Annotated in this window: 48 protein-coding genes and 2 pseudogenes (2 of these 50 cut by a window edge); 20 read left to right on the top strand and 30 right to left on the bottom strand. The window is 56.7% G+C overall.

Annotation, left to right across the window (positions count from 1 at the left end):
- On the top strand, window positions 1-401 hold the 3' portion of the coding sequence (gene ald, locus PSTEL_RS03440) for an alanine dehydrogenase (protein WP_038693506.1). The gene continues 712 nt to the left of window position 1, outside the view; the window shows 401 of its 1,113 coding nt (coding positions 713-1,113); the start codon falls outside the window, past its left edge; its stop codon occupies window positions 399-401.
- 42 nt (window positions 402-443) lie between these two features.
- On the top strand, window positions 444-3,275 hold the full coding sequence (locus PSTEL_RS03435; protein ID WP_156995761.1) for an AfsR/SARP family transcriptional regulator: 2,832 nt from the start codon (window positions 444-446) through the stop codon (window positions 3,273-3,275).
- Window positions 3,276-3,579: 304 nt separating this feature from the next.
- Here PSTEL_RS03435 and PSTEL_RS03430 read toward each other — a convergent pair whose 3' ends face one another.
- Window positions 3,580-4,161 carry a TetR/AcrR family transcriptional regulator gene (locus PSTEL_RS03430; protein ID WP_038693504.1) on the bottom strand — a complete coding sequence of 194 codons (582 nt, stop codon included), beginning with the start codon at window positions 4,159-4,161 and terminating at the stop codon, window positions 3,580-3,582.
- 282 nt (window positions 4,162-4,443) lie between these two features.
- Between PSTEL_RS03430 and PSTEL_RS03425 the strand changes: the two genes are divergently transcribed.
- The 3 genes from PSTEL_RS03425 (at window position 4,444) to PSTEL_RS03415 (ending at window position 7,187) form a co-directional block, all read left to right on the top strand.
- On the top strand, window positions 4,444-5,202 hold the full coding sequence (locus PSTEL_RS03425) for an SDR family oxidoreductase (RefSeq protein WP_038693501.1): 759 nt from the start codon (window positions 4,444-4,446) through the stop codon (window positions 5,200-5,202).
- 70 nt (window positions 5,203-5,272) lie between these two features.
- Window positions 5,273-6,271, top strand: a complete 999-nt coding sequence (locus PSTEL_RS03420) for an NADP-dependent oxidoreductase (protein ID WP_218917572.1) — start codon at window positions 5,273-5,275, stop codon at window positions 6,269-6,271.
- Between the two features lie 46 nt (window positions 6,272-6,317).
- Window positions 6,318-7,187, top strand: coding sequence for an SDR family NAD(P)-dependent oxidoreductase (locus tag PSTEL_RS03415; RefSeq protein ID WP_038693499.1), 870 nt, complete (start codon window positions 6,318-6,320; stop codon window positions 7,185-7,187).
- A gap of 300 nt (window positions 7,188-7,487) precedes the next feature.
- Here PSTEL_RS03415 and PSTEL_RS03410 read toward each other — a convergent pair whose 3' ends face one another.
- Window positions 7,488-8,435, bottom strand: coding sequence for an AraC family transcriptional regulator (locus PSTEL_RS03410; protein ID WP_052098169.1), 948 nt, complete (start codon window positions 8,433-8,435; stop codon window positions 7,488-7,490).
- 171 nt (window positions 8,436-8,606) lie between these two features.
- Here PSTEL_RS03410 and PSTEL_RS03405 point away from each other — a divergent pair, with 171 nt between their 5' ends.
- The 3 genes and pseudogenes from PSTEL_RS03405 (at window position 8,607) to PSTEL_RS03400 (ending at window position 10,180) form a co-directional block, all read left to right on the top strand.
- Window positions 8,607-8,891: an Atu4866 domain-containing protein gene (locus PSTEL_RS03405; RefSeq protein WP_038693498.1), complete on the top strand. Its 285-nt coding sequence runs from the start codon at window positions 8,607-8,609 to the stop codon at window positions 8,889-8,891.
- A gap of 19 nt (window positions 8,892-8,910) precedes the next feature.
- A pseudogene (locus PSTEL_RS28885) lies at window positions 8,911-8,994 on the top strand (oxidoreductase); the annotation flags it as partial.
- Between the two features lie 10 nt (window positions 8,995-9,004).
- On the top strand, window positions 9,005-10,180 hold the full coding sequence (locus tag PSTEL_RS03400) for an MFS transporter (protein WP_038693496.1): 1,176 nt from the start codon (window positions 9,005-9,007) through the stop codon (window positions 10,178-10,180).
- Window positions 10,181-10,539: 359 nt separating this feature from the next.
- Here PSTEL_RS03400 and guaA read toward each other — a convergent pair whose 3' ends face one another.
- Window positions 10,540-12,078 (bottom strand): glutamine-hydrolyzing GMP synthase, encoded by a 1,539-nt coding sequence (gene guaA, locus PSTEL_RS03395; RefSeq protein ID WP_038693494.1) that lies wholly within the window; start codon window positions 12,076-12,078, stop codon window positions 10,540-10,542.
- A gap of 330 nt (window positions 12,079-12,408) precedes the next feature.
- Here guaA and PSTEL_RS28290 point away from each other — a divergent pair, with 330 nt between their 5' ends.
- Window positions 12,409-12,498 carry a putative holin-like toxin gene (locus PSTEL_RS28290; protein WP_245625063.1) on the top strand — a complete coding sequence of 30 codons (90 nt, stop codon included), beginning with the start codon at window positions 12,409-12,411 and terminating at the stop codon, window positions 12,496-12,498.
- A 233-nt stretch (window positions 12,499-12,731) separates the two neighbouring features.
- Here the strand turns inward: PSTEL_RS28290 and PSTEL_RS03390 are convergent, their stop codons facing one another.
- The 3 genes from PSTEL_RS03390 to PSTEL_RS03380 all read right to left on the bottom strand — a co-directional run bounded on the left by PSTEL_RS03390 (window position 12,732) and on the right by PSTEL_RS03380 (window position 18,210).
- The gene (locus PSTEL_RS03390) at window positions 12,732-15,179 is read right to left on the bottom strand and encodes a transglutaminase-like domain-containing protein (protein WP_084064653.1); all 2,448 of its coding nucleotides are present in this window, start codon (window positions 15,177-15,179) and stop codon (window positions 12,732-12,734) included.
- Complete coding sequence (locus PSTEL_RS25980; protein ID WP_052098168.1) at window positions 15,142-16,623, bottom strand: DUF58 domain-containing protein; 1,482 nt, start codon at window positions 16,621-16,623, stop codon at window positions 15,142-15,144. Before PSTEL_RS25980 ends, PSTEL_RS03390 begins: the two co-directional genes overlap by 38 nt.
- Before the next feature lie 132 nt (window positions 16,624-16,755).
- Window positions 16,756-18,210, bottom strand: coding sequence for a polysaccharide deacetylase family protein (locus PSTEL_RS03380; protein ID WP_052098167.1), 1,455 nt, complete (start codon window positions 18,208-18,210; stop codon window positions 16,756-16,758).
- Between the two features lie 113 nt (window positions 18,211-18,323).
- On the opposite strand from PSTEL_RS03380, the gene PSTEL_RS03375 reads away from it, so the two are divergent.
- The gene (locus tag PSTEL_RS03375; RefSeq protein WP_038693491.1) at window positions 18,324-18,974 is read left to right on the top strand and encodes a DedA family protein; all 651 of its coding nucleotides are present in this window, start codon (window positions 18,324-18,326) and stop codon (window positions 18,972-18,974) included.
- Here the strand turns inward: PSTEL_RS03375 and PSTEL_RS03370 are convergent.
- The 3 genes from PSTEL_RS03370 to PSTEL_RS03360 form a co-directional block, all read right to left on the bottom strand.
- The gene (locus PSTEL_RS03370; RefSeq protein ID WP_052098166.1) at window positions 18,931-20,214 is read right to left on the bottom strand and encodes an MFS transporter; all 1,284 of its coding nucleotides are present in this window, start codon (window positions 20,212-20,214) and stop codon (window positions 18,931-18,933) included. The genes PSTEL_RS03375 and PSTEL_RS03370 overlap by 44 nt on opposite strands.
- Before the next feature lie 278 nt (window positions 20,215-20,492).
- Window positions 20,493-22,004, bottom strand: a complete 1,512-nt coding sequence (locus tag PSTEL_RS03365) for a DHA2 family efflux MFS transporter permease subunit (protein ID WP_038693489.1) — start codon at window positions 22,002-22,004, stop codon at window positions 20,493-20,495.
- Complete coding sequence (locus PSTEL_RS03360) at window positions 22,001-22,483, bottom strand: MarR family winged helix-turn-helix transcriptional regulator (protein ID WP_084064645.1); 483 nt, start codon at window positions 22,481-22,483, stop codon at window positions 22,001-22,003. The genes PSTEL_RS03365 and PSTEL_RS03360 overlap by 4 nt, the downstream gene beginning before the upstream one ends.
- 337 nt (window positions 22,484-22,820) lie before the next feature.
- Between PSTEL_RS03360 and PSTEL_RS26670 the strand changes: the two genes are divergently transcribed.
- Window positions 22,821-23,297 carry a serine hydrolase domain-containing protein gene (locus tag PSTEL_RS26670; RefSeq protein WP_245625062.1) on the top strand — a complete coding sequence of 159 codons (477 nt, stop codon included), beginning with the start codon at window positions 22,821-22,823 and terminating at the stop codon, window positions 23,295-23,297.
- A gap of 359 nt (window positions 23,298-23,656) precedes the next feature.
- On the opposite strand, the gene PSTEL_RS03350 is transcribed toward PSTEL_RS26670, so the two are convergent.
- Entirely contained in the window at window positions 23,657-28,003 is a 4,347-nt protein-coding gene (locus PSTEL_RS03350; protein ID WP_169744528.1) for a 2-hydroxyacyl-CoA dehydratase, read from the bottom strand.
- A gap of 125 nt (window positions 28,004-28,128) precedes the next feature.
- Complete coding sequence (bcp, locus tag PSTEL_RS03345; RefSeq protein ID WP_038693487.1) at window positions 28,129-28,596, bottom strand: thioredoxin-dependent thiol peroxidase; 468 nt, start codon at window positions 28,594-28,596, stop codon at window positions 28,129-28,131.
- 128 nt (window positions 28,597-28,724) lie between these two features.
- Here bcp and PSTEL_RS03340 point away from each other — a divergent pair, with 128 nt between their 5' ends.
- Both PSTEL_RS03340 and PSTEL_RS03335 read left to right on the top strand, forming a co-directional pair.
- Window positions 28,725-29,771, top strand: a complete 1,047-nt coding sequence (locus tag PSTEL_RS03340; protein WP_052098164.1) for an LCP family protein — start codon at window positions 28,725-28,727, stop codon at window positions 29,769-29,771.
- A gap of 156 nt (window positions 29,772-29,927) precedes the next feature.
- A complete protein-coding gene (locus PSTEL_RS03335) occupies window positions 29,928-31,247 on the top strand; it encodes a glutamate-1-semialdehyde 2,1-aminomutase (RefSeq protein ID WP_425415253.1) in 1,320 nt (439 codons plus the stop codon).
- Between the two features lie 212 nt (window positions 31,248-31,459).
- Here the strand turns inward: PSTEL_RS03335 and def are convergent, their stop codons facing one another.
- Both def and PSTEL_RS03325 read right to left on the bottom strand, forming a co-directional pair.
- The gene (gene def, locus PSTEL_RS03330) at window positions 31,460-32,026 is read right to left on the bottom strand and encodes a peptide deformylase (protein ID WP_038700056.1); all 567 of its coding nucleotides are present in this window, start codon (window positions 32,024-32,026) and stop codon (window positions 31,460-31,462) included.
- 101 nt (window positions 32,027-32,127) lie between these two features.
- On the bottom strand, window positions 32,128-33,411 hold the full coding sequence (locus tag PSTEL_RS03325; protein ID WP_038693484.1) for a stalk domain-containing protein: 1,284 nt from the start codon (window positions 33,409-33,411) through the stop codon (window positions 32,128-32,130).
- A 186-nt stretch (window positions 33,412-33,597) separates the two neighbouring features.
- Here PSTEL_RS03325 and PSTEL_RS03320 point away from each other — a divergent pair, with 186 nt between their 5' ends.
- A complete protein-coding gene (locus PSTEL_RS03320; RefSeq protein ID WP_038700054.1) occupies window positions 33,598-34,557 on the top strand; it encodes an MraY family glycosyltransferase in 960 nt (319 codons plus the stop codon).
- 285 nt (window positions 34,558-34,842) lie between these two features.
- Here the strand turns inward: PSTEL_RS03320 and PSTEL_RS03315 are convergent, their stop codons facing one another.
- From PSTEL_RS03315 to PSTEL_RS03285, 7 genes are all read right to left on the bottom strand, one after another.
- Window positions 34,843-35,088, bottom strand: coding sequence for a hypothetical protein (locus PSTEL_RS03315; protein WP_038693482.1), 246 nt, complete (start codon window positions 35,086-35,088; stop codon window positions 34,843-34,845).
- Between the two features lie 27 nt (window positions 35,089-35,115).
- On the bottom strand, window positions 35,116-35,994 hold the full coding sequence (locus tag PSTEL_RS03310; RefSeq protein ID WP_038693480.1) for an inositol monophosphatase family protein: 879 nt from the start codon (window positions 35,992-35,994) through the stop codon (window positions 35,116-35,118).
- A gap of 86 nt (window positions 35,995-36,080) precedes the next feature.
- A complete protein-coding gene (fabI, locus tag PSTEL_RS03305) occupies window positions 36,081-36,851 on the bottom strand; it encodes an enoyl-ACP reductase FabI (RefSeq protein WP_038693478.1) in 771 nt (256 codons plus the stop codon).
- Between the two features lie 220 nt (window positions 36,852-37,071).
- Window positions 37,072-38,079, bottom strand: coding sequence for a UV DNA damage repair endonuclease UvsE (uvsE, locus tag PSTEL_RS03300; RefSeq protein ID WP_038693477.1), 1,008 nt, complete (start codon window positions 38,077-38,079; stop codon window positions 37,072-37,074).
- A complete protein-coding gene (locus PSTEL_RS03295; RefSeq protein WP_038693475.1) occupies window positions 38,076-38,393 on the bottom strand; it encodes a hypothetical protein in 318 nt (105 codons plus the stop codon). Before PSTEL_RS03295 ends, uvsE begins: the two co-directional genes overlap by 4 nt.
- Before the next feature lie 41 nt (window positions 38,394-38,434).
- On the bottom strand, window positions 38,435-39,529 hold the full coding sequence (locus tag PSTEL_RS03290) for a D-alanine--D-alanine ligase (RefSeq protein WP_038693473.1): 1,095 nt from the start codon (window positions 39,527-39,529) through the stop codon (window positions 38,435-38,437).
- A gap of 19 nt (window positions 39,530-39,548) precedes the next feature.
- The gene (locus PSTEL_RS03285; RefSeq protein ID WP_038693471.1) at window positions 39,549-40,580 is read right to left on the bottom strand and encodes an amidase domain-containing protein; all 1,032 of its coding nucleotides are present in this window, start codon (window positions 40,578-40,580) and stop codon (window positions 39,549-39,551) included.
- 296 nt (window positions 40,581-40,876) lie between these two features.
- On the opposite strand from PSTEL_RS03285, the gene acnA reads away from it, so the two are divergent.
- On the top strand, window positions 40,877-43,615 hold the full coding sequence (gene acnA / locus PSTEL_RS03280; RefSeq protein WP_038693469.1) for an aconitate hydratase AcnA: 2,739 nt from the start codon (window positions 40,877-40,879) through the stop codon (window positions 43,613-43,615).
- Window positions 43,616-43,811: 196 nt separating this feature from the next.
- On the opposite strand, the gene PSTEL_RS03275 is transcribed toward acnA, so the two are convergent.
- Both PSTEL_RS03275 and PSTEL_RS03270 read right to left on the bottom strand, forming a co-directional pair.
- Entirely contained in the window at window positions 43,812-44,858 is a 1,047-nt protein-coding gene (locus PSTEL_RS03275; protein ID WP_156995760.1) for a hypothetical protein, read from the bottom strand.
- Between the two features lie 120 nt (window positions 44,859-44,978).
- Window positions 44,979-45,725: an IclR family transcriptional regulator gene (locus PSTEL_RS03270; RefSeq protein WP_245625061.1), complete on the bottom strand. Its 747-nt coding sequence runs from the start codon at window positions 45,723-45,725 to the stop codon at window positions 44,979-44,981.
- A gap of 221 nt (window positions 45,726-45,946) precedes the next feature.
- Between PSTEL_RS03270 and PSTEL_RS03265 the strand changes: the two genes are divergently transcribed.
- On the top strand, window positions 45,947-46,978 hold the full coding sequence (locus PSTEL_RS03265) for an alpha/beta hydrolase (protein WP_038693466.1): 1,032 nt from the start codon (window positions 45,947-45,949) through the stop codon (window positions 46,976-46,978).
- Window positions 46,979-47,052: 74 nt separating this feature from the next.
- Window positions 47,053-48,201 carry a superoxide dismutase gene (locus PSTEL_RS03260; RefSeq protein WP_038693465.1) on the top strand — a complete coding sequence of 383 codons (1,149 nt, stop codon included), beginning with the start codon at window positions 47,053-47,055 and terminating at the stop codon, window positions 48,199-48,201.
- A 219-nt stretch (window positions 48,202-48,420) separates the two neighbouring features.
- Here PSTEL_RS03260 and folE read toward each other — a convergent pair whose 3' ends face one another.
- From folE to PSTEL_RS03235, 5 genes and pseudogenes are all read right to left on the bottom strand, one after another.
- Window positions 48,421-49,014, bottom strand: coding sequence for a GTP cyclohydrolase I FolE (folE, locus tag PSTEL_RS03255; protein WP_038693464.1), 594 nt, complete (start codon window positions 49,012-49,014; stop codon window positions 48,421-48,423).
- Between the two features lie 53 nt (window positions 49,015-49,067).
- A complete protein-coding gene (locus tag PSTEL_RS03250; protein ID WP_038693463.1) occupies window positions 49,068-49,319 on the bottom strand; it encodes a YneF family protein in 252 nt (83 codons plus the stop codon).
- Between the two features lie 210 nt (window positions 49,320-49,529).
- Window positions 49,530-50,619 (bottom strand): annotated as a pseudogene (queG, locus tag PSTEL_RS03245) (tRNA epoxyqueuosine(34) reductase QueG); the annotation flags it as partial.
- Between the two features lie 46 nt (window positions 50,620-50,665).
- Window positions 50,666-51,271 (bottom strand): signal peptidase I, encoded by a 606-nt coding sequence (lepB, locus tag PSTEL_RS03240; RefSeq protein WP_052099116.1) that lies wholly within the window; start codon window positions 51,269-51,271, stop codon window positions 50,666-50,668.
- Window positions 51,272-51,455: 184 nt separating this feature from the next.
- Window positions 51,456-51,878 (bottom strand): GNAT family N-acetyltransferase, encoded by a 423-nt coding sequence (locus tag PSTEL_RS03235; RefSeq protein WP_038693460.1) that lies wholly within the window; start codon window positions 51,876-51,878, stop codon window positions 51,456-51,458.
- Between the two features lie 417 nt (window positions 51,879-52,295).
- Here PSTEL_RS03235 and PSTEL_RS03230 point away from each other — a divergent pair, with 417 nt between their 5' ends.
- Entirely contained in the window at window positions 52,296-52,904 is a 609-nt protein-coding gene (locus PSTEL_RS03230; protein WP_038693459.1) for a superoxide dismutase, read from the top strand.
- Between the two features lie 90 nt (window positions 52,905-52,994).
- On the opposite strand, the gene ilvD is transcribed toward PSTEL_RS03230, so the two are convergent.
- Window positions 52,995-54,710 (bottom strand): dihydroxy-acid dehydratase, encoded by a 1,716-nt coding sequence (ilvD, locus tag PSTEL_RS03225; protein ID WP_038693457.1) that lies wholly within the window; start codon window positions 54,708-54,710, stop codon window positions 52,995-52,997.
- A gap of 164 nt (window positions 54,711-54,874) precedes the next feature.
- Between ilvD and PSTEL_RS03220 the strand changes: the two genes are divergently transcribed.
- A complete protein-coding gene (locus PSTEL_RS03220) occupies window positions 54,875-55,540 on the top strand; it encodes a GntR family transcriptional regulator (protein ID WP_038693455.1) in 666 nt (221 codons plus the stop codon).
- A gap of 155 nt (window positions 55,541-55,695) precedes the next feature.
- On the opposite strand, the gene mutY is transcribed toward PSTEL_RS03220, so the two are convergent.
- A complete protein-coding gene (gene mutY / locus PSTEL_RS03215) occupies window positions 55,696-56,991 on the bottom strand; it encodes an A/G-specific adenine glycosylase (RefSeq protein ID WP_052098163.1) in 1,296 nt (431 codons plus the stop codon).
- A gap of 41 nt (window positions 56,992-57,032) precedes the next feature.
- Window positions 57,033-57,449: a holo-ACP synthase gene (acpS, locus tag PSTEL_RS03210; protein ID WP_038693453.1), complete on the bottom strand. Its 417-nt coding sequence runs from the start codon at window positions 57,447-57,449 to the stop codon at window positions 57,033-57,035.
- Between the two features lie 211 nt (window positions 57,450-57,660).
- On the opposite strand from acpS, the gene PSTEL_RS03205 reads away from it, so the two are divergent.
- Window positions 57,661-57,671 carry the 5' end (the start) of an alpha/beta hydrolase family protein gene (locus tag PSTEL_RS03205; RefSeq protein ID WP_038693451.1) on the top strand. The gene runs 814 nt beyond the window's last position, so only the first 11 of its 825 coding nucleotides appear in the window; it begins with the start codon at window positions 57,661-57,663; its stop codon lies off the right edge, out of view.

The following is a 57,671-nucleotide window of genomic DNA, read 5'->3' as shown; positions in this document are numbered from 1 at the left end:
TGCTTGTGCCCGGCGCCAGATCGCCGAAGGTCGTGACGGCGGAGACGGTCAAGCAGATGCGGCCAGGCTCGGTCATCGTGGATGTGGCGATCGATCAGGGCGGCTCGATTGAAACGGTCGACCGGATTACGACTCATGGAAACCCTACATTCGAGCGCCACGGCATTCTCCATTATTCGGTCGCCAACATACCGGGTGCGGTTCCCCGAACTTCCACCACCGCATTAAGCAACGCGACGACGCCTTACGGGCTGCTGATGGCCAATCACGGGTTAAGGCAGGCTGTCTTAAGCAACCCGGCGCTTGCGAAAGGACTCTGTGTGATCAACGGACAAGTAACATGCAGAGCCGTTGCAGAGTCGCTCGGAATTCCCGAAGTTCCGCTGCTTGACGCACTCTAAAATCCCTTAGATCCCGCCTTCCGAGAGGATTTCGGATGGATCGTGGCGAATTGGTCACCAGTATATTTACTGGACCCGCAATCGGGCAGATTTCCGCAAGGCGAGGTGACCTCATTGTTTATCCGTGAGAGTAAAATCACGATACCGGACTGTTCCCCCTGTCTGCCCAGAACACGCCTATATTCGTTCCTGGACGAGCATCGGCATGCGAAGCTGATCACGGTCATCAGCGAGCCGGGCTATGGCAAGACGACTTTAATATCCGGCTATGTCCGGGAAAGAAATATTCCGGCCGTCTGGTATCGCTTGAATGAAAGCGATCGTTATCCCCATATTTTACTCACCCATCTAAAAGCGGCGCTATGCCTGAATTCGGGTCATCATCTCACCCAGCCGGTCATGCCGGAGTCTGTCCGCGAAGAGCTGGAAGAAGTCTCGCTCATGCTGTCGAATTGGACCTCCGAGCTGTACCTGGTATTCGACGATATTCAAATGATCCAATCCGTGCGGGAGATTCTGGACATCCTGAACCTCTTGATCCGGGAATCCTCGTCCCGCGTTACCTTCGTGCTGATCGGCCAGCAGCTCCCCTCCTTGCCCTACGCTTCGCATAAGGTACAACGCCAATATGCGGAAATTACAAATCGGGAGCTTGCTTTTTCGAGAGAGGAAGTCGAGGCCTTCTTTCGGGACGCCGGCGCCGATCCGCTGGAGAGCTTCGAGCTTGAGCTGATCGTTCACAAAACTGAAGGCTGGCCGGCCAGCCTTCAGCTTGTCCGTGACGCCATCCAGGGCAGAACCCGGGAGGAGCGGGAGCGAATCTGGAAGCAGTTCCCCGCACTTCCGCATATTTATGATTACTTGGCCAGCGAGGTGCTGGACCGGCAGCAGCCGGAAATCCGGCGCATTCTCCTCATGACCAGCATCCTGAAGGAGCTGGATTCCGCCATTATCCGGCAATACCTGGAGCCTGCTGACCCCGATGTGCTTGAATCGCTGTCCGAGCGGTTCCTGTTCGTCCGCAAAAATGCCAGGGGCGAATTCGAATTTCACCGGCTGTTCCGCTCGTTCCTGTTCGAGCTGTACCGCAAGGAGACGGACCGGCATGAGATGGAGCGCAATCACCGGCAGCTCAGCGCCATCTATGAACGCCATTATAAATACTTCCACGCGTTTGCCCATGCGATGCTGGGTGGAGATTACTCGAACGCCGTCCGGCTGATGCGGACGCTGGAGACCAGGTATCAGCCGCTGCAATTCATCGATCTGATCGAGAATTGGCTGGAGGAGTTCTTCGCCAGACAATCGCTCGCATCCCCCATTTTCGTGTACCGTTCTGTACCGCTGTCGATTCTGCAAAAATTGATCCCGCATCTGGAGAACAGCCTCGCTCTGCTGGAGAATCAGCAGCACGCAATGGGTGTCGCCAGCGTCAAGCAGCAGGTCGCGGGCATTTACATGCTGCTCGGGGAGCTGGAGAAGGCCCGTCATTTGTTCGAGGAGTCTCTGCAAATGTTCGAGCGGTTGCAGGATTGGCATATGGTTATGCTTAATCTGAACATTATGTCGGAGCTTCTGCTCAATCTGAATCAGACGGCACAGGCCAAGGCATGCGCGCAGCGATGCCTGTTTCTGGCCGAATCGGAAGGGGCGGAGCATTTCCGGCTGTACGCCCTAAGCGGTCTGGCCGACATTTTGATCGAGGAAGGAGCGCCCGAGGCTGGAGAGTATTTGGACAAAGCGCTTGAAGGAAACGGCATTGAGGACAATACCTTGAACTTGTACATTTACTGTGGCAAAAGCAAGTATTACAGCGTAAGAAACGAACCCGGGGCGGCGATCGAATGGGGACTCAAAGCGGTTCGAAATGCCGATGAGTTCGGGATCGGGTATGACACCGGGCTTGCCAGCCATCATCTGGGGATGGCGTATATGTGCGCAGGGCAGTGGGATGCCGCCGAGGAAGCGCTGAATCGGGCATATCTGAACCTGCAATCCTTTGCGTTCAATCTGACACAAGTCGTCGCCAGCCAATACGAGCTGCTCTTGAACAGAGGAGCCGACGAAGCCGAGCGGCAGGCGAAATGGATGGAGCTTACCCGTCTATGCCGGGAGTATGGCTATCCCTGGATAGAGAACCGCTTTAAGGCGCGCCAGCCGGACTCAGCCGTAGAGTGGGTTGAACCGGTCATTGCGCCTTCGCTCAAAATCGAGACGCTCGGGAAGCTGCAAATCGCGTTCGATCACCGCCCCGTTCAAATCAAGAGAAGAGCAAGCTTAAGACTGCTTCTCTATCTGATCGTAAATAACGGCCGGAGAATCCCTCAGGAAGTTCTCATGGAAGAGCTATTCCCGGATCAATCTCCCGAATCCGCTCAGAATCAATTGTATGTAGCTCTGTCAGTGCTGCGAAGCACGCTGGAGCCCAGCCTGCAATCCGGGCGGCATTCCAGTTACATCGGAAATTCCGAAGGTCTCTACTCGCTGCATCACGGCCGGATCGACCTCGATTTGAATACATTTCTGAATATGAGCGGCATTAGCGGGCAGAGCCACCGCGACATGGAGCGCCTGATCCGCGCCGAGCAGCTGTACCGGGGCGATCTGCTGGAGGAATACCGGTATGAGCCGTTCATCGAACCGGAACGCGAGCGCATCCGGATCAAGTATTTGCAGGTGCTGAGCGAGCTGGCGGGGCATTACGCCGAGCAGGGCGACTGCTACCGCAGCATGGAATACTATGAGAAGCTGATCTCGAAGGACCCTTACAACGAAGCCAATTATCGTGCTTATATCGCGATGCTGGAACAGTACCGCCTGCCGTCCCATGCCGCAAGTGTTGCCGAGCGGATGCGCAGGGCGTTGGCGGAATAAGCGTCCGCCGGAGCCGGATGGTGTGGCGCATGGCGGCTCTGCTTCCGCGCGTTCCATAATAATCTTTTTGGATTACACCTACAATGCCATTACTTCTTGACGTTCGTTTCATATTTGGAGAGATAACTCAACTTTCGCGAAGCCAAATGAAATCAAACACTTACGGAGCCGAACCAAACGCTTCTTGCCGACGCTATTGCACGTCCTCTTACTGACATACCATCCTTAACAGCTAAGGAAAAAGAGACACTCGGGAAGTCTCCCGGGCGTCTCTTCGTTCTTATTGGGTTAAATTACCACATTATTACCCTATTACGGGTGCTAAACCAGCAGCAACGATCACCAAAACTTCTCGCGCCATGTCTTCCGCCGATTTCAATTGCGGATGTCTACTCCACTCGACCGCTGCTCCAAATATGCCCCAGCTTGCAATCAGGGCGGCAGTCTCCACCGATTCCCGTGAAACGGATGGTTCCGATTGTTCACTTAACCAGGTAAGTAATAGGTCATATAGTTCCTTTTGCATTGCGACCTGAAATAACGGTTCATACTGACGATCAGCTAAAGTCATATACGGACGAGTACAGAAAAGAAAATCAAAAACGATTAAAATAAGCGACCGCAGGCTCCCCATATCGGATAAAGTACCATTAGGCAGCTCATCCTTCAGCTTTTCCTGAAATTTTTCCCTCATCCAGCTCTCAAGAAATGCGAATTTGTCTTCAAAATGCGCATAGAACGTGGAGCGGTTTACGGTCGCGTTGGCCGTAATATCTTGTACGGTAATAGAAGAGACATTCTTCTTCTTCTCAAGCAATTCCACAAAAGCCTGCATCAATAGTTGACGTGTCCGTTTTACACGGGGGTCGATTGTCTGAGTAAGCATGTTATACTTCTCCCTCTCTCTCACAATATATTAAAAAAACAACAGTTCAGTATGTGTGTTGGATAAGCCACGAATGCGCTTGTTTACTGGTTGTAGAACCCAAATCGCTTAGATAAGATTAACACAGACAGTGTAGTTTTTGCTACACTGTTGGGTCAATTGTGAAAGCAGTAAATCCCTATTATGGTGATTGCTTGTGCAATTTACTATGGGCTTCTTATCCAACAATAGGCCGTCTGTTGCAAGATTATATATCAGATAAACCAAGGGAGGATGATTCAAATGGAACAATTCGGTAAGGGGAAATTCTCCGGGAAGAAAATCGTAATTACGGGAGGCAGCAGCGGCCTTGGCCTCGCAGCGGCGAAGTTGTTCGTGGATGAAGGAGCACGCGTTTTGATTACCGGACGTACCCAGGCTAAGCTCGACTCGGCTCTTGAAGAACTCGGCAGCAGCGCGGTTTCATTGCTGAGCGACGCCGCGTCGTTGACAGATATCGATAAATTGGCCGACCGGGTCAAGGCCGAGTTCGGCACGATTGATGCCCTGTTCGTTAACGCCGGCATCACGCACTACGTCCCTTTCGAGTCAATGTCCGAGGATGTGTACGACGAGTTACTTACAATCAACACGAAAGGTCCGTACTTCACCGTACAGAAACTTGCCCCATTGCTAAACGAAGGAAGTGGCGTGGTGCTCACCACCTCTATCACGAACGTATTGGGTGTCCCGATGATCAGTGCGTACGCGGCCAGTAAAGCAGCGCTGCGCTCCATGACCCGCAGTCTGGCCCGCGAGCTGTTACCGCGGAAGATTCGCGTCAACGCGGTCAGCCCCGGCCCCATCGACACCGGCATCTTGGCGCGGTCGATGCCGAAGGAAGTTGCGGAACAGACCGAGGCGCAGATGAAACAGCAGATCCCCATGCTGCGTTTCGGCGATCCGGTCGAGGTCGCGAAAGCCGTAGCATTTCTGGCATTTGAGGCCACCTATACCACTGGGGCAGAGTTCCCTGTTGACGGAGGCGGCTCCCAGATCTGAGCACTTGGATGACCGATTGAATACATGAAAGAACGCTATTCCATCAGAGCAAAATGGAGGGAACATCGAAATGGAGAATTTAGATACGTCTTTCAAAGATGAGAAGAATCAGGCATCCAACCCTGCTACCATGCGGGCAATTCGGTTCCATGAATACGGCGAACCGACCGATGTCTTACGCTTGGAGGAGGTGGCGATTCCGGAACCAGGGCCGGGACGAATTCGCGTGAGAGTACGTGCTTGCGGGTTAAATCCGGTTGACTGGGTGACGTGCCAAGGACACTTTGCCGGTCAACTGCCCTTGCCCCGCGGGATCGGGCTGGACGTGGCCGGTATTGTAGACGCCATTGGAGAGGGCGTAACCGATGTTGCCATCGGTGATGCCGTTCTGGGTGGCGCAGATTTCATGAGTGGATCGAGCGCCGGTGCATCGGACCAAGCGATCATGTACTACTGGTTCCGCATGCCGGCCGGACTCGACTTTGTTCAGGCTGCAGCGCTGCCAATGGCGGTCGAAACCGCCTACCGGGGCATTGATACTCTCGGGGTGAAATCGGGTCAGACCGTACTCGTGCACGGAGCTGGCACCACGGTAGGGTTCGCCGCCGTTCAGATTACCCTCATGCGCGGTGCCCGCGTGATCGCAACCGCTGGTACTACCTACGCCGACAAACTCCGCGCCATGGGGGCGCTGGTGACCTCGTACGGTGATGGAATGGTCGAACGGGTGACCGAACTGGCGAAGCAGCCGGTTGATCTTGCCCTGGATACCGCACCAATCAGCGGTTCATTGAAAGATCTGGTCCAAATCGTCAATGGGCATCCGCAGCATGTCCTAACCGTCAGTGATTTCGCTGCAGCCGCTGAACTTGGCGTTCGCGCCAGCTATGGAGAGTTACAGACCGCACGTTATGACGTTGTCGGCGACTTTGCCGGGTATGCAGCAGACGGCAAGTTCACGATTCCGGTCGCCAAGACTTTCGCACTCGACGAATGGCGTTCAGCTGTCGAGACCAGCCAGAGTGGGAGTGCCCATGGCAAACTGATCCTCCTGCCCGACTCCGACTGATGAGCACATATAACCGATGAATATGCTGAATGAAGGAGGACATGCATTGAGTAAGAACCAACTAGAACATATCGCACTGATTACAGGCGCAAGTAGCGGGATCGGGTTGGCATTGACCCGGAAAATGCTGTCGGAGAACTGGCAGGTGATTGCTTTGATCCGGTCAGATTTTCCAGCGGACGATAAATTCCTTCAAGCTCATCTCAAGGACGGACAGCTCCGAGCCTATAAAGTGAAGGATCTCACCGATTATGGCAGCTTGAGACACGCTTTGGAAGAGATTAAGAGTAAGGAGCAGCGAATCGATATTTTGTTCAACAACGCCGGAGGGGGCTTAAGTGAGCTTCGTTCTTCGAAACAAGGCCGCGAACTGCATTATGAATTGTTGACGGTCGTTCCTTATATTATTCTGATGGAATTGAAGGATCTGTTGGAGAACGGCAACTTAAAAACGGTGATTAACACTTCATCGCAGGTGTTTAGATTTACGAAGGAGTTTACGATCGAAAACCTGGAGCATCCCAAAACCTTCCGCAAAATGTATGGACCTTATGCGACTTCAAAGCTGGCTCTTTCGTTGTGGACCCAAGCCATCGCACCGCAGCTTGCCAAGAAAGGCATCAAGATACGCAGCGTTGACCCGGGAATTAACAATACACTAAGAAAAGGAAAAGATTCCGGACTGACCGCAGGGTTTGAACTGTTTATGAAGTTATTTTCCTCTCCGCCTACCCATGGCGCCAACCTGTTGTTTGAGGCAGCCCTCGGCAAACACCGCAATGAAACCGGCGTGTTTTTGTTGAAAAATCGGGTGACAAACTTGAAATTTACAGAACATGCGCAGCGTGTGCTGGACAAAATCACTGATATATATAGCCATGAATTTCTTGGCGGAAGTATTCTAGTTGATGGCTGAGTTGTGAAGGCCCATCACAGTACAGGCTAATCTGCGTAATTAATTGCATATAAAAGCGAAGATCTCAGGCAGCTTAATCGCGTTTGAGATCTTCGTTATTAGTGTCGGTTCCCTCTCAATGATTAATGACCGCCGCTTTGGTAATTGCACCTCCACGTTATACACCACGCCACCGTGGTGAAGCCGATCGATTAGAAATGTACCTAAAGGAAATCCCTAGGCATCTTCATTATGTCCTTGTGCAGCTTTAGATGTAAAAGATGACACCTGCAAAGCCACCGATTCCACATGAGTGGATTGTTAGAGATTTTGGCGATCGGCGCTTTCGTTACAGAGCGCCTTCCCCGCTTGCAAAGCATCGCGAAAACGCCGGATGTCCCTGATCGGGGGGCTACCAAACATCCGCGTGTATTCTCGGTTGAAGTACGAGGGACTTTCGTAGCCAACCTGAAAAGCCGCCTCAGCCGCTTCCATCGTTGCAGATAGGAGAAGGCGACGCGCTTCTTGCAGCCTAAGTTGCTTTTGGTACTGGTTCGGGCTCATTGCCGTTACTGCTTTAAAATAATGATACAAGGACGACGTGCTCATGCCAGCCTCCTCTGCTAATTCGTCAACGCGCAGTGGCAATGCAAAATCGCGGTTTAACCGCTCGATCACCCTCGCGATTCGCTGTGCATGGCTGCCGATTACAGCGAATTGCTTGAGAGTGTCGCCCTGTTCGTCCTGAAGTATCCGGTAAATGATTTCACGAATCGCATACGGCGCAAGTACCGGAATGTCGCGGGGCGAGTCCAACAAATGTACAAGGCGCAATACGGCATCGTGCAGCGAATCGTTCATTCGATTGATGACCAGGCCTCGTCCATATTGGCGTTTAGGACTCTCGAGTTGAGCGGAGGTTTGGATCACATCAAGAATTTGATCCATCGTAAATTGCAGGCGAAGAGATACATACGGCGCTTCTGGTGACGCCTCAACGACTTGCCCGGATATCGGCAGCCTTACAGAAGCGGTCAGATAATGGTCTGAATCGTACTGATAGCTCTCTTGCCCCAGCATGACAACCTTCGAGCCCTGCGCTACCACGCACAGGGATGGTTGATAAACCGAATGCACCGTTTCGGATATATGGGACGTGCGAAAAAAGCATAAACCCGGAATCGACGTCTCGTGCGTGCCATCATGCGTTGAGAAGCGATCGATAACCTGTGCTAACGCTCCCCTCTGCTTCGTGAACTTCCCCTCCATCGCTTCACAACCCTTTTTTTAATTTTCTCGCCATCATTTTATGGCTTTTTGGAGTATTAGGCAATCGCATGAAGTAATCCGGCTACCGCCTTACCTGTGCGGAGAGACATAATAAATTTGCATCTATCAATCAAGATCATTGATGACCCGATCTGAAAGGAGAGCGTGAGAATGAAAACAGACAAAACAAATCCTCATCCCTATGTCGGAATGTGGGTTACCGCAGACGGATATATCCGGCATGAACTACTGTCGAACGGACGGTATGACGAAGCTCGCGGTAATCGCAAGAGTGCGTATCAAGGCAGTTATACCGTCGAAGGCGATCATATCGCATATGTAGATGATACAGGGTTTACGGCTGATGGCGATTTTCGAGAAGGGGTGCTCTACCACGCAGGTATGATCCTCTATCGGGAACATAACAAAGAAGGAGCGAAAAATATTGTCGGTTAGTAACGGAGAAGTTATTGTCATTACAAGTGCCATCGCTTATGCCATTGAGCAACCGGCGGACGTCGATGCGAACGAACTCATTATAAGGCCAACCGCGCAGTAAGGAGCTTGGAATGGATAAACGAATATGGATATTAGCAATTGCCTCATTTGTAGTAGGCACGGTCGAGCTTGTCATTGCTGGAATCATCGATATGATCGCAAAAGATCTGAACGTTTCTTTAGGTACCGCTGGCCAACTGATTACGGTCTATTCATTCGTATTTGCTTTTGGTTCCCCTCTACTCATGACCCTTACCGCTAAAGTAGAACGCAGAAAATTATTGACTGCTGCAATGTTCGTTTTTTTCGTAGGGAATATGATCTCTATCGTTAGCCCTACCTTTACGATTCTTCTTGCTTCGCGGGTTATACTTGCAGCGAGTTGCTCGATTGTGGTTGTTCTTTCTATTGTTATGGCCTCAAGTATAGTTGCACCCGAATTAAGAGGTCGTGCAATCGGAATTATTTTTATGGGGATAAGCGGATCTCTTGTCATTGGCGTTCCTCTTGGCACATTCATCGGTGAACTGTGGGGATGGCGCTCAACATTCGCTTTGGTTGGAACCCTTACCTTAATCGTGACCTGGGCAGTCAAACGATATCTTCCACGGGTTGCTCCGCGTCCAGGAATCCCGTTGCGAGAACAGCTTCGAACGCTAAAGGATGCTAAAATCTTATCCGCTCACACAATCTCAATCTTACAGATGACTGGCCAATTCACAATCTACACCTACATCACACCTTTTTTGCATGAGACGATGGGGCTGTCAACGAACATGATCAGTCTTGTTCTGTTTGTATATGGATTAGCAGGTATAGCAGGTGGATGGATGGGAGGATGGTCCTCAGATAAACTTGGGAACGGCAAGACGATGATCATCACTCTCCTGCTTCATGCGTTGGCTATATTCTTATTGCCTTTTTCTACAGATTCTATCTTTCTATTACTCATTGTTGTCGTAGTCTGGTGTGCATGTAATATGGCCCCAAGTCCTGCCATTCAAAGCTACCTGATACAAACCGCTCCGGAATCTTCGGATATCCAGTTGAGCTTTAATACATCATCTTTACACATAGGAGTTGCAGCAGGTTCTATCGTTGGGGGACTGATTGTAAACCATTTTTCCGTCACCATGAATGCATGGATTGGCGGACTGATCGTTATTCTGGCTATCCTATCAGCAATCTTCTCCTTACAGAAAAATAAATCAAAAAGCATCGACCGTTCCATCTTAGGAAAATTGTAATTGGAACTCCACATACACGAAAGCCCGAGCGGAGAATACGTTCGGGCTTTAACAAGTAGGTAAATGCGGCTCTGAATTTTACTTCCACTCAAGCGACACACAGCACTCCACATGTGTCGTGACTGGATTCGACTTGTATTGTTGGGATCACTTCAATAGCAGGTGGTTTTATGTTTCGCGCGTTTCACGCACCCAACCGGCTAAAGCCTAAATAAAAACTCCCACCGACAATCATTCGGCGAGAGTTTTTGGCGACAATCTTGGAGACAATTCAAAAGAGTTTTGGTCTCAGAAAGTCTTATGAGTTTTACCTAAACGGCGTAAAATCAACGTCTTTCAGTGTATAGAGTGTCGCTTGATTATTCCCACTCGATCGTTGCGGGCGGCTTGGAGGTGATATCGTACACGACGCGGTTGACGTTCTCCACTTCGTTGACGATACGCACCGAAATCTTCTCCAGCACATCCCACGGAATGCGCGCCCAGTCAGCGGTCATACCGTCGATGGACGTTACGGCGCGGATGCCGACCGTGTAGGAATAGGTCCGGGCGTCACCCATAACCCCTACGCTCTTCATGTTCGGGAGCGCGGTGAAATACTGCCAGATTTCGTTATCCAGCCCAGCCTTGGCGATCTCCTCGCGGAGAATGAAGTCGGAATCGCGGACGATCGTCAGCTTGTCCTCCGTCACTTCGCCCAGCACACGAATCGCCAATCCCGGTCCCGGGAACGGCTGGCGCCAGACGATTTCGCGCGGCAGACCGAGCTCTTCGCCGACCTTGCGCACTTCGTCCTTGAACAAGGTGTTCAGCGGTTCGATCAGGCTGAATTTCATGTCTTCCGGCAGACCGCCTACGTTATGATGCGATTTGATTGTCTGCGCTGTTGCCGTGCCGCTCTCCACGATATCAGTGTACAGCGTGCCCTGCGCGAGGAAATCAAATTCACCCAGTTCGGCCGATTCTTCATCGAAGCAGTAGATGAACTCGTTGCCGATGAGTTTGCGCTTCTTCTCCGGGTCGTCCACACCGGCCAGCTTGCTGAGGAACCGCTCGCGTGCGTCGATCTTCACGACATGAATATCGAACTTGCCGACGAACGTCTCCATTACGCTCTCGGCTTCACCCTTGCGCAGCAGGCCATGGTCGATGAACATACAGGTCAATTGGTCGCCGATCGCCTTGTGGATCAGCATTGCAACTACCGAGGAATCGACGCCGCCGCTCAGCGCGCACAGCACCTTCTTGCCGCCAACCTTGGCGCGGATGTCGTTCACGGCATCCTCAATGAAGGATTCCATCGTCCAGTTGCCATCGCATCCGCACACCTCGTACAGGAAGTTCGAGATCATCTCGTTGCCGTGTACGGAGTGGCGTACTTCCGGATGGAACTGCACGGAGTAGAGCTTCTTGCCTTCATGGCTCATGGCCGCGATTGGCGCGCTCTCCGTTCCCGCATCCAGCTTGAAGCCCTCCGGCAGCTTGGACACATGGTCGCCGTGGCTCATCCAGACGGTCTGGGCGCCTTCAAGGCCCTTAACGATCTTCGCTCCCTCTTCAAATGTCAGATCCGCCTTGCCGTATTCCCGTTTCGAGGCGCGCTCCACCTTGCCGCCGAGCTGATGGGCCATCAACTGCATGCCGTAGCAGATGCCAAAGATCGGCAAGCCGAGGTCATAAATCGCCGGGTCCACATGCGGAGCGTCCTCAGCGTATACGCTCATCGGTCCGCCGGAGAAGACGATGCCCTTGGGTGACAGCGACTTGATTCGTTCGATCGGCGTATTGTAGGGCAGCAGTTCACTGTACACGCCCAGGTCCCGGATTCTCCGCGCGATCAATTGGTTGTATTGTCCCCCGAAATCGAGAACAACGATAATTTCATTTGGCTTATTCATTACGAGCCTCCCTTGATTGTTGGATTCATTATACGCAAACGCAATTCGCACCGTCAAGAAAAGCCAGCCATCCAAAAAATGCGGCAGCGAGTACGTTCCCCGAACACAACGAGCCTTTAGCCCGAGGGAGATCAAAGCTTACATTTGGACCGGAAAAGACCACTGTTTTTAACAGACCATTCAGTGCAGAGTCCACCGCCACATCGTCATCTCAATTTCCGCAAACTGTAGACAAAATATTCAAAACATACCAACCAGAGTATGTGATATGATAGCAGAGCAATAGAAAGGCTGATATGGGCGGTCGGCTAATCTCCCGGAAGGGAGGTGATGCCTGTGGAGGTGTATCAAGCGTTGTCCCTGATGTTCATGTTCGGCATGTTCATTCTGGCGCTGCTAAGTTACCTCAAAAAGAAATAGACCGCCCCGACTAAGGATAACGGTCTATTTCTTGAGGCCTGCCTTATAAGCCGCCGCCCTTAAAAGCGGCTATTGCGCGGGGAGTCGTGTTGGAGCACGGCTCTCTTTGCCATTGTACGTTAATTCTGAGCTTATTATACCACACTTTGAATTCAAATCTATCCTAAAAAGAGTTATGCCGCCCGGCTCACTGGGCACATGCTCTCCGTGCGCATGCTTTCCGGGGATTGCCTTCAACCGAGTCGTGTCACTATAACGCGGCAATCCCGGAGGAACTGGCGCGCGTCTTGTCCGACAGCAGAAGCTTCCCGGAGAGTCTCCGGAGGACGATACGCCAGTGTCTCCCACTGGCGGACGAACCGCCCGACGGCCGCACGGAGGCCGGCGTCGTCAATGGGCAGGGACGCGGCATATTCGCGTCCCGTCGCTCCCGGCGGGGGCGGGCCGAAACGGACGGCCAGCGCCCGCCACGCCAGCGCGGCTGTGGGGATCAGCCGCTCCCGCCGCGCACCGCCGCGCGTAAGGCGCAGCAGCGCGAGGCTCCGCCGCCGGCTCCATGCAGCGGCGGCCAGCAGCGCCGCCGCTGCCGGCGCCGAAACGCGGCCGCCCAGAGGCGCCGGGGCGGCCCATAACGGCCCGGCGGCACGCGATGGCGCCGCTTCCCCCGCCGCGCGCGCGGTCACAGCCGCGGCAGAATCCCCGGGCGGCTGCGCGGAGCCGGCCGCCGCTGCCGGCGTCGGGTCGAAGGGCACCCAGCCCGCGCCGGGAAAATACACTTCGACCCAGGCGTGGGCATCCCCTTCGGTCACGGCGTACCGGTGAGCCCCGGGTCCGCCGACCGGCTTGCCCGCCGAATAGCCCTGGACAAAACGCGCCGGAATGCCGACGCTCCGCAGCAGTACAGTCATGGCAGAGGCGAAATGGACGCAGTAGCCCTTCTTCTCCACGAACAGAAAATCATCCACAAAATCCGCCCCGGCCGGCGGCACGCGGGTATCCAGCGAGTAGGGATAAGAGGAGCTCAGATAATCCCGGACCGCAGCTGCGGCGTCGTACCGGTTCGCGGCTCCCTTCGTCAGGCTGACCGCCAGCGTCCCGATCCGTTCCGGCATTCCGGCCGGAAGCTCCAGATCGGCGGACAGCCCGGCGGGATCTTCTCCATTTAGCCGGCGCAGCACGGCAGGATCGTTCTCGGAAAGCACCGATTTCACTGTATAACCGGTTACCCGTGAGGAACCCGCAAGCTCCGGAAGAGAGACTTCGTCTGCTTCGGCTCCCGCCATTACGTAGCTTAGACGGCTTCCGTCCAGCTGCCGGATGTCGGTTACGGAGACGATGTGCCCGGCCGCGAACACCGGAACACCCCCGGACGAAGGATCTGCGAAGACGATGCGCTGGATGAGGAGACGAGGCTCCCCCTGCTGTCCCTTTTCCAATTCTTGCTCTTGACGAACCGCCAAAGCCGCTGGCGTCAGCGGTCCGGCTGCTTCGCCGCCAGGCTTCGTCCAGCCGCGCCCGTTGTAGCGGTCGAGACTTTCTCCGCGCAGGTAGGCGGGCTCCCGGCTCTCGACCGTGAACACGGGCCGTGAGCTGGGCGCAAGCGGCGCGCCAAGCTCGCGGCCTCCTCCATAGCCTGTCGTTCCCTTGATTTCCAGAGCGCGGGTACGCAGTTCGCCAGCGGCCCAGTCCTGAAGCTGCCGGGCCGCCGCTCTCAGTTCGCCGATACCGTCCGCCTGTCCGCCGGGCAGCTCCGTCCCGGCCCAGGCGGCGGCAGCCAGAACCGCACCCAGCATGCAGGCCGACATCCCCCATTTCAGAAAGGGAATGCGTTCCGTCTGCCAAGGCCGGTCAAGCAAGCGGGCCATACCGCCCAAAGCCTGCATGGCCGCGATCAGCGCGGCAGAGCCCATGATATCGAGGGTAGAGGAGAGGCCAAGCCCCCGGTCCAGGATTAGCAGATACAGCAGCGTAACCCCCGTGAACAGCAGCGTGCTGCCCCGGAGAAGGGCCAGATGCTGGACCGATGCGACCAGCAGACACCAGCCCGCAAGAAGCAGCAGCAGCCTGCCGGGATCACCCATCTCGGAGAAGCGGCCCGACAGAAGCAGCAGTGCGTCATGGCCAAGCCCGGCGCCGCGTTCCAGAGCCGGGATGCCTCCTTCAACTGCGCTGCACAGATAAACCCATGACGCGGCGGCAACGGCCACCTTTACGAACGTCATAATCCACGAGCCGGAACGGAACAGCCCGGCCAGCAGCAGTGCTCCGGCTGCCAGCAGCAGCACATCAAGCACCCGATCCTTATCGCTGCCAGCGCTTATGCCGTACAAGGGATGCAGCCATGCGGCGAACAAGCCGAAGAGCGCCAGAGAGAACAGCGCCCGGTACCCTATGGGAGCATCGGATCTCTCGGAGTGCCCGGCCTCCCCGCTGCCGGTAGGCGGCCAGGCCGCCAGTGTGCCGGGAGCGTTCGGCTTCAGACCTGTCTTTCCTTTCGCGCCCTGTACGGAAACGTTCTGTACCGGAACGCCTTGTAACAGAATGCTCTGTTCGGCAAACCACCAAAGAGGGGAGGCGGGAACCGCAGCTTCCTTCCCCGAATCAGCCCCAGCCGAGCTCGGCGCCCGCCGGTGCATTCCGGGATCAGGAGGATGTCTGCCGTCTGAATCGCTCATCGGCATCCGGATTCCCCTCCCCGCGGGCGGAACGAGCTTCGGCTTCCAGACAGATCAGCCCGGCTCCAAGCCTTCCCAGACTGCCGCAGAGCGATTGCTGCGGCTGCGGCTGCGGGAGAGGCCGCAGAGCTTCGGCTGCATCGTTCCGGTGCGGGGCCGCCTCGCCGGACCGCCATGCAGCGGCCCCTCCGGTTTCGTTCGCGGACGCTTCGCTCATGCGCCGGGCGCGGTCCGAACGGCCGGAGACCGGGGCGGCTCCCTCCGAGATGCCGTTAGCGCCTTCTCTGCTTCCCGTCTCCATATCCCAGACGTAATACAGGTCGACACGGATTCCATGGGCAAGCAGACGGGAGATCGCAAGCGCGGCGGCCCGGTCCAGACGTCCGGTTACAACGGCCACGCTCATGCCCGGAATCCACTGCCGGGAGGCGTCCTCCAGAAGATCGGACAGCGAACGAGACCCGTCCGGGGCGATCTCCGCCAGCAGTTCCGGCACCCGGGGAGGCAGCGCTCCAAGCCCTTCATACCTGGCGATCCCGTCCGGCCATCCTCCGGTGAAGAGCTGGACGTAAGATCCGTTCCGTTCGGCAGCAAGCAGCAGTCCAAATACGGCCGAGACGGCCAGTTCGAAAGCCGGCGGCCCGGAAGCGCAGCGGCCGCGCGGCGGCAGACGGTCGGCAGGCGTCTCATAGGAAGAGGGGCGGTTGTCCAGCACCACGCAGAGCATATGGCCCTTCTCCCTCTCCGGAACTCTGAGCTGCATAGCGCCCTTTCGGGCCGAGCTCTTCCAGTCAACCCGGTTCAACGGATCACCCGGCCGGTAATCCCGAACCCCGGTTTCATCCGGACATTCGGAGCTAAGCCGGTTCGCCGGTCCCCGGCTCATCCTTCCCCCCATTGCGGCTGACAGCTTCCCTGTATACAGGGGAGCGGGCAGCACCAGGAAGCTCTGTCCGGCCTCCGGCAGGCATGAACCGCCGAACCAGCCCGGCAGGTCTCCCCAGCCGACCCGGCAGGAGCTGAGCCGCTGTCTGCCACGCGGCAGTCCGTCAAGCCGGTAGGTGTAGCGGAAGCTGCGCCGAAAGCCTGGAAACAGCAGCATCCGGTGATCGCCGCAGGTCCAGCGTTCCTCCACCATCATCCACGGCAGCGGCAGCCGGGAGCGGAAACGGATGCTGACCGTTACTTCAACACTCTCCCCCGCCTGCGGCTTCGGGGGATTCACCGTACGGGTGAGCTCGACTCTTCGCGGACCGGCCACGTGAAGCAGCAGCCCGCCCAGCGTCCCGAGCACGGCGAAGATCAGAAGAAACCTCAGGGCCGAACCGCCCAGCGTTCCGTAGAGGACGCCGATCAGGCCCAGAACCGCCAGCGCCCTTGCCCATTGCACGGGCAGGCTGGGACCGGATGGATTATCGAAGCCGCCCGGCAAATTGGATTTCTTGTTCAATGGCTATCTATCCCTTCCATGGACACTTTTACTTCATAGTGTTCCCATGAACAGGGCAGGACAGACCTTGGAGGCGCCGAAGCAGGGCGCAGCTTATTAGCAGATTGCCGGCCGGCACGCTTCACCAAGACTTCATGATGCCTCGACCCTCCGCTCCTCCGGTGTGGACGAGGCGGACACCGAAGCATAGCCTGCCGTGCCCAGCAGATCGCGCAGCGGCAGCCACAATACATCCCCCCGGAGGGCGACTGATGACGGAACCGTCCGCTCTCCTCCGTCAACCGTCACCGTCAGCCCGCCGCCGGAGGCATCGGCCATAATAGGTCTGCCGCTCAGCAGAACCCGTCCGCAGCGGGCCTGACTGTCCCAGGTCACCTGCCCGCCCAGCCGTTCCACAACAGCGCGCAGCGGCACATAATAGCGTCCGTTCTCCAGGCTGTATTCTCCTGGTTTCAGCGTGAAGCTGGAGCCTGCCGCCTCTACAACCAATGGACGGTCGCCCTTCAGCAGGGCTGCAGTCGGCCCGATATTGGCTGCGACCCAGCTCATCTGCGGCCGGGGGCGTGCGGCCATGGCTTTATTGCCATGCACTTTGAACTGCACCGGATCTTCCTCCGGATCAAGCGTCCGGAATGAATAGCCCGCCGCCTTGTAGGCCTCAATGATCCGGGGCAGCGCCTTGGCGCTCTCCTCATGGCCTGATCCGTCATGGAGCAGCAGCACAACGCGGGACGCTTTCAGGTTCGCGGCCGAGGCTGATACAATATCGGCGGCCGGCACTCCCCTGCGCGCGGAGTCTCCGCTGTCGACCGTCCAATCCGTTACGGTATAGCCCGCTTGCTTCATCAGATTGAAGTAGGTATCATCAAAATGTCCGGCAGTACCGCCGGGAGCCCGCACCAGACGCGGCCGCTCTCCGGTAATCTGCTTCAGGATTTCTTCCGTTTGCTTAATCTGGTTCCAGAAGTGTGTAAATCCGCTGTATAAATCTTTATAATTATGATCATAGGAATGATTGCCGATTACATGTCCCTGCGCCCGGATTTCCCGGATCAGGTCGGGATGGCTCTGCGCTCCGTCGCCCAGCACAAAGAACGTCGCCTTGACGTTCTCCTGCTGCAGAATCCCCAGCACCTGCGGCGTTACCCGGCTCGGACCGTCGTCAAAGGTCAGATAGACGATCTTGCCCGCCGGTTCTGCCTTGACCGCCGGCACAGCTGCCTTGCCGGTTTCCTGAACCGTGCCTGGGCTGGCCGGGGAAGCCTGCTGCTTCTTCACGGAAGCACTGGACAGGTGAACAGAGCTATCGGACTGTCCTCCGGGGCCGTGATCCGTCATGAGCGCCGCTTCATCATCAGACTTGGCCTTGGATGCCGCTTGGTCACCCTGACCGGCAGATTCTGCCTTCTGGTGTCCGATCCGCTCCGCCGTCTCAACTCCGCCGCCCTGTGCGGAACTCTCCCGTGCACCGGAGAGTCCGGTGGTTGCCCCGGCTCCCCAGAAGATGAGGATCAGAGCCGCCGCTGCGGCCGCTGCAGCCGCAAGGAACCGTACAGTCGTGCGGGGGCCGCGCTTTTTCCAAGCCATATTTTCTACCTCCAGCATTCGATTGGCATTTATGCCTGTGCTGGATTATATGAGGACAAGCCGCGAAATAGACATGCCCTCCTACGTGTAAATCAAGGAGTGACCCTAACAAAATGGAAATGCTGAAATGGATACAGGAGCTGTTCGCCCAATACGGATACAATGTGCTGTTCTTCGGGCTGCTGCTTGAATTTATCGCCCTGCCTTTTCCGGGTGAGACGACGATGGCTTTTGCAGGCTATTTGTCATATATGGGCCGGCTTGATTTCATGGTGCTGATTCTGGTCGCCTTCCTGGGAACGACGGTGGGGATGACGATCACCTATTTCATCGGTCTGCGGGCCGGGCTGCCCTTCATTCAGCGGTATGGACGCTGGTTCCTCTTCTCTCCGGCGAAGCTGGAGAAGACGCAGCGCTGGTTCGGGAAGTATGGCAGCCTGCTGATCACCATCGGCTATTTTATCCCCGGCGTCCGCCACTTCACCGGCTATTTCTCCGGAATTATCGCAATTCCGTTCCGGAAGTTCGCTCTGTACGCATACTCGGGAGCCCTCGTCTGGGTGATCCTGTTCCTGGCAATCGGCAAGCTGTTCGGCCCCCAGTGGACGGTTATCTTTCACATGCTGGAATCCTACGCTCCGTGGATCGCCCTGTCAGCTATCCTGCTGGCGGTGCTGATCGTGATCTACCGGCTCCGGACCAGTTACAAATCCCGGCTGCTCACCGGTGCTGCCCCGGCCGGTAAAGCTCCGGAGGAGCCTTGAGCTTCCGGCTCTTCCCGCTCCTGATCCAGGCGTAGGCGCCAAGGAACAGGGCGATGCCCGCAAAGCAAACCCCGCCCGTGAAGCCCAGCGTCCTCGGCTCCACCCTTTCCAGCAGCCAGCCGGCCAGCAGCATGGACAGGCCGAGAAGCGTGTTGCCGCCTGCCGCCAGCGTACCGAATACGGAGGGCTGCCAGCGGGCGGGCGTCTCCCGCATCAGCAGCGTGTCCAGCGAAGCGTTGCTGATGCCGGATGCCAGCGAGAGAAGCACATACAGCCCGCAGACGGCGATGAAGCTGCCTGACATGCTGATTCCCGCCAGCACCAGCCCCTCGATCAGCAGACCGCCGAGCGCCGCCGCCAGCAAATTCCCCTTCAGCCTCCGGCTCGCCCAGAAGCTGAGCGTCAGCCCCGCCCCGAGCGATGCATAGAACGCGCCTACTCCGGCATCCCCTTTATGAAAAACCTCGATCGCATAGACGCTAATCAGCACATTATCCAGCCCGCTTACCATCGATACCATGATTTCATATCCGATCAGCACCTGCAGAACGACGCTTCCGGCCAGCAGCGCGGTCAGGCCTTTCCGCCGGGTCAGCCCCCCCGTCCCGCTACCCGATGCTTGGCGGAGACCCGATTCCGTTGAGTCATCATCTCCTGCTTCCTCTGGGAACGAAATACCGGAAATAATGACAGCCGCTCCCAGAAAAGAAAGCGCGTTGAGCACAAAGGCCGTGTCCGGACCGAACCAGTAAGAGACGAGCCCTCCCGTCAATGCGCCCAACACCAGCACACAGCCCGTCATGAGCTGTTCCATCGCATTCACCCGCTGCAGGGTCCCCGGCCTTGCCAGCAGGGGAATCGCCGACTTGCGGACCGGAGCGTAGACCGCTTCGCCTACGGCCAGCATGAAGCTGCCGGCGTACAGCAGCCACAGCATCCCTTTCCCGTCCACAAGCAGGAAGGACAGGGCGAAGGGAACGCGCGCCAGATCGGTTGCAATCAGGATTCGCCTTCGGGACAGCCTTCCGCCAAGAAAGCCGCCAAGCGGAGCGAAGAGCAGATTAGGCAGAAGCGACAGCCCAAGCGATAGGCCAACGGCCATGCCCGACCCGGTCAGCTTAAGCACAAGAGACAGCATGGCTACCTGGCTGAAGCGGGCCCCGATTCCGTTGATCAGACCGGCGGCGAACAGCCGGTAGTAGCCGTTTTGTCCAGCGCTGCGGATCATGGTTAAATTCATCGTAAATTCCTCGCATTCTAATTAAATAATAATCTAATTAGATGTTAATTAAATCAGTTTGTTTTGGCAACCCTTTATTTTTTTGACGGATGGACTCCCGGACAACTCAAGCAAGGATAACGCCTGACAGCGTCATTTGAGCGCCGAGCTTATTCCCGGAAACATGAAGCAGCCTATTAAAAGCGCAAAGCTTATCCATATGAGTGCAAAAAGGACCCGACCCGGCTGAAACCAGCCACGGACGAGTCCTTCGGACCCCGTTATTAGTTAACCCGCTATTATTTTTTCGATGCGGAAGCTGCCTGCTCTTCGGCCTTCAGAAAATCCGGCGCCGGGGAAGTCTTGCGAATGAATACAGCCAGCACGAGTGCAATGACGGTTACCCATGTAGCCACGACGAACGCATGTGTAATGCCGTGAATCATCGCTTCCTGCGAGAACTTGGCGAATGCCAGCTTGTCGGTCTGCGACACCTGGCCGCTCATGACGGCATCGGTGATTTCGCTCTTGGTGTGGTTGGTCATGAGGCTGACGAACAGCGCCATGCCGAGCGCGCCGGCGACGGTACGGAGCGTATTGGACATCGCCGTTCCGTGCGAGTTCAAGCGCTGCGGCAGCTGATTCAGACCAGCCGTCGTAATCGGCATCATCAGCATCGACATGCCGAACATGCGGGCTGTGTAAGTCAGGATCAGATGCAGATAGGTGGTCGAATCGGTCAGGCGGCTGAACTCCCATGTTGTGATAACGGTAATGATCAGTCCGATAATGGACAGCCATCTGGCGCCGATCTTGTCAAAGATAATGCCGGTGATCGGGGACATAATGCCCATCAGAATCGCGCCCGGCAGCAGCATCAGACCGGATTCCATCGGCGTAAAGCCGCGGATGTTCTGCAAATACAACGGCAGCAGAATCATGCCGGAATACATGGCCATCGTTACGATGATGTTAATGACAGTCGTTAAAGAATACATGTTGTAGCGGAAAATCCGGAATTCCAGCATCGGCTTCTTGGCGACGAGTTCGCGCCATACAAGCAGGATCAGGCCGGCCGCGCCGACAATCAGCGAGACGAGAACAGTGTTGCTGCCCCAGCCGTCGGTTCCCGCTTCACTGAAGCCGTACAGCAGGCCGCCGAAGCCGAGCGTCGAGAAGACAATCCCCATTTTATCCAGCTTGGGCGAGGTCTTCACCGTCACATTCTGCATGAATTTCATGCCGAGCAGCGTTGCAAAGATGGCCAGCGGAAGCACGATGTAGAACAGCACCCGCCAGGAGTAATTCTGCACAACCCAGCCGGAGAGCGTCGGGCCTACAGCCGGAGCGAAGATCATGGCAACCGCCATGAGGCCCATCGCCTTGCCCCGCTCTTCGATCGGGAAGATCATCAGGAAGACGATATTCATAAGCGGCATCAGGATACCGGCGCCACCAGCCTGGATAACCCGGCCGACCATAATCATTTCAAATCCGGTTCCCAAAGCGCAGACAAGCGTACCTAGTGAAAAAAGAACCATCGCCGTTATAAACAGCGCACGCGTCGTAAACTTCTCGACCAGATAGGCGCTGACCGGAATCAACACGCCATTCACCAGCATAAAGCCGGTTGTCAGCCACTGGGCCTTGCTGGCCTCAATGTCCAGACTCTTCATCATTTGCGGCAGAGCCACGTTCATCAGCGTCTGGTTGAGCAGCGCGACAAAGGCGCCGATCAGCAGCGCCGCGATAATCGGGCCTCTGCGAATGTTCTTTGCCGCCGCAGCGGCATTCGCGGTTATTGTACTCATAATTCTTCTGTTTCTCTCCCTTGTTCCAAAATTTCCAGTATGCGGCCATGTATTCGAAGCAGCTCCTGCGAATCCTCAATCGGAATTTCCGCCAGCGGAAGCAGATGCTTTCTGAGGGCCTCTCTGCTGTTCTCCACAATCTCCCGCCCTTTGGCCGTCAGGGCAACCCGGAATATGCGCCGATCCTCCTCGGAGCGCTGCCTGGTTATGAGATCCGCCTTCACCATCCGGTCCACCAGACCGCTTACCGAGCTGTTGCCCAGATAGAGCCGGTCCGCAAGCTCGGACACCGAAAGTTCCGGGCAGCGCTCCAGCTTTCGCAGCACCAATAGCTGGGTTGGGGTGATGTCGAGCTGCTCCGCATCTTTCCACAATAACTGTTGAACAGCATGATTGATGCGCCGGAAAGAGGATACGATTTCGTCAAGCTGTTCCCTTCTCTCCATCAATTGACCAGCCTCCATCTGTATTAAATCCATATATTTCGCATACGAAATATTTTACTAGCTAATAAATGTATCGTCAATGCATTGCTGAAAATTTCTGAAACTTACCTGTTTATTGTTCATTCTTGGCATTTGCGGCTTCAGCCCATGCCCCATACACGGCCGTAACAGCTTGTAAAAAAGCCCAAACCGATACTAACTGGTTGAGCTGATTTTAATGAACAGGTTGAGGAAGATAGCAGATTATTCCACCAATCGGGAACATTTTGTTCCCAGCAAAAATATGAGTTCCATATTCTTATGTAATTTTATATGCCAATGAGGAATGGGAGATCGAGCCGATTGCGGCGCTGATACATAGTTTCAAGAATTGGACAGTCGTTTGTTTAGCGAAAATCCGATGGGTACAATAGAATTTACAAGCCGGCTGGGACAAGGCCCCCTATCGTTCGAGCCAGGATCAAACTGGCAATATGGAACGTCGGCAGATGTACTCGGCGCAATTGTAGAATCAGTCAGCGGCATGCGATACGGGCAATTTTTGAACAAGGAATTATTTGAGCCTTTGGAGATGCATGATACCGGTTTTTGGCTGCCTGAGGAAAAAAGAGCGCATCTGGCGAAAACCTGCCAGGATGACGGTAATGGCGGCTTGAAGCTGTACACGGGAAATCATCTTGGCGTTAATCATCAGATGGATCGGGACCCCGCGTTCGAATCGGGGGGCGCAGGCCTTGCATCCACTATTGATGATGCCGCCAAATTTACAACGATGCTGCTGAATCAAGGCGCCTTGAAAGGTCATCGACTGCTGAAACCTAGAACGGTTCAAGCAAAAAGGCTTTGAAGCATGGCATAGCTTGTGTGGCCACGGCTACGGGAACCAAATGCGTATCATGACCGATCCCGGGAAAGCCTGATTCATTGGAAGCAAAGGCGAATACGGCTGGGATGGCTGGTTAGGGGCTTCTAACAGTCCCCAGGACGGTCTGACCTTATTATTTATGGTTCAAAAGAAAGATGCCGGTACAATGGCGATTACGCGCAAGTTACGCAATATCGTGTTTAGCAATCTATAACTAGGAGAAAAAAACAATACCACGCATGATACCTGCATGCGTGGTATTGGTGTGCGGCAGCCTCTGCATCTTGAGCGAGGGTCGCCTCTTCGAAAGGGCCGGTTTGATAATGTTTTTCAGGTTATTCTTAATTCATCCTGAAGGCCGATACCGCAGGTTTGGCCGTATCAACCGCGCTCTCTTTCTTGCCGGTCAGCCCGCCAGACTCGCCCGCTCCGCGTCCCCCTTGAGGACCGGAGGAAGGCGGCTGGTGTTCCTGAACGGCGCCCAGATCTCTGGCAATCGACATCATGAGCTTGATCCGGTTCGTCTGGTTCACCACGCTGACCCCCGCGTCGTAGTCGATGGCCGCAATGTTGGCTGCCGGGTACAGCTCCTTGAGCCCCTTGATCGTCCCGCGCCCGGTGATATGGTTCGGCAGACAGGCGAAGGGCTGGATGCACACGATATTTGGCGTTCCATGATCTAGCAGATCCATCATTTCGGCGGTCAGGAACCAGCCTTCGCCCATCTGATTGCCTACCGACACAAGCCGCTCGGCCTTCTCGGCCAGGCGGTAGATGTTCTTGTCCCTGTGGGCGAGGCCCAATGTCTCCAGCGCAGCCGTCACCGGCTTGCGGTACAACTCCAGATAGGAGATGAGCATCGGATTGATGACGCCGAGCTTGCGGCTCTTGCCGAACTGCTCGGCCCGGTAGATCGGATTGTAGATGCAGTAGAAGATAAAATCCATAAAATCGGGCATTACCGCTTCTCCGCCCTCAGACTCGATCAGCTCGATAATCCTGTTGTTGGCATCCGGGTGGAATTTGATCAGAATTTCACCGACAATTCCTACACGCGGTTTCACCGCTCCCGTGACGGGAAGCTGCCCGAACTCTGCGGCGATCTCGCGGCAGAGCCGCTTGTATTCGCGGACGGAGAAGGACGACAGACTGTCCTTGCACCGCTCCATCCCCCACCGGAACAGCGCCTCGGCGCTTCCCGGAACGCTCTCGTAAGGCCGGTAATGGTTCACAAGACGCATTAACAGATCGCCGTAGCAGGCAGCGGCGAACATCCGGTTGATCATTTTGAAGCCGAGTTTGAAGCCCGGCTGGCTCTCCAGCCCGGAGGCGTTCAGCGACAGCACGGGAATCTGGCCGAGACCCGCATCCTTCAGCGCCTTGCGGAGCAGGGAAATATAATTGGTCGCCCGGCATCCTCCACCGGTCTGCGACATGACGACAGCCGTCCGGTCCGGATCGTAGTCGCCGCTCTGCAGCGCCGACAGAACCTGGCCGATCGTTACGATCGCCGGATAGCAGGCGTCGTTGTTGACATATTTCAGCCCTTCCTCCGTCGTCTCGGGACCGGATTTCTCCAGCACCTTGAACCGGTAACCGAAATCCTGGAACACCCGTTCCAGCAGCTCGAAGTGGATGGGGGACATCTGCGGAGCCAGAATCGTGTAGGCCGATTTCATGTCCTTCGTGAACGTCGTCCGCTTCTCCTCCGCTCTCGCCGGAGGTGGTGGCGTCATTTCCCGTTTATCCCGCTCCCGCATAGCCGCGAGCAGTGACCGGAGGCGGATTCGGGCCGCTCCCAGATTGCTGATTTCGTCAATCTTGATCATGGTATAGACTTTGCCCGACCGCTCCAGGATGTCCTGAACCGCGTCGCCGGTAATGGCATCGATACCGCAGCCGAAGGAGGTGAGCTGAACCAGCTCCAGATCAGGCCGCTCCGTAGCGAGCCGTGCCGCCCGGTAAATGCGGGCATGGTAGGTCCACTGGTTGACGATATTAATATCACTCTCGCCCTTGGCCAGGTGGCAGACCGAATCCTCGGTCAATACGGCAAGCCCCATGCCGGTGATCAGCTCGGCGATGCCGTGATTGATCTCGGGATCGGCATGATACGGGTGACCGCACAGCAGGATGCCCTTCCCGCCGGTCTCTCTGAGCAGCGAGAGCGCCTCCTCTCCCTTGCGCCGCAGGTCGTTCTTGGCCGCCTCGGCTTCCGCAAGCCCGGCTTTCACGGCGGAGGCAATTTCCTCCCTTGGAATTTCCGGAAATGCCCGGGCCAGCCCTTTGGTCAGCGCCGACACGTCGTCAAAGTTCAGGAACGGGCTGACCAGCGGAATGTCCTTCTCCTTCAGACCGTCCATATTGTTGCGGATGACCTCCGGATACGAAGCGACGACCGGACAATTGAAATGATTGTCCGCCGTCTCATCCTCCTTCTTCTCATAGACGACGGCGGGATAGAAAATGAAATCCACGCCCATTCCCAGAAGGCTTTGAACATGCCCGTGCACCATTTTGGCCGGATAGCAGACCGCTTCGGACGGAATCGTGTCCATTCCGCTCTCGAACAGCTTCTTGTCGGACTTCGGCGACAGCACAACCTTGTAGCGAAGCGCCGTAAAGAACGCATGCCAGAACGGATAATTCTCGAACAGGTTCATCGCCCGCGGAATGCCGACGGAGCCGCGCACAGCCTCGGCTTCCTCCAGAGGCTGGTAGTCAAAGAACCGGTTGTATTTGTATTCCATGAGGTTTGGCAGCGTGTTCTTCTCCCGCTTGCCTCCGGCGCCGCGCTCGCAGCGGTTGCCGGTCACATGGAAGCTGCGGTCAGGGAAGCGGCTGATCGTCAGCGGGCAGTTATTCCCGCATCGGCCGCACCGGCCCTGCGTCACCTCGAAGGTGAAGCTCTCCAGTTCATCTGGGCCGAGCAAGCGGCTTGCTCCGCTCTCAGGAGCATGCTCGCGGGCCAACAGGGCGCAGCCGTACGCTCCCATAACGCCGGCGATGTCCGGACGGATGACGGTTCTGCCCGTGAGCTGCTCAAAGGCGCGGAGCACAGCTTCGTTATAGAAGGTGCCGCCCTGAACGATGATATGCTTGCCCAGCTCATCGAATCTGCGGATTTTGATAACCTTCTGAAGGGCGTTCTTGATAACGGAATAGGCGAGTCCCGCCGACAGTTCGGCCAGGGAGGCGCCTTCCTTCTGCGCCTGCTTGACCTTGGAATTCATGAAGACGGTGCAGCGGGAACCCAGGTTCACGGGCTTCTCCGCCTGCAGCGCCGCCTGCGCGAACTCGGCTACACCAAGGCCGAGCGCCGAGGCGAAGCTCTCCAGGAACGAGCCGCAGCCCGCCGAGCAGGCTTCATTCAGCATGAGGCTGTCGATGACGCCTCCGCGAATTTTGATGCATTTCATATCCTGCCCGCCGATATCCAGGATGAAATCGACCTCGGGCATGAATTTGGCGGCCGCCTTGTAATGGGCGACCGTCTCCACCTCGCCGCCGTCGGTTCGAAGCGCCGCCTTGATCAGCCCCTCGCCGTATCCGGTCGCGTAAGCGCCGGCAATGCTGCAGCCCTCCGGCAGCAGCCGGTAAATGTCCTTAAGCGCATCGCTTACCGATTTCAGCGGATTTCCCTGATTGCTTCCGTAGTAGGTATGCAGAATTTCATCCTGCTCTCCGGTCAGCACCAGCTTGGTCGTCGTTGACCCGGCGTCGATGCCGAGATAGCAGCGGCCCCGGTAGGAGGACAATTCTCCGCGCTTGGCAGCGGCCTTCCCATGCCGTGCCCGAAACTCTTCAAGATCTCCCGCGCTCTCGAACAGACGAGGCAGATCGCCGCCTTCCGAGCGTTCCGACGTGAAGTCAACGGCCGCAATCCGCTCCCGCCATTCTGCCAGCGGCAAAACGGCATCGTCTCCGGCAGACAGCGCAGAGCCGATCGCGACAAAATACTGCGACCGTTCCGGGAACAGAATATCCTCTTCGGCCAGCTCCAGCGTTTCCGCGAATCTCGCGCGAAGCTGGGAGAGGTAGGTCAGCGGGCCGCCGAGAAAAGCAACCTTGCCGCGAATTTTGCGGCCGCAGGCCAGTCCCGCAATCGTCTGGTTCACGATGCTCTGGAAGATCGAGGCCGCTACGTCCTCGCGGCGGGCCCCTTCGTTCAGCAGCGGCTGAACGTCGCTCTTGGCGAATACCCCGCAGCGGGAAGCGATCGGATAGATCCGCGTGTGAGACTTCGCCAGCTCGTCAAGACCGGAAGGATCGGTCTGAAGCAGCGCCGCCATCTGGTCGATGAACGCACCCGTCCCTCCCGCGCAGGCGTTGTTCATCCGCTGCTCCACGCCGCCGGTCAAATAAATGATCTTGGCGTCCTCTCCTCCGAGCTCAATCGCCGTATCGCAGGAGGGCAGCAGCTCGCCGATCGCCTTCGTGCAGGCGACAACCTCTTGAACAAAGGGAACATCCGCCAGCCTCGACAGGGACAGTCCTGATGATCCGCTTACCGAAAGCGCAGCCCTCTCTCCGGGGAACAAGCCTATGACCTGCCCCAGCAGAGACAGGACTGCATTTTTAATATCACTGTAATGTCTTACATAATGTTCGTGGACGATCTTTGACCCTTCCATCACAACCAGTTTCGCCGTGGTGGATCCAACGTCCAGTCCGATGCTAAGCACCATCACGCCATCACCATGCCTTATGGTAAATTCACCTATATAGGAAATTTATCACATAAGGGGCCTGTACAAGCTGTTAAAAATGTAACAGTTAAAAATGCAACTTTTTGCTAACACGGCTTGACAGGCTACTCCCGGCTGAGACTTTCCGTTACAGCCTCGGCATGACCCTTCACCCGGACCTTTGTCCACATATCCTGAATCTTCCCCTGTTCATCAATCAAAAAGGTTGAGCGGACAACCCCCATGAACTCCTTGCCGTACAGCTTCTTCAGCTGCCAGACGCCGTAAAGTCCGCTTACGCTGTGGTCCTCGTCGGACAGCAGCAGAAAGGGCAGGCCATTCTTGGCGATGAACTTCGCATGCGAGGCCAGGCTGTCCGGGCTTACCCCGAGAACGACAGCTCCGGCCGACGAAATCCGGTCGCTTGCGTCGCGGAACTCACAGGCTTCCTGTGTGCAGCCCGGGGTCATATTTTTCGGATAAAAATAAAGAACGACCTTGCGTCCTCTGTACTGGCTTAAGGAAACCGTGCTTCCGTCCGAAGCGGGCAGCGTAAAATCCGGCGCCTCCTGGCCGATCGACAACTCTTCCATAGGATATGTATTCCTTTCGTGTGCAGAATGACCCATCCGGCGCTTTCGCCCGGTGAGCGGTTAAATTGATTGTAGCTGTAAAAGAAATTATAATGTAGGGAATGTGAATGCGAAAGGAAGAGTCCCACATGCCGCCACGCTCGAAACGACATGCGAAGAAGAAAAAGTCCGGGAAGAGACCCCTGCTCTGGAGCCTGTTCATCGTGCTGCTGCTCCTGGCCGGAGGCGCGGCTTACTATTTCAGCTCGATCTATAACAGTCTGGACAGCCTGCACAAGACAGGATCGGCTTCCCCCTTCCAAAATATTGAAACCGTGGATGTCAATACACCCGATCCCCCGAAATGGGAAGGAACGGAGCCCGTTAACATTCTCCTGATGGGTGTGGACGCGCGCGGCGTGAAGAAAGGGGAAATCCCTCGGTCCGACACGATGATGGTCGCCTCGCTCGACCCGGTATCGAAGAAGGCCCATGTCTTCTCTATTCTTCGGGATACATACGTCTCGATCCCCGATCACGGGCGGGACCGTATCAACACCGCTATCATATACGGCCCGAACACGGCAATGAAGACCGTAAGCGATCTTCTTGGCATCCCGATTCAATATTATGTGTATACCGACTTCCAGGGATTTATCAAGCTGATCGACGCGGTCGGCGGCATCGACTATAAGGTCGAGAAGGACATGGTGTACAAGACCAAGGCCGACGGTCCGGAATACGATATCGACCTCAAGGCCGGATATCAGCATCTGGACGGCAACAAGGCCCTGCAGTATGTCCGCTTCCGGCATGACGCCACCTCGGACTATACGCGCACACAGCGCCAGCGCGCATTCATGAGCGCCGTGGCCGACAAGCTCAAGAGCACCACATCGCTCGTCAAGCTTCCGACGATCCTGAATGAGGTCACCCCGTACATCGACACCAACCTTTCGGTGACCGATATGTGGAAGCTGGCAAGCGTCGGCTATGACAGCAGCGTGGCGGGCAGCGAGCAGATCCCGCCGATGAAGCTGTTGAAGGAAGAGACGGTCAAAGGCTCTTCCGTGCTCGGTGTCAGCGATCTTGATGCACTGAAGCAGTTCGTTCAGGAGACGATGGCCAATACGGTACCGCTGGCTTCTCCGCCCGTCTCCGGTTCTCCACTGCCCTCCGCTTCCGCCTCGAAGTAGCGGAAGCCCTGGCGGGCGGGACTCTTTGCTCTAAAGGCATCACCGGAAACCGAAAGCATCAATCAGGCGCATAGCCCCGGCAAGCGGGCGGAGTACGGCGGGACGACCGCCGGCCGCCCGCTTCCTCATGCGCCGACAATCGAAAGGATGACCCAAATGCTAAACCACTCCAAATCCGAACAACTGTACCAGGAAGCGCTCCAGCACATAGTTGGCGGCGTCAACAGCCCCTCCCGCTCCTACAAAGCGGTAGGCGGCGGCGCTCCCGTCTTCATGGAACGCGCCTCGGGCGCTTATTTCTGGGATGCGGACGGCAACCGCTACATCGATTATCTCGCGGCGTTCGGCCCCGTCATTACCGGCTTCGCCCACCCGCATATCACGGCCGCCATCACCAAAGCCGCCCAGAACGGTGTGCTCTATGGTACACCGACAGAGCTTGAGATCACGCTTGCCAAGATGATCAAAGAAGCGATCCCGTCGCTGGACAAGGTCCGGTTCGTCAACTCCGGCACCGAGGCCGTCATGTCCACAATCCGCGTGGCCCGGGCCTACACCGGACGGAGCAAAATATTGAAATTCGCCGGCTGCTACCACGGCCACTCCGACCTCGTGCTCGTCGCCGCTGGCTCCGGCCCATCGACGCTCGGCATCCCGGACAGCGCCGGCATCCCGGTCAGCATCGCCCACGAAGTCATCACCGTTCCCTTCAACAGCCTGGACGGGCTGCGCGAGGCGCTCGACAAGTGGGGCGACGACATCGCAGCCGTCATGGTCGAGCCAATCGTCGGCAACTTCGGCATGGTTATGCCGAAGCCGGGCTTCCTGGAGGGCATGTGCAAGCTGGCGCATGACAACGGCTCCCTGGTTATTTATGACGAAGTCATTACGAACTTCCGCTTCCACTACGGCGGCGCGCAGAACTACGCGGGCCTTGCAAATCATGACGAGATCATCCCGGATCTGACGGCGATGGGTAAAATCTTCGGCGGCGGCCTCCCCATCGGAGCTTACGGCGGCCGCAAGGAGATCATGGACCAGGTTGCGCCTCTTGGACCGGCCTACCAAGCCGGAACGATGGCCGGCAACCCGGCATCCATCTCGGCTGGCATCGCCTGCCTGGAGGTTCTCCAGGGAGAGGGCGTATACGAAGAGATGGAGCGGCTCGCGATCCGGCTGACGGACGGCCTGGGTGAATCGGCCGCGCGGCATGGCATCCCGCTGACGATCAACCGCATCCGCGGCTCCTTCTCCACCCATTTCTGCGATCACCCGGTCACGAATTATGACGAGGCGCAGGATACGGACGGAGAGGCATTCGGCCGCTTCTTCCGCCACATGCTGGAGCGCGGCGTCAATCTGGCCCCTTCGAAATACGAGGCCTGGTTCCTGACCACCGCTCACACCGACGAAGATATCGACGCCACCCTGGAGGCGGCCGAGGCTTCCTTCCGCGCCATGAAGGAAGAACGCTAAAGCTTCCCGCTCACGGGAAGCCGCTTCACGGCAGACGCCGGCTGTGCAGAGACATTCGGAATGTCCTGCGAGGCCGGCGTTCTTTTTATGCCATGAGGATAAGATTAAACATCGCGCAAAAACGGCCGCCGTTCCCTCAGGATGCGGCAGCCGCCTTAGTTGTAATTTACACGTGTTTGCTGAAAATTATTCTTTGTTTTGCAAATCCCCTGCTACTCTTCTCTGGAGCTGTACAGACTGCGAATCGGCACATTCGGCGGAAGCTTGAAGGGGTTCTCCTGATTGATCCGGTCATAGAACATGACGCCGTCAAGGTGATCCATTTCATGCTGAATAACGATCGAGGTGTAGCCCTTGAATTTCAACAGTACCGCCTGCTCCTTGCACAGATCATAGGCTTTTATCTTCACTGACTCATAACGCGGCACGAAGCCCTGAATCGGGCGGTCGACCGACAGGCAGCCTTCGCTCTCCGGCAAATAGATCATGGAGACTGAATGGCTGACGATTTTGGGATTGACCAGGGCATACTCATGCAGACGTCCCTGCTCGTCGGAGGTGTACATCACGAACATCCGCTTGTTCAGCCCGACCTGGTTGGCCGACAGGCCGACGCCCGACCGGAGCTTATACTTCTCGGCCAGCTCCTCGTCCTGGCTGTTCTTCAGGAATTGCAGCATGCAGTGCAGCGAATCGCGGTCCTCCTGCGACAACGGCATCGGTACCGGCTTCGTGACCTCGCGCAGCGCCGGATGCCCCTCCCTTACGATATCATCCATGGTCAATACATAATCCCGTTTAAAATATGCCTGAGACAACGTTCTTCTCCACCTTTACTTCAATTGTTATTACAGGCGCGCCTGTTCTAGGATTACTATATTTAAGGATTTATAAAAGCGGTACGCAGCTGCGCGCTGTACTGAACATCAAATCCGAGTCCGGAGGCAAGAGCCGCCAGCGGCAGGTAGGTTTTGACTTCCTTGCCGCTCTTCTGCAAGAACGCCGGGCCTACGACCTGAACCTTCTGGCCGTTCACCGTCATCGTCTTGGAGCCGATCGTAATGACGGCGGTGCGTCCGCTGTATACAATGGTCGCGCTGGACGTTTTATTGTCCCAGGTGCCTGACGCTCCCATTGCTTTCACAATATCGGCCAGCGGCAGAAAGTTCTGTCCGCCCTTGTTGATCGGCTTGTTCGGCGTGTTCAGTTCGGTTCCGTTCACTACAATCGTCATCGGACGCGGGGAGGCCGTCGCCGTCAGGAACGTGCTGGGCACCCGGTAGTCGCCCCAGAGCATTTCGGTGAAGACCTTCGCGATCGTCTCATATCCGAGCTGCGTCGGGTGAAAATCGGTATGCGAGATAATATGCGTCAGCGAGCTCTCCTGCCCGGCGAACCGGGCGGCCACATGCGCCACCAGCACAGGGGCGTCGGTGCGTGTAACTTGCTGAACCAGTGCGTCGGTCGTCTGGGTGAAGCTTGCCGCTGCGCTCATCAGCTTGCTGTAACTGGACCCGGCATAGAGACTTGGCACAGGCTGATACTGGTCTGCCAGTATAATCGTAGCGGTCGGATTGATCGCCCGGATATTCTCCAGGGCGGCGGTGACGTTCGTCGTGTAGGATGCCAGCATCTGCTGAACCCGTGCCTGCAATTCGGCGTCCGTCAGATTTTTGGCATCCAGCAGCAGGCTGCTGACATCATTGCCGCCGATCGTGATGGCGATCAGCTTCGCGCCGGCAAGATCGGCCTTCGTCTGAGCCGCCTTGGCCGCGAAATCATCCATCCGCGGATCGGAGATGCCCGGCTGTATCGTGCTTGCACTGATGGTTGTTCCGTCCTTGAGAGCGGCCGTATAGTTGCGGAGCCCGGCTGTGGTCAGCCCCAGAATGCCGTAGTTGCCAAGCGTGGCCCGCTGTCCGTGGAACCAGGCCTGCTCCAGCAGCCGTTCCGAATAGCCGTAAGCCTGCGAATTCAGCGTCATGCCAGGCTCGTAGCCGGCTGTAATCGAATCGCCGAGCGTAACGATACCCAGTGTCTCCGGCGCCGCAGACGCCGCTGTGACGGGCGAAGCGGCCGCGTAGGCCCCCTGGGCTCCGAAGCTCAGTATAAAGACAAGCAGCAGGCAGCCAGCCGCTCTCCATTTGCCATGCGTACGGATCATGATACCCCTCCACCTTTATTAAGATTCTTTCATTCTATCATTCGGTTTCCGATAAAGGTAGACTCGAAGAGACCATCTTGTTCCAGGGGCCTTCGCGGAGCCGTCTTCCGGTGGCGAAAATCGACAGCGTCTCATTCCGAGTGGTATAATTCGGGTACATGCATCCTTATACAGGCGGTGATCCCCATTTTATATGTATTGTCATTTATCCTGTCCTATGCCATTGTCTATCTGCTGATCCCTCCTCTCGGCAGGCTCGCGTTCCGGCTTGATTTCGTGGACAAGCCGCGCCGAGACGTCGAGCGCAAAATACATAGAGAACCCATTCCGCTGACTGCAAGCTATGCGATATTCGCCGGCTTCTTCATCGCCTACCTGGTGTTCACCCGTGATTTCTCCTGGAAGACGGGCGCGCTGTTCGGCGGCGGTATTCTGCTGCTTACAATCGGCACGATCGATGATTGGTACAAAACAAAGGGCCGGGATTTCCCCGCGCTTCCCAAGATGATCATCCAGATGTCCGCCGCTGTTCTGGTCTATGCTTCCGGCATCGCCTTTACAGGCTTCTACAATCCGTTCTCGGGCGTGTATATGGTGCTTCCGGAGTTCCTGCAATTCATCCTGACGATTCTGTGGATCTTCGGCGTTACAACGGTTATTAATTTCTCGGACGGACTGGACGGCCTCGCGGGAGGTCTGACCGCCATTTCGGCTGTAACGCTGTTCATCGTCGCTCTGGCGATGGGCCAGTCGGCCTCCGCCCTCATGGCGATCATCCTGATCGGCGTAACGCTGGCTTATCTGCATTACAACAAGCCACCGGCCAAAGTCTTTATGGGAGATGCCGGCGCCACCTTCCTCGGCTTTATTCTGGCGGTCATCGCCCTGGACGGCGCCTTCAAGCAGGCAACGGTACTGTCGCTGTTCATTCCGATTCTGGCGCTGGGCGTTCCTATTTTTGACAACATATTTGTGGTCGTCAAACGTTTTGTGCAGGGTAAGGCCATCTACCAGGCCGATGCCAGCCAGGCACACTACCGGCTGCTCAAAGCCGGGCTAAGCCATAAGCAAGCTCTGCTCGTGCTGTGTCTCGTCAGCGTCTGCCTCAGTCTGTCCTCCATCATTTTGCTGCTAATCCAGAGCTGATGTCCGTCCGGATATAAACATGCCCCGCAGGCCAGCCGGCAAAGACCGGTTGAGCTGCGGGGCTGTCTCAACTATCAAGCGATTACTTTTTTTTAATCCAATTAAAAACGGGGCTGTCCCGGGGTCACTTAGTGTGACCTATGGGACAACCCCTCTTTTGTGACTGAGCGCTGCGGAAATCCATCCTCTTCCCTCTCCGGCCCGATTCCGTCCGCGTCCTTAGGCAGCGACAGCGGCCTTCTTGCATGGGAGAATATTGGATTTCTCAGCAGCCTTCAATGAGATTCAGCTCTCTTCCTTCCGCTTCTTCGTCCGCTCCAGATACTTGTCGTAACGGTCGTCCAGCTCTTGACCGATCATCCGGTACCGGTGCGTCTCCTCCACGATCGGGTCCAGCGAAGTCTGGATGCGAATCTCATACTGCGGTGAAATTTGGCGAAGCTTCCGTTCCTCCCGCTCGCTCCGTTCAAGCTCTCCTTCAGTCAGCATTTCACTCAACCGCCGTTCCAGCTCTTCCTTTTTCTCGTCCATCCGAAGATTTGCCTCCTTCACGATAGGTTAGAATCCGGTCGCTTGCCCTTCCTTCAGTGAAGACAGGATGTCATCATGGATAAGTCCGTTGCTGGCTACGATGTTGCGGGTCGCAATGCTGTACGGACGGCCCAGCGTATCCGTCACCTTGCCGCCCGACTCCGTGATAAGAAGGACGCCTGCCGCGGAATCCCAAGGGCTAAGTCCGACCTCATAGTACCCGCTGACCCGGCCCGCCGCCACATAGGCGAGGTGCAGAGCCGCCGAACCTCCGGCGCGTATGCCGCGAACCTTCGGCAGAATGGACTGCAAACCGGCCAGGTTAACCGGCTGCGCGAAGCTGCGGTCCGGCGGGAAGCCGACCGCCATCAAGCTCTCCTCGAGCGAGCTTTCTTTGGAGACCGACGTCTTGACGCCATGCACATACGCGCCTTTTCCCTTCTCAGCCACGAACATCTCGTCCCGCACCGGATCGTAGATTACGCCGACCGTCAGCTCCCCGCGTACGGCAAGAGCGATCGATACGGCATAGAAAGGAAAGCCGTGTACATAGTTGGTCGTTCCGTCAACAGGGTCGACGATCCATAGAAGCTCCTTGTCCTTGGCAAGCTCCAGCGCTGCGGCGACCCCGGCTGCACCGGGCTCTACCCCTTCCTCGCCGAGAATTTCATGGTCGGGATAATGCGTCTTCACCAGCCGGCGGATCATGATCTCAGCGCCCTTATCCACTTCCGTCACCAGGTCCTGAGCCGAGGATTTGGTCCCCAGCTCTTTAATCGTTCCCTGTCTGCTCTTGATATACTCGCCGGCTTTGGCCGCCGCGTTGACGGCCACCGCCGTGTAGCCTTTGCCCGTTACCACATAAGGCTCCCGTTCGTTGCCGCTGTTAGGAGTTAAAGAACTCATCTTCACACACCGCTTTCTTAAACTTGTTAGCCGGTGTTCAGGCCCCCTCCAAGCAAGTCGAAAGGGAACTTTGCCCGGCACGCAGGCTAGCCGCCGATGATATGATAACCGCCGTCCACGTAAATGACTTCTCCGGTAATGCCCCGCGACAGATGACTCATGAGGAACATTGCTGTATCGCCGACTTCAGCCACGTCGGTTCCGCGGCGGAGCGGCGCCTTCTCCTCGACCACACGAAGGATCGAGTTGAAATCGCTGATGCCCTTGGCAGCCAGCGTGCGGATCGGCCCTGCCGAAACAGCGTTGACCCGGATATTGTCCGGTCCCAGATCGCTGGCCAGGTAGCGCACCGAAGCCTCAAGCGCCGCCTTGGCGACACCCATGACGTTATAATTGCGCATAACGCGCTCCGAGCCCATATAAGTCATGGTCAGAATCGAGCCGCCCTCCGTCATGAGGGGATGCAGACGCTGGGCAACCGCCACCAGCGAGTAGGCGCTGATGTCATGAGCCAGCGCAAAGCCCGAGCGGGACGTGTCGGCAAAGCGGCCTTCCAGATCCTCGCCCTTGGCGAAGGCGATGCTGTGCACGATGCCATGCAGGACGCCGAATTCTTCTTTCAGCTGCTCCGCCAGCTTGTCGATGTCTTCATCCACCGTTACGTTGCACGGCAGGATCAGAGAACCAGGAAGAGTCTCAGCCAGCTTGCGCACCCGTCCTTCCACACGTTCGCTTTCATATGTAAAGGCAAGGCGGGCTCCCTGTTCGGACAGGCTCTTGGCAATCGCCCAAGCGATGCTCCGGTCGTTGGCCACTCCCATGACGACGATGTTTTTTCCGTTTAGCAGTTCTCCCATATTTTCATACTCCTTTGGATGTTGTCCGTATTCGGGGTATCCCGGATTCATTCAGGTTCAAATTGGTTTTAATTCGGTTTAGTTCAAAGTAACTTATTTAACAGCGACAATCAAGAGGACAGCTTGCCCGTATTTTACGAGCGGGGCAATTATTGGGCCGCTTCAGGCAAGGCGCCGGAAGAAGACGGGCTTGTCCAATCTCCCGCCGGCGCGGACGGGCCTAAGATGTGATCTCTACCGTTGCCCCGTCCAGTATGGCAATGCCGCTTCCCGGCTCCGCCATCTCCTTCAGCGCCTCCATCAGACTGAATAAGGCTCCGTCCTTCGCCTTGGCTTCGATCATAACATCGACCGCCTCCGTATCCGCTGCAATTCTCCGTAGAAACGCCAGCAGCGGAGCCGGGTCCACGAGGTCGGCATGGCTGCGGGGGTCATTCACGCTCTTCGGGCTTGAGACGTGAATCTTGGGAGGAAGCGGATGCCCCTCCGGAACGTCCGTCCGGGCGAGCGGCGTCCGCCAAGTCTCCTGAATGTCCCGCCACAGTTCCCAGGGCGCTTCGCCTGCATTATTCACCCATTGATGGTGAATATCCAGCACCATCGGCAGCTCAAGCGCCTTGCATGCCTCCAGCGTCTCCACCGCATTAAATGTCTTGTCGTCATTCTCCAGCGTAATCCGGGTCTGGATGTCCGGCGGAAGCTCACGGAAATTCCGGATGAACCTGGCGGCGGCCAAGGGCTTGTCCCCATAGGCGCCGCCGATATGGATATTGTTCTTCGCCGTGGCGTTCAGCCCCATGGCATGCAGCATGTCGGTATGATGCCTCAGGTCCCGGACCGAGCTCTTAAGCACCTCGGGCCGGGGTGTGCTCAGCACGGTGAAATGGTCGGGATGGAAAGACACCCGCATGCCGTGATCCGTGATGTAGCGGCCCACCTCCAAGAAGTCGTCTGCCAGCGACTCCAGGGGATGCCAGTCCTGCAGCTCCGGATGGGTGGCGAGCGGGACAAGCTTCGACGTCATCCGGTATACCTTGATGTCCGACGCACGGTTATGCTTCAGCAGCCTCAGCGTATTGTGCAGATTCTCCCGGGCGATGCTCTCCAGCCGGTTCAGCGCCGCTTCGCGGTCCACCAGCTTGCTAAAAGAAGCCATGGTCATCGTCCTGGACGGGGAGCAGTCCTTAAGCACGGTCGACATGGCGACATAGCCGAATCGGACGATCATTCGTGCTCCCCGAAGAACATTTCGTAGGCCAGCGCCGTCTGAACTCTGGACTCTTCTTCGTTAAGCTTGCGGACCAGTTCCATTTCAACCGCCGTCACCTCATGGCCCTGAAAGTTGATCTCGGCGATGGACGCCGAGATCTTCACAATGGCCACAGCCGTATTATCCGGCGTGTAGGCGATCACCTTCTGCCCGGTCGGATATACCCGGAAGCCCTGCTTCAGCATTTTGCAGCGTCCGTACTCCATCAGTTCGTACAGTTCCTGCTCATTCTTGAATTTACAGACTGAATTGAATTCCGTTTGAAATCCCATAGCTGATTCTCCTTTTCGGGGCGTTATGCCTGCACCTTCAATTATTGCTCCTTGTCGTAATGCAGGCTCTGCTTGATTTGGTAGCGTTCAAGCGCTAGCTCAATCATACGGTCCAGCAGGGTGCGATAAGAGACGCCTGTCTCGCGCCACAGCAGCGGATACATGCTGAAAGGCGTGAAGCCCGGCATCGTATTGACTTCATTGATCAGAAGCCGACCGTCGGATTTGCGGAGGAAAAAATCGGCGCGCGTTATGCCGCTGCCTTCAATGGCGCGGAAGGCTGCAACCGCCAGCTCGCGCAGATGATCCGCAGTCTCGGGATCGACGGGAGCCGGGATCAGCATCTGCGACTTGCCGTCGAGATACTTGGCCGCGTAATCATAGTATTCGCCGGAAGACACGATTTCACCGGGAACGGAGGCCTCAGGTTCGTCATTTCCCAGTACGCTGACCTCCAGCTCGCGGGCGTCGACGAATTCCTCGACAATCACCTTGGTATCGTAGCGGAAGGCGGTCTCTACAGCCTTAATGAAACTTTCCTTGTCCGACGCTTTGGAGATGCCGACGCTGGAGCCCAGATTCGCGGGCTTGATGAACACTGGATAGCCAAGCTGGTCCTCGACGTCCACGATCAGGTCGTGGCTCTTTCTTTTCCACGCATCCGCGCTGAAGTAGCAGTATTTGCACTGGTCAAGACCGGCATCCGAGAACAGCTTCTTCATGACCACTTTATCCATTCCGGCCGCGGAGGCCAGCACTCCGGCGCCAATATACGGGATATTCGCCATCTCGAACAGCCCCTGGATTGTGCCGTCCTCGCCGTTCGTTCCGTGGAGCAGCGGGAACATGACGTCGATCTCCCGTTCTCCTCCTTCAAGACCGCTGAATACGGCATTAAGCGCCTTGCCGGTATCGACCGGAATCTCCTCCAGCTTCAGCTGCTCCAGCTTGGGCATCGGGGCCTCAAGCTTCCCGCCGATCTTCCACAGTCCCTGCTTGCTGATATAAAAAGGGATGATCTCGTATTTATCGTAATCAAAGGCGTTCATAACGGCGAAAGCGGTCTGCAGCGACACCTCGTGCTCTCCCGATTTTCCGCCGTATGCCAAACCCACCGTCAATTTTGCTTGTTCCATTCCTTAACCTCTTTCCGGATCATAAGTAATCATAAATGTGAAAAAAACGATACACCGTTCTGTCGGTCCAGGCATAGGAATCCTTGTAATCCCAATAACGGTGGCGGCTAGGCACCGTGTGTGCGTTGACCAGCGGCATGCCGCCGGCATCGAACGCCGTGACGATCGTGCTGTGCTGAAAGCGTCCGTTCCCGTCCCAGTCGTACTGAATGACGTCTCCGAGCATAAGCTGCTGCGGGCTTTCCACCGCTTCCGCGCGGAGCCCGGTGCGGCGCTCTCCGTCCAGATAGCGCCGCAGACTGTCCGACACGGCCCAGCTGAAGCTCCATTCTTCCCGTCCGCCGATATAGCCTTTATACCACCAGCCCGTTTCTCTTTTACCAGTATAGTTGATCGGTGCCCCCCCTGCAAAGATACATTGGGACACATAGTTCGTGCAATCCACCGCAAAAGTTTCGAATTCCGGATTGAATCCATCCCACCAGCGGTCGGCATACATCGCCGCGTCTTCCCTGCGATAGCGGATCTCCCGGGACGAGATTCCGGTCACCTTGCGGCTCAAGAGCGGACCCGGCAGAGAAGGCCGGTATTCATCCCGCCCGTAGTCAGGCATTCCTGCCGGCAGCCTTCCCTCAAATTGTCCCGGCGACCGGCGCTCGGGCAAATGCCTTTCAGCTTCATGAAGCTGCCAGTTGCCGTCACTGTCATAGGAGAATGCGAGCAGTTCCCGCTCGACCCTGTCCTCCCGGTGGACAATCCCTCCCTTTTCATAAAAAAACGCGCTGTGCAGCTCGGCCACGGCCGATATCTCGCCGGGGAAACGCGCTACAGCTGACAGCACCTTGACTCCCGTCTCGCAGCGGCGGGGCGTAATCTCCCGTTCGGCATACCAATCCGCCAGCCGCCGTCCCCTCTCCCGCTGCCCCGCTCCGGCGCCGGCGGCCGCCAAAGAACCGGTGTAAATCTCCGTTTCCGGAGCTACTTTGCTCTTGTTGCACTGATCGACGTACATATACAGTGTCCGCTTCCAGTTCTGCTCTATTGCCGTCATGCCCTTTCCTCCCCCCATATCCTTTCCGCGCATTGTTGCCTCACAGTTTGCCGCAGTCCGGCGTATTTACGGCCCGGTTCCGGCCCCGGATGCCACGGCAGAAGCCCGCCGATACATGTATATGAGGCGCTGGCAGGCGGCATGATCGGGCGACCCTTGGAACAATCATAATTGTGCTGAATTTTCCTATTAAAAGTGAGGGAAATAACTTTACTCCCCCTACTGTAACCGTTATACTTAGTTTTAGAGATGATTATGAAATATGGTTTCATTAGATGAAACAAGGAGGCACATACATGCCAAGCAAGGATTACTTTAATCTGGGCCGCACTTTCGAGTCGGGCGGCAAGACTTACCGCTACTTCGATCTTCAAGCATTGGAGCAGCAAGGACTCGGCAACATTTCCTCCCTCCCTTTCTCCATTAAAGTGCTGCTTGAGGCTGCTGTCCGCCAGTTTGACGGCAGAGCGATCACGGAAGAGCATGTGAAGCAGATTGCAGGCTGGGCGGGCGATATCGACCGCGGCAAGGAAATTCCCTTCATCCCGGCACGCATCGTGCTTCAGGACTTCACCGGCGTGCCGGTTGTCGTGGACCTGGCCGCTATGCGCGACACCGTGAAGAAAGCAGGCGGCGATCCCAAGAAGATCAATCCGCTCGTGCCGGTCGATCTCGTCATCGACCACTCCGTTATGGTTGATGCTTTCGGCACAAGCGACGCGCTGGAATACAATATGAACGTTGAATTCGAACGCAACGAAGAACGCTACCGCTTCCTCCGGTGGGCGCAGACGGCGTTCAACAACTTCCGCGCCGTTCCGCCGGCGACGGGGATCGTGCACCAGGTCAACCTGGAATACCTGGCTTCCGTTGCCGCGACCAAGACTGTTGACGGCGAGACTGTTGTCTATCCGGACTCGCTCGTTGGCACGGACTCCCACACGACGATGATCAACGGCCTTGGCGTTGTCGGCTGGGGCGTCGGCGGCATCGAGGCCGAAGCCGGCATGCTCGGACAGCCGCTCTACTTCGTAACGCCTGACGTTATCGGCTTCAAGCTGACAGGCAGCCTCATGGAAGGCGCGACGGCAACCGACCTTGCGCTGACTGTTACCCAGATGCTCCGCAAGAAGGGCGTTGTCGGCAAATTCGTCGAATTCTACGGCCCGGGACTTGCGAACATCAGCCTGGCCGACCGCGCGACGGTTGCCAACATGGCGCCGGAGTACGGCGCGACGATCGGCTTCTTCCCGGTCGACGACGAAACGCTGTTCTACCTGCGCAATACGGGACGTCCCGACGAGCTGGTAGAGCTTGTCGAGAACTATTACAAAGCGCAAGGATTGTTCCGCACCTCGGATACGCCGGACCCGGTGTTCACCGATACGATCGAGCTGGATCTGGCTTCGGTCGTGCCGTCCCTTGCCGGACCGAAGCGTCCGCAGGACCGGATCGAGCTCTCCCAGATGAAGGAGAACTTCGAAGGCATCATTCGCACACCTGTTGCCCAGGGCGGATACGGCCTCAGCGACGAGAAGATTGCCCAGAAGGTGCAGGTTGCCCACAAGAACGGAACAACCAGCGAGCTGACTACCGGCGCAGTCGTCATTGCGGCCATTACGAGCTGTACGAACACGTCCAATCCGAGCGTTATGCTAGGCGCAGGCCTGCTGGCGAAGAAGGCTGTGGAACGTGGCCTGACCAAGCCGGGCTATGTGAAGAGCTCGCTGACCCCGGGTTCGCTCGTCGTGACCGAATACCTGGTCAAGGCAGGGCTGCTGGAGCCGCTGGAAGAGCTCGGCTTCTACGTGGCCGGCTACGGCTGCGCCACCTGCATCGGCAACTCCGGCCCGCTGCCGGATGAGGTTGCCCAGGCGGTCGCCGAGAATGACATGACCGTCGCCGCAGTCATCTCCGGCAACCGGAACTTCGAGGGACGCGTGCATGCGCAGGTCAAGGCGAACTATCTCGCTTCTCCGCCGCTCGTTGTCGCTTATGCGCTCGCGGGCACGGTCAACATCGACCTGCAGAACGATCCGATCGGCTACGATCCGCAGGGAGAGCCGGTCTACCTGAAGGACATCTGGCCGACCAGCGCCGAGATTCGCGAAGCGATTCAAGGATCTGTCAGCCCGGAAATGTTCCGCCGCAAATACGAGAACGTCTTTACAGCCAACGAGCGCTGGAACTCCATCCCTGTGCCTGAAGGCGAGCTGTACGAGTGGGACGGAGAATCCACCTACATCCAGAATCCGCCGTTCTTCGAGAATTTGGCGGACGGCCTTGCCGATATCGCTGACATCAACCAGGCGCGCGTGCTTGCCCTGCTGGGCGATTCCGTCACGACCGACCATATTTCGCCTGCCGGCAACATTTCCACTTCGAGTCCTGCGGGGCTGTACCTCAGCGAGCATGGCGTTGCCCGCAAGGATTTCAACTCCTACGGCTCCCGCCGCGGCAACCATGAGGTCATGATGCGCGGAACGTTCGCGAACATCCGCATCCGCAACGCCGTCGCTCCGGGGACGGAAGGCGGAGTGACCACCTTCCTGCCGGGCGATGAAGTGCTGTCGATCTACGACGCCTCCATGCGCTACCAGGCGGCCGGCCAGAACCTGATCGTCATCGCCGGCAAGGAATACGGCACTGGCAGCTCGCGCGACTGGGCGGCCAAGGGCACTTTCCTGCTGGGCGCCAAGGCCGTCATTGCCGAGAGCTTCGAGCGGATTCACCGCAGCAACCTTGTCGGCATGGGCGTGCTGCCGCTTCAGTTCCAGGAAGGCTCCAGCTGGGGCAGCCTCGGGCTGACCGGCCGCGAAGTCTTCACGATCAGCGGCCTGAGCAACGATGTGCAGCCAGGCCAGGAGCTGACCGTCACCGCTACCCGCGAAGACGGCACCCAGTTCGACTTCCCGGTTACCGCGCGGCTCGACAGCATGGTCGATATCGACTACTACCGCAACGGCGGCATCCTGCAGACAGTGCTGCGCCAGATGCTGGCGGAAGCCTCTCCTGAGACTGCGCCGGCTGAGTAAGCGGCGGACGGTATAAGAATCAGCCAAGGATAAATGCCTAACGGCGTCCTTTTGACGCCGTGCATTTACCGAGAAATAGAAGACCTACTGTAAGCAACAACTTATAAACTCTTATATTTTCAATAAAAGCGGCAAGCGCGGCTCCCATGCGGGGCCGCGCTTTCTTTTGCCTATGACATATGACAACAATCCGATCCTACTTAACCGAAATCGCTACAATCGAAGGCTTGCCTGCAGCATACTCCACGAAAAAGGCGGTCTTCCGTTCCGGATCATACCCGGCAAAGCGGGCTGCGCCTTCTCCCGGCCAGCTTTGATTGCGGACAATGACGGCGCCGTCCTCCCCATACAGAGACCAGGAGCGCTGCATTAGATCGCCGACGAACAATCGGCCGTTAGCAAGAACCGTCTTCCACCCTCCGCCGTCGTCATTAGCCGCGAACACGCCCTCCAGAACGTTAGCCTTCGTTCCCCGGTCGATATCGATCAACTGATAATACGGCTGAATATCGCTTGGCTTGGGCCGGACCAGATTGGCCGGTACCGGGCTGTATACGGAATCATAGACGTTTGAGGTGTAGACCTCCGCCTTCGCCCCCTTCAGCGATACTTCGACATCGGTGATGAAATCGTCGAAGAGGGTTTCTTTTTTCGTATACAGATTGACCGTCTTGACCCAGTAATACTCGCTCATGATGCCCTGCGCCATGTACTTCACAGCCAGGTAAGGATATCCCTGAAAGTCCCAATCCAGCACACTGACATACTCGAACCGCTCGTCGCTCAGCTTGGCGTCATAGGTAACGCTCGGCTGCCTCCAGGGAGACTGGTACAGGCGAAAAATATTCCCGTTCTGCACCATAATGCGTTCCTTCGCCTTTCCGGCGGGAGCCGTCCATTTGACATGGTCGCCCTCTGCCAGCTTCAGCGGAATCCCGTTCCTGGAGAGCACCTGTCCCTGGTAAGACAGCACGGTCTTCGTTAGCTGATTGATATCTGATTTGTGCAGAAGAATGATCTTGTCCGGCTGCCGGAGCACCTTGACGTCCAGCACAGAGGCTGCGCTCACTGGAATCTTCGTGAACCGTCCGGTCTGCAGCTCGGCCAGCATTACCGTATCCGCCGCATGATCCACGAGAAGCGCGGCATTGCCGGAGACTATGTAAATATCCGTTGTACTGTAACCGGAGGCCTGTGAGGCCGCGCTGGCGGCGGGGCTGTCGCTCCAACATCCCGCGACCATAACAAAAACGAGCAACCATCGCAAGAGAACTTTCATATTGTGAACTTTCATATGACCTCTCCACTTCCTGTATTTGGTATAAATGTAGACGAAGGACAGATGGAAAGGTTGCGGAGCTAATTATGGAACCATAAACCCCATTTCAACCGCCGCTTCCCGCAATTCGGCGGCGTAGTCCGCCAGCGTCTCTATCGACAGCCGGCTGACAGGCCCGGACAGCGAGAGCGCGGCCGCCAGCTCGCCGCTGCGCCCGAAGACCGGCACGGCGACCGCGGCCGCGCCCGGCTCGCGCTCCTCGAAGCTCGTCGCGTACCCGGATCGGAGCACTTCTTTCAGTTGCTCCGCATAGCGCTGGCGGTCGACGGAAGACGGCCAGTCTTCCGACTCCAGCAGCTCTTGCTGCACCTCCGCTGGCGCATAGGCGGCCAGCACCTTGCTCGAGGCTCCCACCGTCAGCGGGAGCCTGGCGCCGATCTGGGCGACGCGCCGGATCGCCTGGTTGCTCTGCACGGCCTGGATGCGGACGCGCTCCAGCCCGTCCCTGAGGTACAGGCTGACCGTCTCGCCAAGCCGGTCCCGCAGGCGCTCCATAGCCGGGAGCAGCAGCGTGCCGGGATTCTCCGACACCGGCAGATGGGTCGACAGCTCCCAGACGCGGATGCCGAGCCGGTACTTCTCCGTTCCGGCGTCGCGGCTGAGGAAGCCCTTATCCTCCAGCGTCGTCAGCAGCCGGTGCACCGTGCTCTTGTGCAGCCCGATCGCTGACGAAATTTCCGTAAGACTGAGGTCGCTTCCCTGTGTGAAGCAGAGTAAAATATCAAGGGCGCGCTCCACAGCGCGCACCGTTAGTTTGCGATCGTCCTCCACGAGGTTTCTCCCCTTCATGTTTCATTATATGAAACACGGTTACATATTTTCGAGTCCCTTTTATCTTAGCAAATGTCCGCAAAATGTCCAGCCTAATCCACGCCTGCGGAGGCTCACGCTTTCGATTTTACAGTTCCATTACAAATGAAGGAGATTCATTGACTTTGTGTAAACGTCATCCTACGATTAGATTAGAAATGCAACTTTTAGGAGAGAGACTTATGGACCTCACACACCAACGCGCAGGCAGAACGGTCTCCCCGACCCCGCTGGGCCGCCGGACCGACCAGCCGCCACAGCTCTCGCTGCGGATTATCCGTTTCAAGCATATTATCGTAGCACTACTGTTATCCGTGTTCTTTTTCCTGGGCTTCTGTTTCGTTTCGCTGCACGGCTATATTACCTGGGTGCTGTCCAATCCGAGCGTCGCGCCGCTGTATTCCAATCCGAAGCTCGCCAAAGGCCTGGATTATGAGGATATCACGTTTCAATCCAGCGACGGCAGCCGGCGCATTCAGGGCTGGTATATTCCCGGCAACCACTCGACCAAGACGATTGTGTTCAGCCACGGCTACGGCGCCAACCGCGAAGAATCGTGGATTCCGATGTACGATCTTGCCCACTACGCGCACCGGCTGAATTTCAATGTGATCATGTTCGACTACGGGTTCGCCGCGCAGACGAATAAAGATGTCGCCACCGGCGGCAAAAAGGAATCCCGCGAGCTTCTCGGCGCTGTCGAGCTTGCGAAGCAGCGCGGAGCAACGGAGATCGTCGTCTGGGGCTTCTCGATGGGTGCGGGAACCGCCCTCCAGACGGGACTCTTAACCAAGGACGTCGACGCCATGATTCTGGACAGCACCTTCCTGCTGGAGCCCGATACGCTCTACCATAATATCCGGCAGAATATCGATCTCCCCCGGCATCCGTCCCTCGAGATCATGGAGCTGCTCTTCCCTGTTCTGAACGGTACGGCGCTGAATCAGATTCCGTATAATAAGGTGAAGGCTGAGGACTATCCCTTCCCGATTCTGTTCATTCACGGAACCGAGGATGACAAGGCCCCTTACGAAATTGCCGAGAAGCTGGCAGCGAACCAGACGAATCCGTACTCCGATTCCTGGATCGTCAAGGACTCTCACCATGAGCTGATCTTCCGGGAACACTCCCGTGAGTATCTCCGCCGGGTTTCGGCCTTCTTAAGCAATGTGCCGCTGGCCCAAGCCGCAAAGGCCGAGCAGCAGCAGAAATGACAATCCCCTCATAGTACAAACCCTCCTCTTCATACGCTGTAAGGAAAGCAATAAAAAGGGGAGGGCTGTACGTTATGGGGTATGAGTTTAGCTTGCCGCCTGCGGTGAGCGTGCTCGAGGATATTGCATTCTGGAAAAAACAAGAGCAATACAACACGGCGCTGATCAAGCTTGCCGTTCCCGGCCTGCAGGAGCCCTACGTGAAGCTCCTTGGCGACTGGGAGACCGTCTTCGGTGCTACGGAGGGCGCCGCCCGCCAACTGCTTGAATCTGGCGCTCCGGCCGCCGCTCCCGGGAGTCCCGAATACAGTGAAGCCGAGGCTCTTGCCCTGGCCGCCGCCGGGCAGTCGCGCGAGTGGATTCGGCAGCTGCACTCTCTTCGGGAAGCATTCGGCAGCTCTCGGGATGAGGCTGCGGAGATCTGCTTCACCCGTTCCGTCCGCGAGTCCGAATATTTGCTGTGCATTCTGAACGGCACAAGGCCCGCGGGCGCGTCTACCGGGCTGACCCGCAACGATTCGGGGAATGCATCTCCTGCCGGTGACGCTGCGGGCGACACATCTGCGGCGGAGTCTTCCGGCGCGAGAGACAAAACTTACGTGCCGATCGGGGAGCATAAGCTGCCGCCTCTGCCCTATCCCTACAATGCGCTGGAGCCTTACATTGACGAGAAGACGATGCGGATTCATCACGACAAGCATCACCAGAGCTATGTGGACGGTCTGAACAAGGCGGAGAAGAAGCTGGCCGAAGCCCGGAAGAGCGGGAACTTCGATCTCGTCAAGCATTGGGAGCGGGAGCTTGCTTTTAACGGTGCGGGGCATTATCTGCACACGATCTTCTGGGATGAAATGTCCCCTCAGGGCGGAGGGCGCCCGACAGGAGCCCTGCTTGCCGCGCTCGACCGGGATTTCGGGAGCTACGACGCCTTCAAGAAGCAGTTTAGCGCCGCTGCTGAGAAGGTTGAGGGCGGAGGATGGGCCATTCTCGTCTGGAGCCCGCGAAGCCGGAGACTGGAGATTCTCACTGCCGAGAAGCATCAGAATCTGTCGCAATGGGATGTCGTACCCCTGCTCGCGCTGGACGTATGGGAGCATGCCTACTATTTGAAGCACCAGAACAATCGCGCCGCCTACATCGAAGATTGGTGGAAGGTCGTCAATTGGCCGTATGTATCGGAGCGGTATAATGCCGCGAGCAAGCTCGCCTGGAAGCCTTATTAATTTAGCAGCCCAAGGATAAACGCCTGACGGCGTCCTTAGACGCCATGCGTTTACCGAGAAATAGAAGACCTATTGTAAGCAGCAACTTATTAAGTCTTATATTTGAAAAAAGGACCCGCAAGACCGCTTTAACAAGCGGCCTGACAGGTCCCTTTTTTCTGTATCCAATGGATCGCCGTTTCGGACATACCGTGCTGCAAGCTTGGCGTCCTCCTCCGGTTATTCCTTGATTAACGACAGGAATTCGGCGCGGGCTGCCGGGTCTTCGCGGAAGCATCCGCGTACACCCGTCGTAACCGTCTTGCTCCCCGGCTTCTTGACGCCGCGGGCGCACATGCACAAATGCTCTCCCTCGACCACTACCATAACGCCGTGCGGATGAAGCACTTCCTCCATAATGTCGGCGATCTGCGTAGTGATCCGCTCCTGAACCTGCAGGCGGCGGGAAACGGCCTCCACCAGCCGGGCAAGCTTGCTCAGTCCCGCAATGCGCCCGCTCGGCACATATCCGATATGCACCTTGCCAAAGAAGGGCGCCATATGATGCTCGCACTGGCTGTAATAGACAATATCTTTGACGATGACAAGCTCCTCATGCGATTCGTCAAAGGTTACGCCGAGCGCATCTCTGGGATCGATGGAGTAGCCTCCAAATATCTCCTCATACATCCGTGTTACCCGTGCGGGGGTTTCGAGCAGTCCTTCCCGTTCCGTGTCTTCCCCGATCAGCTCCAATATCTTCTGGACATGGTACTCGATCTTCTCACGGTTTGCCGTTACACTGCCGTTCACATAATCCTTGACGCCGCCCATGCTATTACTTCCTTTCTTCCTTCCGCCGGGACAACTGAACCGAAAGCGGATTGCTAGCTCTTTCTTTTCGAGCCTTTACCGCCTGCGGCAGGACCACGGCCGCTAAAGTTCTGATTCTTCATCATTTGCTGCGCACGCTGCATCTGTTTCCCGTTCAAGTTATATCCCATCTGCTTGGCAACCTTCTGCAGCATCTCCGGATCGTTCTGCATGCGCGTCATTTGCTTCCGTAAATAAAATACACCGATGAAGAAGCCGCCGATCAGGCCGACAACCAGTGTAATAATAGGAAGTGCGATATTCATTCAGAGCCCACCTCTAAAGTTGTATTCTAGCATGCATGTTTGGGTACGCACGCGAATCTATCATAGCATTTCAAGAACTGGACAGCAATTGGAAATTCCACACTTATCCTTATTCACCATCGGACTGGTTTTTTCCTTCTCCCGCAAGGCTTTCCCTCGCCCGCCGCACATACGCCAGCGCCTCTTCGTCGCGCTCGGTGTCTAGCGCTGACTCCAGCGCCGCCAGCGCTTCCGGGCCGCCAATCCGCCCCAATGCCCAGGCCGCCGATCCGCGAAGCTCGGGACGCGGGTCATGCCGCAGCACTTCGGCCAGCTTCGGAACGCTTGACGCATCCTTGAAGTTGCCCAGCGCGATTACCGCGTTGCGCTGAATGGGCTTGCGGCCCCGCCAGGCCGCCGCGCTGCTGCCGAATTTCTCCTTGAACTCGCGGTTGCTGAGGTCAAGGATCGGCAGCAGCAGCGGCTTGGCCTGCTCCGGATCGGGCAAGAGCTCGGGATGCTGCTGCCAGCTCTTCCCCCGGTTATGGGGACAGACCATCTGGCACGTATCGCACCCGTACAGGCGGTTGCCGATCTTGGCCATGTAGCTCTCGTCCAGAAAGCCCTTGGTCTGCGTCAAATACGACACACAGGCTTGGGCGTTCAGCTGTCCCGGTCCCACCAGAGCCCCTGTCGGACAGGCGTCGATGCACTTGGTGCAGGAGCCGCAGCCCTCGGTAACCGGCGTATCCGGCGGGAAGGGCAGGTTCGTGACCATCTCGCCAAGGTAAATCCATGAGCCCATCTTCGGCGAAATGATGGAGCAGTTCTTCCCGCTGAAGCCGATGCCCGCACGCTCCGCAACCGCCCGGTCGACGAGTACGCCGGTATCGACCATGCTCTCCATGACGGCGTCCGGCACCCGCTCCCGAATGAAGTCTTCAAGCCGCTTCAGCGCGTCCCGCAGGACCAGATGATAGTCGCGGCCCCACGCGGACCTTGCCAGGATGCCCCGGCGCAGCCCGGGCTCCGATTTCGGCGGATTGTCCATCTTGGAGGGATAGGCAACGGCTACCGCGATTATGGACATCGGCTGTCCCTCCACAAGGGCGGGAACGGTGCGCTTATCCAAGTCCGGCTCCTCGAAGCCGGATTCATAGCCCTTGTCCCGGTGCTCCTGCAGGATATTTTTCAGAAAAAGAAAAGGCTCAGCCGTCGCAAATCCGATCTCGTCAATGCCAAGCTCCGGCGCGGCTTCCTTGATTTCGCGTTTCAATTCTTCCCACTTGGAAGACGGGGGCGCATACGCTGCATGCTTCATGGTGTCCAAGTTTTACGCCTCCTTTCCTTCAGGCAAGTGCCGCCCTTTATAGCGCGTGTATTTTGGATAAAGGCCACCAAATGAATGATACCCGCCCGACGATCAGATCCAGCGGAACGGCGCCGAAATAGCGGCTGTCCTTGCTCGCTCCGGCATGACGGTTGTCGCCCATGACAAAGAATTGATCCTTGCCTACCGTCACCGGGGCAAAATCCTCATCCTCGATCACCGTATCGACGTACGGCTCCTCACCCGGCTTTCCGTTAATATACAGCTTGTGATCCCGCACCTCCACCACATCGCCGGGAATGGCCACAACCCGTTTGACGAGGTACTCCTTGCGGCTTGGCCCTGAGCTGGGATCGTGAAGCACGATCACATCGCCCCTCTTCGGCCTTTCGAAGGCCAGAGCGATTTTATTGATGAACAGCCGCTCGCCTTCGTACAGCGTCGGCTGCATGGAATGTCCTTTGACCATGGAAATATTGAAGACGAACAGATTGAGCAGCGACATGACGGCGAAGACCGACACGACCATAATCACCCATTCCTTAAGCCCTGAACTAAACTTTCTGCCCGGCGAGGCTTGGTGCCTCTGAAGTCTTGTCGCCCGGTCGCTGCGCTTGCGGAAGGATGTGTATTCCTCACCCAGATCCGGCAATTTTCATCCCTCCCACTCGGGCCGCATCCATGCGGTTAACAATAGAAAAGCATATCCGCCGCCTCAATGCAATCACTGAGGGGAGATATGCCGAAGAATAGAGGGAAAGCCACCCACGGCTTCCACTGTAAGTACATATATGGCGAATGTTTCCGCTTTCGTAATGCCGATTATCCTAGGCTTCTACGATGCTCAGTTTGCGCACCGATTTGAAGATCTGATTCTCTCCATATCCCATAGCCTCGTACAATGGAAGAGCAGCCGCGTTGTGTTCGTCGCCAACGACATAAATGCCGTGGACTTTGCGGGCTTGAAATCTGCTCTCCATAGCCGATACCAGTCCTCTACCGATTCCTCTGCGGCGATGATCAGGATGGATCGCAATACGGAAGTAACAGCCATAATTTTTCTCAATAGTTCCAATCAGCGTTCCGACAATTTCGCCTTCTTCTTCAGCAACGACAATGAGATCGGAATCCCAGGACAGTTGTCTGGAAAAAGGCTCCATGGTATTCTCGAAACACTCTTCGGACAAGGCGGCCTGCAGCAGCTCAGTTACTTGACTAACATCGCTTAATTGAAAGGAACGAACGTGCATTCTTTACAGTCTCCCTTTTCTATGGCTTTGGATTTTACAAAAAGAAGGAGTTCCCTTTATAATCCGGAGGGCGAAAAAAGCATCAAATAACGAGGAATACCTGCTTTCTGTTCTATTAAAGCATATAATTCTCTCGATATCATCCATTTTCTCTTGAAAGCGCTTAATAGAAAGCGTATACATCGCAGTTTATGAAAATTGTTCATCTTTCAGGAAAATATTAGTCGGAAAACATGCGATTTCAGAAAATTTGCGTAATGTTAACATGGTGTTTACATAGTGTGTGGCAAATTTTTGGCGTCATATCAGGATATTTTACTTTTTAAACGCAAATGTATGTTTAGTATTGCATTCTCTTTCCAATTGCGCTTTAATTGAGATATACGAAGTCCATTACATTTCAGGAGGGATTTTTCCATGGCTTTTGAATTACCATCACTGCCTTACCCAAAAGACGCACTTGAACCGCACATCGACGCTTTGACGATGGAAATTCATCATGACAGACATCACAACACATACGTGACCAATCTTAACGCCGCGCTGGAAAAGGCACCCGAACTGCAAGGCAAAAGCCTCGAGGACCTGATCTCCAATCTGGACGCTGTGCCGGAAGCCATCCGTACCGCCGTACGCAACAATGGCGGTGGACATGCCAACCACTCCCTGTTCTGGGAGACCATCGGACCGAACGCCGGCGGCGCACCGACTGGCGCACTGGCTGCAGCCATCGACAGCGAGCTGGGCGGTTTCGAGAAATTCAAGGAAGACTTCGCCGCTGCAGCTACCACCCGTTTCGGAAGCGGCTGGGCTTGGCTTAGCGTGAAGGACGGCAAGCTGGCTGTTACAAGCACCCCTAACCAGGACAGCCCTCTTTCGGAAGGCGCGACTCCGCTGCTCGGCCTCGATGTATGGGAGCATGCCTACTACCTGAAATACCAGAACAAACGTCCGGACTACATCAAAGCGTTCTGGAATGTCGTGAACTGGGATGCTGTCGGCAAGCGCTACGAAGCGGCCAAGTAAGCTAATCCCAGAATATTTGGATATCGCATATCCATATACGAACGCCCGGGTCTCCTGAAGGAGCCCGGGCGTTTGGCGTTTATGCCTTCTTCATTTAGCTCTAATATCCGCAGCCTGCCCGAACAGATCGGTTACCGCTCCATGGGCCGCCGATGACACGAGCCGGGCGTACTTGCCCAGAACCCCCGTGCTGGCCTTTAGGGGCGGCTGCACCCAGTCCCTGGAGCGCTTCTCCAGTTCTTCCCCGGTAACCTTAAAAGAAATCTCCTGCGTCTCGCTGTCGATCGTGACGAGATCGCCCTCATGAAGAAACGCGATCGGCCCTCCCATCTGCGCTTCAGGAGCGGCATGGCCGACTACGAAACCGTGCGAGCCGCCGGAGAAACGGCCGTCGGTAATAAGCGCCACCTCTTCACCGAGTCCCTTGCCGACAATCAAGGCTGTCACAGACAGCATTTCAGGCATACCAGGGCCTCCCTTTGGACCGCAATACCGGATCACCAGCACATCGCCTTTGCGGATTTCATCGTTCAGGATCGCTTGGGTTGCCGCTTCTTCACTGTCATAGACCCGGGCAGGGCCGATAAAACGGGTCTGGCGGATGCCGGACATCTTGGCGATGGCTCCATCCGGCGCCAAATTCCCCTTAAGCACAACCAGCGGCCCAGTCGGCTTAATTGGACGGTCGAGCGGACGAATGATTTCCTGATGTTCGGTAAGCGGAGGCACGGACGCCAAATTTTCCGCCAGCGTCTTTCCCGTAACCGTCATACAATCTCCATGAAGCATATCATGCTCCAGCAGAAGCTTCATCACGCCGGGAATACCGCCAATTTCATTCAAATCCTGCATGACATACCTGCCGCTTGGCTTAAGATCGGCAATATGCGGGGTCGTCCGGCGGATTCGTTCGAAATCATCATAGCTCAACTCCACCTGAACCGAATGGGCGATGGCGATCAAATGCAGGAACGCATTGGTCGAGCCGCCAAGAGCCATAACGAGAGTAATCGCATTTTCAAAGGCTTTCTTGGTTAAAATATCCTTCGGATAAATCCCCTTCTCCAGAAGCTGGATAACCATCCTGCCCGCTTCTACGCATTCGGCCGCTTTGCCCTCTGAAATGGCAGCGTTGGATGAGGAGTATGGCAGGCTGATGCCCAGTGCTTCGGCCGCCGTAGCCATCGTATTGGCTGTATACATGCCTCCGCAGGAGCCGGCCCCCGGACATGCATGGCACTCGATCCGATGAAGCTCTTCCTCCGTAATCTTCCCATCGTGATACTGCCCAACACCCTCAAATGCGCTGATGACATCAATCTTCTCGCCTTCCAGCTGTCCGGGCTGAATGGTCCCGCCATAGACATAAATAGCAGGAATATTCATACGCCCGATGGCCATCAGACAGGCCGGGGTGTTCTTGTCGCATCCGCCGATTGCAACCAGACTGTCAAACCGTTCTGCATTCGTCACGATTTCAATGGAATCCGCAATCGCCTCGCGGCTTGGCAGCGAGAAGGTCATGCCTTCATGACCCATGGCAACGCCATCCGAGACTGTAATGGTATTAAAAATCAAGGGCGCGCCTCCGTTCGCCTGCGCCCCTTTCTTCGCCGCCACAGCCAACTGGTCGATATGTACATTGCAGGGTGTGACTTCACTCCAGGTGCTGGCGATACCGACCATCGGCTTCTTGAAATCTTCATCTGTAAATCCTACCGCCCGCAGCAGCGCCCGATTCGGCGCACGGTTCACTCCCTCGCTGATGACCTTGCTTCGAATTCTTAAATCCCGGTTATCCGGCACGTTCTTCATCTCCCATGACTCAAATGGATTACTTTTGTATGCAATATATCGCATACATATATTGATTGCAAGTGTTTTAATTCGATGAAGCCGATGCATTCCTTGCGAGCCTCATCAATATTCGGTATATTGCATATAGAATATCCCGTTAGGAGTTGTCTCCATTGCCTGTACCGAAAAATTTTGCCTCTCCCATCCGCTTATCAGCCAAGGAGCGCGCCTTCTCTCAGCTCCAGCGCTGGATTATCGAAGGAACGCTGCAGCCGGGAGAGAAACTGCTTGATGCCGAGCTTGCGGAGTCCCTGGCTGTCAGCCGTACCCCGATCCGGGAAGCGCTGCAGCTTCTGGAAATGCAGGGGCTCGTCACGATGCAGCCCGGGAAAGAAACACGCGTCACCACCATCCAAAAAGACGATATCCTCAAGATGTATCCGACCCTTGCAGCCTTGCATGCGCTCGCAGCGGAACAGGCCGCTCCAAACCTGACAGGTAGTCAGATTGAGTCGCTGCGGGCACTCAACGCTTCCTTCGAGGAAGCCATTCGGACGGGCCAGCCTTTTCAGGCGATGGAATCGGACGAGGCCTTTCATAATTTCATTGTAGAAGCTGCCGACAATCCATATCTCGCGTCTTTCAACGCCTCGCTGCAGGTGCATATTCAGCGGTTCAAGTATGTCTTTCTCAAGGAAAAAATGACCGCTTCCCTGACTTCGGCGGAAGAGCATGCGGAGATTATCGCCGCCCTGGAGGCCCATGATGCCGTTAAAGCGGCGGAGGCGATCAGGAAGAACATTCTGCGTCCAATGCATGAACTGCACGGGCTGTTATAAAGGGGCTTCAAACAAACAGCGGCAGCCCTGGACTCCTGTCCAAGACTGCCGCTGTTATTCATTATTCATTATTTAGACTGCTGTGTCTGCCTGCGGCGGAGCCGTCGGCAGGCCGCTTCAGCGGGTGCGCGCTTATAAGAGACACTGACCCCGGTTCAGCGGCGTCCCGCCGCCTCCTGTCCGTCAAAGTAGGCGTTCAGCAGCTTCAGAAAAACGTTCGGGAAGGCGTAGTTCGCCATGTCCTCCCGGCCGATCCAGCGCATGTCCGGCCGTTCCTCCTCGGCTCCGCCTTCGTCGGCGAAGAGGCCGGGCTGCTCTGCGCCCGGCAGGAGCAGCGCCGGCTCGCCGCCCGGCGCGTCACCACCCGCCGCCGCTCCGCTGCCGGCGGCGTACAAGCCCCGAGCTTCCGCCGCCATCGGCTGCGGAAGCTCCTCCTCCCTGCAGCGGTATACCTGCAGGGTCCAGTGAATATGGCTGAACGTATGCTCGGCAGCCATCATGTACGCCTCCGGCCGGGCTGCCACCCCGGCCTCGGCCAGGGACCGGCGCAGCCGGTCCATCGCGGCCGCTTCGCCCGGCCGCCCGCTCCCCGCGCCGATGTCTCCCGGCGCCGGCCAATGCGGCAGCTCCCACATGCGGGCGAGAAGCCCGCGGGTCGGCCGCTGCCGGATGAGCACCCGGCCCGCGTGCTCGCCGCGGCCCTCCACGAGAGCCGCCAGCCGCTCTTCGGGGCGCGGCGGCTTCGCCTTGGTCTTGACGGGCAGCTCCGTCTCGACGCCCGCAAGCCGCCCGGCGCAGCGCTCCATGACCGGGCAGACGAGGCAGCGCGGCGACTTCGGCGTGCAGGTCAGCGCGCCATGCTCCATCAGCGCCTGATTGAAGCTGGACGCCTCGCCTTCCGGGATCAGCGATTTCGCCAGAGCCTCCATCTTGATCCGGGTCTTCGGCTTGGCGATATCATCTTCGATCAGGAAGAAGCGGGAGAGCACCCGCATCACATTGCCGTCCACAGCCGGCTCGGGACGATTAAAGGCGATGCTGAGAATAGCCCCCGCCGTATAGGGACCGACACCCTTCAGGCCGAACACCGCCTCGCGGTCGTCCGGAACCTTGCCGCCGTACAGTTCCTTCACCTGCTGCGCCGCGCTCTGCAGATTTCGCGCCCGGGAATAATAGCCCAGCCCCTCCCAAGCTTTCAGCACCTCTTCCTCCGGTGCTTCAGCGAGGGCATCAATGGTCGGGAAGCGTTCGATGAACCGGTTGAAGTAAGGAATCACCGTATCCACCCGCGTCTGCTGCAGCATGATTTCCGACACCCAAATTTTGTAGGGATCGCGGGAGCGCCGCCAGGGCAGATCCCGCTTCTGCCCGTTGTACCACTCCAGCAGCCGCATGCTGAAGAAGAGTTCGTCCTCCCCTCCGCCCGCTTCCTTCCTCTCATCCAGTGTCATGCCGATTCTCCTTGCTATGTCTGTATTTTCGCATCTGTATCTTAGTCCCACGGCCCCCGGTCATCCTCCAGCTGCTCCACCACGGCAAAGGCCGACGCCAGCTTCGGGGTATGAGTAATGGTCAGATGGATTACGTAGCGGTAGCCCGCAGGCAGCATAAGCCTTTCGAAGGCTTCTTCCGACACCTCCGCCTTTGGCTGTCCCGACGGACCCGGAAGAATTTCAATATCTCCGAATCCCATCGCCCTGCCTATACCGCATCCGAACGCCTTGACGACCGCTTCCTTGGCGGTGAATCGTCCCCCGGCGAATTCAGCCGTTAGCCCGCCCCGGCTTTCTCCCAATGCAAGCTCGCCGGGTGTCAAAATCCGGGCGGCAAACCGTTCTCCGAGCCTGCCTTCAAGCAGCCCGGAGACTCGTTTCAAGTCCAGCACATCGTGCCCGATTCCGTAGATCAAGCGTACACGCTCCTCGTTTTTCCCCTTATGGAAAATAGGGAATTGACATCTGCTGCTATAGTGTTCAATTCAACTTTCTGCTATGGTAAGGATAAAGATAGGCTTACCGAAATTCTTATATTTTAAAAGAATTCCATGCCAAAGTCCATGACCTCACGCGGGGAAAGCGGCTGCGGCGAAAGGCCATCGTCATTCAGAGAGGAGGCTTCTCATGAGCCAAGG

The sequence above is a fragment of the Paenibacillus stellifer genome, assembly GCF_000758685.1.
In the GTDB taxonomy this organism is placed as follows: domain Bacteria; phylum Bacillota; class Bacilli; order Paenibacillales; family Paenibacillaceae; genus Paenibacillus_AQ; species Paenibacillus_AQ stellifer.
Note: the sequence above shows the minus strand (reverse complement) of the source record. Positions and strands in the feature narration are given on the sequence as shown.

Excerpts from the sequence above, each read along its gene's own strand:
- PSTEL_RS03430 (WP_038693504.1), bottom strand. The coding sequence starts at position 4,161 with ATGCTTACTCAGACAATCGACCCCCGTGTAAAACGGACACGTCAACTA.
- PSTEL_RS03425 (WP_038693501.1), top strand. The coding sequence starts at position 4,444 with ATGGAACAATTCGGTAAGGGGAAATTCTCCGGGAAGAAAATCGTAATT.
- PSTEL_RS03420 (WP_218917572.1), top strand. The coding sequence starts at position 5,273 with ATGGAGAATTTAGATACGTCTTTCAAAGATGAGAAGAATCAGGCATCC.
- PSTEL_RS03410 (WP_052098169.1), bottom strand. The coding sequence starts at position 8,435 with ATGGAGGGGAAGTTCACGAAGCAGAGGGGAGCGTTAGCACAGGTTATC.
- PSTEL_RS03405 (WP_038693498.1), top strand. The coding sequence starts at position 8,607 with ATGAAAACAGACAAAACAAATCCTCATCCCTATGTCGGAATGTGGGTT.
- PSTEL_RS03400 (WP_038693496.1), top strand. The coding sequence starts at position 9,005 with ATGGATAAACGAATATGGATATTAGCAATTGCCTCATTTGTAGTAGGC.
- guaA (WP_038693494.1), bottom strand. The coding sequence starts at position 12,078 with ATGAATAAGCCAAATGAAATTATCGTTGTTCTCGATTTCGGGGGACAA.
- PSTEL_RS28290 (WP_245625063.1), top strand. The coding sequence starts at position 12,409 with ATGCCTGTGGAGGTGTATCAAGCGTTGTCCCTGATGTTCATGTTCGGC.
- PSTEL_RS03390 (WP_084064653.1), bottom strand. The coding sequence starts at position 15,179 with ATGCCGATGAGCGATTCAGACGGCAGACATCCTCCTGATCCCGGAATG.
- PSTEL_RS03380 (WP_052098167.1), bottom strand. The coding sequence starts at position 18,210 with ATGGCTTGGAAAAAGCGCGGCCCCCGCACGACTGTACGGTTCCTTGCG.
- PSTEL_RS03375 (WP_038693491.1), top strand. The coding sequence starts at position 18,324 with ATGGAAATGCTGAAATGGATACAGGAGCTGTTCGCCCAATACGGATAC.
- PSTEL_RS03370 (WP_052098166.1), bottom strand. The coding sequence starts at position 20,214 with ATGAATTTAACCATGATCCGCAGCGCTGGACAAAACGGCTACTACCGG.
- PSTEL_RS03365 (WP_038693489.1), bottom strand. The coding sequence starts at position 22,004 with ATGAGTACAATAACCGCGAATGCCGCTGCGGCGGCAAAGAACATTCGC.
- PSTEL_RS03360 (WP_084064645.1), bottom strand. The coding sequence starts at position 22,483 with ATGGATTTAATACAGATGGAGGCTGGTCAATTGATGGAGAGAAGGGAA.
- PSTEL_RS03350 (WP_169744528.1), bottom strand. The coding sequence starts at position 28,003 with ATGGTGCTTAGCATCGGACTGGACGTTGGATCCACCACGGCGAAACTG.
- bcp (WP_038693487.1), bottom strand. The coding sequence starts at position 28,596 with ATGGAAGAGTTGTCGATCGGCCAGGAGGCGCCGGATTTTACGCTGCCC.
- PSTEL_RS03340 (WP_052098164.1), top strand. The coding sequence starts at position 28,725 with ATGCCGCCACGCTCGAAACGACATGCGAAGAAGAAAAAGTCCGGGAAG.
- PSTEL_RS03335 (WP_425415253.1), top strand. The coding sequence starts at position 29,928 with ATGCTAAACCACTCCAAATCCGAACAACTGTACCAGGAAGCGCTCCAG.
- def (WP_038700056.1), bottom strand. The coding sequence starts at position 32,026 with ATGGATGATATCGTAAGGGAGGGGCATCCGGCGCTGCGCGAGGTCACG.
- PSTEL_RS03325 (WP_038693484.1), bottom strand. The coding sequence starts at position 33,411 with ATGATCCGTACGCATGGCAAATGGAGAGCGGCTGGCTGCCTGCTGCTT.
- PSTEL_RS03315 (WP_038693482.1), bottom strand. The coding sequence starts at position 35,088 with ATGGACGAGAAAAAGGAAGAGCTGGAACGGCGGTTGAGTGAAATGCTG.
- PSTEL_RS03310 (WP_038693480.1), bottom strand. The coding sequence starts at position 35,994 with ATGAGTTCTTTAACTCCTAACAGCGGCAACGAACGGGAGCCTTATGTG.
- fabI (WP_038693478.1), bottom strand. The coding sequence starts at position 36,851 with ATGGGAGAACTGCTAAACGGAAAAAACATCGTCGTCATGGGAGTGGCC.
- uvsE (WP_038693477.1), bottom strand. The coding sequence starts at position 38,079 with ATGATCGTCCGATTCGGCTATGTCGCCATGTCGACCGTGCTTAAGGAC.
- PSTEL_RS03295 (WP_038693475.1), bottom strand. The coding sequence starts at position 38,393 with ATGGGATTTCAAACGGAATTCAATTCAGTCTGTAAATTCAAGAATGAG.
- PSTEL_RS03290 (WP_038693473.1), bottom strand. The coding sequence starts at position 39,529 with ATGGAACAAGCAAAATTGACGGTGGGTTTGGCATACGGCGGAAAATCG.
- PSTEL_RS03285 (WP_038693471.1), bottom strand. The coding sequence starts at position 40,580 with ATGACGGCAATAGAGCAGAACTGGAAGCGGACACTGTATATGTACGTC.
- acnA (WP_038693469.1), top strand. The coding sequence starts at position 40,877 with ATGCCAAGCAAGGATTACTTTAATCTGGGCCGCACTTTCGAGTCGGGC.
- PSTEL_RS03275 (WP_156995760.1), bottom strand. The coding sequence starts at position 44,858 with ATGGTCGCGGGATGTTGGAGCGACAGCCCCGCCGCCAGCGCGGCCTCA.
- PSTEL_RS03265 (WP_038693466.1), top strand. The coding sequence starts at position 45,947 with ATGGACCTCACACACCAACGCGCAGGCAGAACGGTCTCCCCGACCCCG.
- PSTEL_RS03260 (WP_038693465.1), top strand. The coding sequence starts at position 47,053 with ATGGGGTATGAGTTTAGCTTGCCGCCTGCGGTGAGCGTGCTCGAGGAT.
- folE (WP_038693464.1), bottom strand. The coding sequence starts at position 49,014 with ATGGGCGGCGTCAAGGATTATGTGAACGGCAGTGTAACGGCAAACCGT.
- PSTEL_RS03250 (WP_038693463.1), bottom strand. The coding sequence starts at position 49,319 with ATGAATATCGCACTTCCTATTATTACACTGGTTGTCGGCCTGATCGGC.
- PSTEL_RS03235 (WP_038693460.1), bottom strand. The coding sequence starts at position 51,878 with ATGCACGTTCGTTCCTTTCAATTAAGCGATGTTAGTCAAGTAACTGAG.
- PSTEL_RS03230 (WP_038693459.1), top strand. The coding sequence starts at position 52,296 with ATGGCTTTTGAATTACCATCACTGCCTTACCCAAAAGACGCACTTGAA.
- mutY (WP_052098163.1), bottom strand. The coding sequence starts at position 56,991 with ATGACACTGGATGAGAGGAAGGAAGCGGGCGGAGGGGAGGACGAACTC.